Source organism: Pseudomonas sp., assembly GCF_035512415.1.
GTDB lineage: Bacteria > Pseudomonadota > Gammaproteobacteria > Pseudomonadales > Pseudomonadaceae > Aquipseudomonas.
Genome location: NZ_DATKDZ010000020.1, coordinates 115,343 through 171,138, shown reverse-complemented (window position 1 = coordinate 171,138; position 55,796 = coordinate 115,343). Strand labels below are relative to the sequence as shown.

The following is a 55,796-nucleotide window of genomic DNA, read 5'->3' as shown; positions in this document are numbered from 1 at the left end:
TTGCTGCGTTCCAGGCGCTTCCAGAGCTTGCCGAACTGGCGGGCCAGTTCAACATTCTCCAGATCGCCGAGACCCTTACGCGCCACCACGACAATGTCCCAGCCAACCAGGTTGTCCTGGTTGAGGCGGAACGATTCACGTATCTGGCGTTTCAGGCGATTGCGCTCAACCGAGAGCTTGACGCTCTTTTTCCCGATCACCAGACCCAGACGGGGATGATCGAGATCGTTGTTGCGCGCCAGCAGCAGGACATTTTTGCCCGGAGCTTTGCCGCTAGGGGAGTCGAAGACTGCCTTGAATTGCCGGGGGGTTAGCAGGCGCTTTTCCCGACTGAAGTCTCGACTCACCACAAGACCGAAATTTAGACGGCGAGACGCTTACGGCCCTTGGCGCGGCGACGCGACAGGACAGCACGGCCGTTCTTGGTGGCCATACGAGCACGGAAACCGTGGGTGCGAGCGCGTTTGATAGTGCTGGGTTGGAAAGTACGTTTCATGATGCGGTACCTGGGTGGTCGACTACGGGCCGGAATGGCCCCCGTTTTAAGAGACCGGCAATTCTAGAGAAACCCGAGGGTCAGGTCAATTTCCAACCAGGCTTTTCCTGCATAAAGAAATATAAAGAAGAGATTATTTAAAGATCTTTTGTAATGTTAGTAACTATTAGCACCTTGCTGATCTGTGCATAAGTGCCTGCAGAGCACTGAATCAGCCGCTCTCAGCCAAGGGTAAGTCTGTCGAAAAGCCGTGCTGCGGCTGTGCGGTGCATGGGTACAAGCTGAGGATGGAATGCGTTTTTACCCACAGGCGGGTTATCCACCGGGTTTAGCCCTGGCTTATCCCATGAGCTTGGGTGGGGTTATCCACAGAGCTTGGGCCGTTTGTCGAAGATCACGTATAAGCCAATAACACCTTGATTTTCCTTGCCTGTCACCGGGTTTACGTGTGGATAACTCAGGCCTCGCCGGCTACAATGACGGCTGTTTTTTGCCTCGCCGCCTTTCGATTTAGGGGATATCCGTGTCAGTGGAACTTTGGCAGCAGTGCGTCGAGCTTCTGCGCGATGAGCTGCCTGCTCAGCAATTCAACACCTGGATCCGTCCACTGCAGGTCGAAGCCGTAGGCGATGAGCTTCGCGTCTATGCACCGAACCGTTTTGTGCTCGACTGGGTCAATGAAAAGTACCTGACCCGTCTGCTCGAGCTGTTGTCTGAGCGCACCAACGGCCTGATGCCGGCCCTCTCCTTATTAATAGGCAGCAAACGCAGTTCCGCCCCCCGCGCCGCTGTCAGTGTTGCGCCACCTGCGCCGGCCCCGGCCGCGACTTCCGCGCCTGCACAAACGGCGCAGGCGCATACCAGTGCCTTGGGTGAACCCTCGCGTTCGAGTTTCGACCCCATGGCCGGTGCCGCCAGCCAGCAGGCTCCGGCGCGTACCGAACGCACGGTACAGGTCGAAGGCGGCTTGAAGCACACCAGTTACCTCAATCGCACCTTTACCTTCGACAACTTCGTTGAGGGTAAATCCAACCAGCTGGCCCGCGCAGCGGCCTGGCAGGTGGCGGACAACCCCAAGCACGGTTACAACCCGCTGTTCCTTTATGGAGGCGTGGGCCTGGGTAAGACTCACTTGATGCATGCGGTGGGTAACCACCTGTTGGCGAAGAACCCGAATGCCAAGGTGGTCTACCTGCATTCCGAGCGTTTTGTTGCCGACATGGTCAAGGCGCTGCAGTTGAACGCGATCAACGAGTTCAAGCGTTTCTACCGTTCGGTGGATGCGCTGCTGATCGACGACATTCAATTCTTCGCCAAGAAAGAGCGTTCCCAGGAAGAATTCTTCCATACCTTCAACGCTCTGCTTGAAGGTGGCCAGCAGGTGATTCTCACCAGCGACCGTTACCCGAAAGAGATCGAAGGGCTGGAAGAGCGCCTGAAGTCGCGCTTCGGCTGGGGCCTGACGGTGGCGGTTGAGCCGCCGGAACTGGAAACCCGGGTGGCGATCCTGATGAAGAAGGCCGACCAGGCCAAGGTCGACCTGCCCCATGATGCGGCCTTCTTTATTGCCCAGCGCATCCGTTCCAACGTGCGTGAGCTGGAAGGTGCCCTCAAGCGGGTGATTGCCCACTCGCACTTTATGGGGCGTGACATTACCATCGAGCTGATCCGTGAGTCGCTCAAGGACCTGCTGGCCCTGCAGGACAAGCTGGTCAGCATCGACAATATCCAGCGCACGGTGGCCGAGTACTACAAGATCAAGATTTCCGATCTGCTCTCCAAGCGTCGCTCCCGTTCGGTGGCGCGCCCGCGTCAGGTGGCCATGGCTTTGTCGAAAGAGCTGACCAACCACAGCCTGCCGGAAATTGGCGATGCCTTCGGCGGCCGGGATCACACAACGGTATTGCATGCATGCCGTAAGATTGCTGAACTTAAGGAATCCGACGCGGACATCCGCGAGGACTATAAGAATTTGCTGCGTACGCTTACCACCTAATACGCAACTCCACTAGGCAAGGGACTAGACCATGCATTTCACCATTCAACGCGAAGCCTTGTTGAAACCTCTGCAACTGGTCGCTGGCGTCGTGGAACGTCGCCAGACCCTGCCAGTGCTCTCCAATGTGCTGCTGGTGGTCGAAGGCCAGCAACTGTCGCTGACCGGTACCGACCTCGAAGTCGAACTGGTTGGGCGCGTCACCCTGGAAGAACCCGCCGAGCCCGGCGAGATCACCGTGCCGGCGCGCAAGCTGATGGACATCTGCAAGAGTCTGCCGGCGGACGCCTTGATCGATATCCGTATCGACGAGCAGAAGCTGCTGGTCAAGGCCGGGCGTAGCCGCTTCAGCCTGTCCACCCTGCCCGCCAATGATTTCCCCACCGTCGAGGAAGGTCCGGGTTCGCTGACTTTCAGCCTGGTGCAAAGCAAACTGCGTCGCCTGATTGAACGCACCAGCTTCGCCATGGCCCAGCAGGACGTGCGCTACTACCTCAACGGCATGCTGCTGGAAGTGCAGACCGGTATCCTCCGCGCCGTGGCCACTGACGGCCACCGTTTAGCCATGTGTTCGATGGAAGCGGCGATCGAGCAGGTTGAACGCCACCAGGTCATCGTGCCGCGCAAAGGTATCCTCGAACTGGCTCGTCTGCTCACCGAGCAGGACGGCAGCGTCAGCATCGTTCTTGGTCAGCACCATATCCGTGCCACCACCGGTGAGTTCACCTTTACCTCGAAACTGGTAGACGGCAAATTTCCGGATTACGAGCGTGTGCTGCCACGCGGTGGTGACAAGCTGGTGGTTGCCGATCGTCAGGGCCTGCGTGAAGCGTTCAGCCGTACCGCAATTCTGTCCAACGAGAAGTACCGTGGCATTCGCCTGCAACTGGAATCCGGTCTGCTGAAAATTCAGGCCAACAACCCGGAGCAGGAAGAAGCCGAAGAAGAGATCGCCGTGGACTACAACGGCGGTGCGCTGGAAATCGGCTTTAACGTCAGCTACCTGCTCGACGTGCTGAGCGTGATGACCACCGAGCAGGTGCGTCTGATTCTCTCCGATGCCAACAGCAGTGCTCTGGTGCAGGAAGCCGATAACGATGATTCGTCCTATGTTGTTATGCCGATGCGCCTGTAACCACTAAATGTCCCTGACTCGCTTTACCGTCACCGCGGTGCGTAATCTGCACCCGGTGACCCTCTCCCCCTCCCCGCGCATCAATATCCTTTCCGGCGACAACGGCAGCGGCAAAACCAGTTTGCTCGAAGCCATTCATCTGCTGGGTCTGGCTCGCTCCTTTCGCAGTACTCGGCTGATGCCGGTTATCCAGTACGAGCAACCGGCCTGCACCATCTTCGGCCAAGTGCAACTGGCCGATGGCCGTCAGAGCAACCTGGGTGTTTCCCGTGATCGTCAGGGTGAGTTCCAGATCCGCATCGACGGACAGAATGCGCGCAGTGCCGCACAGCTTGCTGAAACCTTGCCGCTGCAGCTGATCAATCCGGACAGTTTCCGTCTGCTCGAAGGCGCGCCGAAGATCCGCAGACAGTTCCTCGATTGGGGAGTGTTCCACGTGGAACCACGCTTTCTCTCGGCCTGGCAGCGCCTGCAGAAGGCCTTGCGTCAGCGGAACTCATGGCTGCGGCATGGTACACTTGACGCCGCTTCGCAGGCGGCCTGGGACCGTGAGTTGTGCCTGGCCAGCGACGAGATCGACGGTTATCGACGGGCTTATATTCAGGCCCTAAAACCGGTTTTCGAGCGCACCCTGAGTGAGCTGGTGGAACTGCATGGCTTGACCCTCAGTTACTACCGAGGCTGGGATAAGGAACGCGAGCTGAATAGCGTGCTCGCCTCTACCCTGTCCCGCGACCAGCAATTGGGCCATACCCAGGCTGGACCCCAGCGCGCCGATCTGAGGTTGCGTCTGGGAGCGCATAACGCCGCCGAGATTCTCTCCCGGGGGCAACAGAAATTAGTTGTATGTGCCTTGCGCATTGCGCAGGGCCACTTAGTGAATCAGGCCAAGCGCGGCCAATGCATTTATCTGGTGGATGACTTGCCGTCAGAACTGGATGAGCAGCACCGGCGTGCGCTGTGCCGATTGTTGGAAGACTTGCACTGCCAGGTGTTTATCACCTGTGTAGACCATGAATTGTTGAGGGAAGGCTGGCGCACGGATACGCCAGTTGCCATGTTCCACGTGGAACATGGTGGCATTACCCAGACCCACGACCACCGGGAGTGAAGGCATGAGCGAAAACCAAACGTACGACTCCAATAACATTAAGGTCCTCAAGGGCCTGGATGCCGTACGCAAGCGGCCTGGCATGTACATCGGCGATACCGACGATGGCAGCGGTCTGCACCACATGGTATTCGAGGTGGTCGATAACTCGATCGACGAGGCCCTGGCCGGTCATTGCAGCGATATCACCATCACCATCCACCCGGATGAGTCCGTCAGCGTGAGCGATAACGGTCGTGGCATTCCGGTGGATATCCACAAGGAAGAAGGTGTCTCCGCCGCCGAAGTGATCATGACGGTGCTGCACGCCGGCGGTAAGTTCGACGACAACTCCTACAAGGTCTCTGGTGGTTTGCACGGCGTTGGTGTTTCGGTGGTCAACGCCCTGTCCGAGCATCTGCTGCTCACCGTGCGCCGCAGCGGCCATATCTGGGAGCAGACCTACGTACATGGTGTGCCGCAAGAGCCAATGCGCATCGTCGGTGACTCGGAAACCACAGGCACCCAGATCCACTTCAAGCCCTCCGCGGACACCTTCGCCAATATCCATTTCAGCTGGGATATTCTGGCCAAGCGCCTGCGCGAACTGTCGTTCCTCAACTCGGGCGTCGGTATCGTGCTCAAAGATGAGCGCAGCGGTAAGGAAGAACTGTTCAAATACGAAGGCGGTTTGCGCGCCTTCGTCGAATACCTGAACGTCAACAAGACTGCGGTCAATCAGGTGTTCCACTTCACCATCCAGCGTGAAGACGGTATTGGTGTGGAAGTAGCGTTGCAGTGGAACGACAGCTTCAACGAGAACCTGTTGTGCTTCACCAACAACATCCCTCAGCGTGACGGTGGTACCCACCTGGCGGGCTTCCGTTCGGCGCTGACGCGTAACCTGAACGCCTATATCGAGCAGGAAGGTCTGGCCAAGAAACACAAGATCGCCACCACCGGTGACGATGCCCGCGAAGGCCTGACCGCGATCATTTCGGTAAAAGTGCCTGACCCGAAATTCAGCTCGCAGACCAAGGACAAGCTGGTTTCCAGCGAAGTGAAAACTGCGGTCGAGCAGGAAATGGGCAAGCACTTCTCCGACTTCCTGTTGGAGAACCCCAATGAAGCCAAGGCCGTGGTCGGCAAGATGATCGACGCTGCCCGTGCCCGTGAAGCGGCGCGCAAGGCCCGCGAGATGACCCGCCGTAAAGGCGCGCTGGATATCGCCGGGTTGCCGGGCAAACTGGCCGACTGCCAGGAGAAGGACCCTGCCCTTTCCGAACTCTACATAGTGGAAGGGGACTCCGCGGGCGGTTCTGCCAAGCAGGGCCGTAACCGCAAGACCCAGGCCATCCTGCCGCTCAAGGGCAAGATCCTCAACGTCGAGAAAGCCCGTTTCGACAAGATGATCTCCTCCCAGGAGGTCGGCACCCTGATCACCGCCCTGGGCTGTGGCATCGGCCGTGATGAGTACAACATCGACAAGCTGCGCTACCACAACATCATCATCATGACCGACGCCGACGTCGACGGTTCGCACATCCGTACCCTGCTGCTGACCTTCTTCTTCCGTCAGCTGCCGGAGCTGGTTGAGCGTGGCTACATCTATATCGCCCAGCCGCCGCTGTACAAGGTCAAGAAGGGCAAGCAGGAGCAGTACATCAAGGACGACGAGGCGATGGATGAATACATGACCCAGTCGGCCCTGGAAGACGCCAGCCTGCACGTCAATGAAAGTGCGCCTGGTCTGTCCGGTGGCGCGCTGGAGCGCCTGGTCAACGATTACCGCCTGGTAATGAAGACCCTCAACCGCTTGTCCCGTGTGTACCCGTTGGAGCTCACCGAGCACTTCGTCTACATCCCACGCGTGGAAGTCGAGCAGCTGGCCGATAAAGAGGCTATGCAACAGTGGCTCGGTTTGCTCGATGGCCGCCTCAAGGGCATGGAGAAATCCGGTCTGGTGTACAAAACCAGCCTGCACGAAGACCAGGAGCGTCACCTCTGGCTACCGCAGGTCGAACTGGTTTCCCACGGGGTTTCCAGCTACATCATCTTCAACCGCGACTTTTTCGCCAGTAACGATTACAAGACCGTTACCACCTTGGGCGATCAGCTCAACACTCTGTTGGAAGAAGGGGCCTACGTGCAGCGTGGCGAGCGCAAGAAGGCCGTAACGACCTTCAAGGATGCTCTGGCCTGGCTGATGGCGGAAAGCACCAAGCGCCACAGCATTCAGCGCTATAAGGGTCTCGGCGAGATGAACCCGGATCAGCTCTGGGAAACCACCATGGACCCGGAAGTACGCCGTATGCTCAAGGTGCGGATCGAAGACGCGATCGCTGCCGATCAGATCTTCAACACCCTGATGGGCGATGCCGTAGAGCCGCGTAGAGACTTTATCGAGACCAACGCCCTGGCGGTGTCCAACCTGGACTTCTAACGCTGTAACAGGTGGAAAAAGTTAAGCGGCTCGGCCGCGTTAACAACCCACTGCCCCGCTGACAAAACCCCGGTTGATCGAAAGGTCTTCCGGGGTTTTTTATGTTGCTTATACCGGCTTTGCTGCGCTTAGCTCCTAACCTCTCCGCGGTGGATAACCCGAGTTGTGGTAGAGACTTCAGCCAAGAAAATTAACGATGTTCCACATGGAACATCGGCAAGCGTCGAGCGGTTGTAATGGAAAGTCGCGGTGGGTGGTGGCGTCCAAAAAGCAAAAAGCCGGCCCTTGAAAAGGGCCGGCTTTTCTCTGCACCTGGAAACTTATGCACTTAATGGGTGCGGTCGGCACTTCAGCAAAATACCTTATTAATCATCCAACTGGCCGGACCGATAGGCCAATCCAGGTATTTGACACACAGCTTATCCACAATTCGCCTAGGCGGTTTCGTTGCGGAGGCCCAGACACTGCGCTGCTATCTATGTTTTGGTCGATAAAGCGCGACCCCCCACTGTTGTATAAGCGGATGGTTCCAGGCTTAAGCCGGTACCCACCAGTACCTTACGAAGTGGAAGAAGATCGGTGCGGCAAAACACACCGAGTCGAGGCGGTCGAGCATGCCGCCGTGGCCTTCGATCATATGGCCCCAGTCCTTTACGCCACGGTCGCGTTTGATCGCTGACATCACCAGGCCGCCGGCGAAGCCCAGCAGGTTGACGGTCAGGGCCATCAGGACGGCCTGCCAGAAGTTGAACGGGGTGATCCAGCACAGCAGCGCGCCTATCAGGCAGGACAGGCTGACGCCGCCGATAAAGCCTTCGACGGTTTTCGACGGCGATAGGCGCGGCGCGATCTTGTGCTTGCCGAACAGCTTGCCGCAGACGTACTGCAGCACATCGGACAGCTGCACCACGATGATCAGCCAGGCGATCAGCAGCAGGTTGCGCCCTTCATAGCCCGGGATGTCCAGGGTCAGCAGTGCGGGCACCGAGGAGATGCAGTACACCGCGATCATCAGGCCCCACTGCACCTTTGACGCGCGTTCGAGAAAGCGTGTGGTATCGCCGCCCAAGGACGCCAGGATCGGCAGCAGCAGGAACAGATACACCGGGATAAAGATGGCGAACAGGCCGTACCAGTCCAGGGCGATCAGCAGGTACTGCATGGGCAGGGCGAAGTAGAAGGCCGCGACCAGTGCCGGGTAGTCGCTGCGCCTCGTGGGCGTGAGGGTCATAAACTCGCGCAGGGCGTAGAACGAGACAAAGTAGAACAGGAGGATCACGCCCAGGTTGCCGAACAGAAAGGCGATGCCGATCACCAGAACCATGACCCACCAGGCGTTGATCCGTGCATTGAGGTTGTCGACTACCGGGTTAGGGCTGTCGCCACTGCGCCACTTGAGGAAATAGCCGATGGCCGAGGCGAGCAGTAATAGCGCGCCAATACCGGCGAACAGCTGCAGGGTGTTGTTTTCCATTTCAGGCCTCCTCGGGCGCTATGGCCAGCAGGGCGTTACGGGCGCGTTCGAGGAACGCCTGCTTGCTTTCATCTTGCAGATGCTCCAGCGGTGTGCCGAAACTCAGGGTGCACAGCAGTGGCAGCGGTAGCGCCCTGCCCTTGGGCATGACCCGGTTGAGGTTGGCGATCCACACCGGTACCAGTTCGATCTCGGGACGCAGCCGGGTCAGGTGGTACAGGCCGCTCTTGAACGGCAGCAGGCCGTCCTCCAGATTGCGCGTGCCCTCGGGGAAGAGGATCAATGAGTCACCCTGATCCAGGGCATCGAGCATCGGCTGCAATGGGTTGTGCTCAGGCGTGGCGCGCTCGCGGTCGATCAGCACGCCGTTGAATACGTTGTTGATCAGATAGCGACGTATGCCGTCACGCTGCCAGTAATCGGCACCGGCCACCGGCCGGGTTCTGCGGCGCAGTTCATCGGGCAGCGACGCCCAGAGCAGCACAAAATCGCCATGGCTGCTGTGGTTGGCGTAATACAGCCGCTGCACGGGTTGTGGTGTGCAGCCGAGCCACAGTGCGCGGGCACCGGTGAGCAGGCGCGCAGCCGAGGTGATGACGAAGGCGGTCAGGGACGCGAGCATGGACGACTCCTTATCCAGTGATTGAAAGCCAGGGCAGGCTCAGTACGATCAAGATGGCCAGCAGCAGTTGTGCCAATAGCCAGAGCACTTGTTGGCGCAACAGGCGCAACGCACCTAGGCTGCGTTCCTCCCAGCTGCGCGCAGGTGGGTTAGCCGGTTGCAGTTTGAGCTGGGCAAGGGTCTGGTCGAGATCGGCGGTGTGTGCGGCTAACTGATCAACCCGGCTGGCGAGTTGCTGGAACAGTTCGGCATCCAGGGCCACGCGCAGCGCCCAGTATTTCTGTCCTAGACCCAGTACCAGCAGCAGCGCGCAGAACAGCGCGGTCAGCGGCTGTGCTGTGATGCCGAGCAGCGGTGCCAGGCCGATCAGCAAAGCGACCAGACTGAGAGCGTTGGACAGCTGATCCAGCGCCCTGCCCCGGTGCAGCAAGCTGGCCACGGTGAACAGCTGCATTTCAGTAGCCATGGACGGCGGCTCCGGTTGGCATGCTATTGCGGAGTTCCAGCATGCCCTGCAGCGCCTGTTGATGAGCGTCGCTCAATACCACCTGAGGTCGCGCCCGGCGCAGATGCGCCAGGGCTTCAGGCACGTCCTTGCAGCGCCCGCTGTGTAGCAGCCAGGCGGCTACCGCCGTGGCGCTGCGCGAATAGCCCAGGGCGCAATAGACCAGCAGGTTGCCGTGGCTGCGCAGCGCCCCGATGGCTTGCGCGGCTTCCAGGCAGTCAGAGGGGCTGGGCGCGCAGAGGTCGAGCAGCGGCAGCGAGCGATAGGCTTTGGCTTGCGCTCTGGCTGGTAGCTCGGCGCATAGATCGAGCTGGGCCTGGAACGGCTCGGCCTGCCCGGGCGCGGGAATGCGCCCCAGCCAAATACCGGGTTCGACTTCATCGGCGTGTGGGTGACCGCGAGTCCATAGCCGTGAGTTGAGCCAGGCGGCGGCCAGGTAAGGCCAAAGCAACCAGGTTGCGGCGCTGCTGAGCCGACCATCGGCCGCCTTCTGAAAGCCCGCCGCGCCGAACAGCAAATAATTGAGCGCCACCAGCAGCAAGGAGAACGCCGGCCAGAGCAGCCATAACCAGACACCGCCGAGGTTTACTGCCAGGGCGCTAAGCAGCGCCGCACCCAGGCTGTAGCGCAGCGCCAGGCGCATCCGTTGCGGCTCGCGTGTCAGCTGCCAGGCCAGCAGTGGGCTGCGGCCCTGCAGCGGCCACAACCAGACGCACAGCCAGCCGGCCAGAACCCCGGTGGGCACATCGATAAAGTGATGCTGCCAGGTGGTGAGCACCGATACACCGATCAGGGCCATCCAGCCATGCAGCAGACCGCGCAGCCACAGGCCATGGGTATGCCTGGCGAACATCACCCAGATCACCACCAGCAGGGCGATGTGCAGCGAAGGTGCTTGGTTAAAGGGTTTGTCGAAACCCATCAGCACATCGAACATGCCGCCGAACAGGCCATCCAGTTCGGGCCGCTCGAAGGTAAAGCGCAGCGGCCAGAGCAGAAAGCAGGCAATGCACAGCACTTGCACGCTAAGCAGGCGCAGGCCATGGCGATCCATCTCCCGGCGCGTTGCCGGCAGCAGGAAAGACAATCCATAAAGCAGGTCAATTGACCAGTAAGGCACGATAGTCCATGGCCATAGCGGAATCTGATTTTCCCAGGCAAACACCAGGGTGCCAACGTCGTCGCGTTGCGCGCTTAGCCAGTTGGCGAAGCTGTAGCTGGCGAAGAACAGCGGTGCCAAGGCCAGCAACCAGAGCACGCCGCGCTTCCACAGCCCCGCTTCGCGGCTAAGGGGTACGGCATCCATCAGGACACCCGCTGCGCCAGAGAAACGCTGAAGATGCCCCACTCGTCGATGCGCTGGGTGATCTTGCGAAAGCCTGCGGCCTCGACCAGCTGATCCATCTCCGCCTGGCTACGCCGACGCATCACCCAGGCTTCGCCGCCACGGTGGCTGGTCAGGGCGCGGGCGATCAGCTCCAGCTGTGGGTGCCAAGGCTGCCCGGTGTACACCAAATAACCACCCTCCTCGACGGCTGCTGCCAGCCCGGCGAGCGAGTCGCCAACCATCTGGTTGCTGCCGAACAGCTCATACAGGCCGGAGACCACCGCCAGAGCCGGTTTAGGCTCCAGTGCCGCAAGGTCAGCACGGTCGAAGGCATCGCCTTTGACGAAGCGGGCGATGTCGCTCAGGCCCTTCTGTTCGATCAGTGCGCCGCCGTCGCGCACGTTGATATCGCTGTAATCACGCAACAGGATCGAGTCCGGCTTCTGCTCCATGCCTTCCAAGGCTTCGAGGATGTAGCGGCCATGGCCGGCGGCTATATCGACGATGCGCACGTCACGACCCTGCTCGCGCAGCTTGCCCATGGCCAGGCGCAGCAGCTCTTCGGCATGCAGCTTGCGCTGACGAATGCCGCGCCAGCCGATGGAGTTGAGGTAGTTCTGATCGATCAGCCGGCCGATAGGCGATTTGCCGCTGGGCTGGTTGCGGTAGACGTAATCCAGGGTGCTGCCGGAATCGAAGCCGGTGTCGAAACCCAGTTTCACCCCGTCGGCCAGACTGCTGCCGAGCCGCAGACTGGCACGGGTGGCACGCCAGTAAAGGTTGCCGAGGGAGTTATGCGGCAGTGGCGCGGCCAGGCTTTCCGATTCGGCGCAGGTTACGCCGAGGCGGTCGGCATCGAGCAAGCAAGGGCGCGCTACTGGCTCTTCGAAACAGCGCAGCAGAAAGCGCTGGGCGCGTTTTAGGGCGTGGCTGCGGTCGCGCTCGCCGAGGGTGTCGTGGAAGAAGCCGGGAAGGATGTGCATCTCCTTGCGCAGGCTGCCCAGGCGTTCGAAGAACTGCTGCTGGGGTTTGCGATGCACCACAAAGTCGGCACCGGAGATCAGCAACTGAGTGGGAATCTGGATCGCCTGGGCATCGGCGACCACGCGCTCGGCGGCGTCATACAGGCCCAGCAGCATATTCACCGAGATCGGCCGGGCGATCAGCGGGTCGTTATTAAAGGAGGCAATCCGCTCCGGGTCATGGCTCAGGTACTTGGCTTTGACATAGCTGTTGACGAAGAAATTACCCCGCCAGGCGCGCATCAGCTTGAGGCCGCTGCGAGCAAAGGGCACGTAGAGCTTGACCTTGAACGCTGGCGAGGCGAGCACCAGGGCGCGGATTTTCGGCGCGTAGTCATGGGCCCAGGTGGCGACCACTACCGCGCCGACGCTTTGCGCCAGTACTGCAATATCCTCCACCGCCAGGCCGTGGTTGCTGACGATGTGATCGATAAAGGTCTGCACATCGCGCACGCTGGTGGCGAAGCTCGGGCTGTCGCCGCGCTCGCCTGGCGACAGGCCATGGCCGCGCGCGTCCCAGGCGAAGAAGTCGAAATCCGCCATCTCCAGTTCGTCGACCAGATGGGCCATGCGCCCACCGTGTTCGTGGCCGCGGTGAAACATCACCACCGCGCGCTTGGGCGCGGCGTTATCAGCATTGCTGGCTGGCCAGTGGCGGTAGAACAGCTCTACGCCGTCATGGGTGGTAAAGCTGAGTTCTTGGGCTTCGCGCATCGAGACATCCTTATTTCGAGTCAGTTGGCTGCGCCGCTTCGGCCAGGCCCTGGCGTACGCGGTTATAGAGGGTGTAGAGCAACAGGGCGAGAATCAGCGCGAGCAGGCCATTGAGCCAGGCGGCAGGCAGCAACCCGCTGGCCACGCCGGCCCCCAGCACGCCGAAACAGAAGGCGCGGTCGCTCTTGCCCATGGGCCCGTCGTAACGGCGCGAAGCACCGACCATGGGCCCGAGCACGCCAGCGTACTCGCTGATCAGGGCCAGCAGCACGACGAGCACCACCAGCAGCGGCGAGACCCCGGGGAGCAAGGCGAAGGGTAGAAACAGCGCGCTGTCGGCGATCAGGTCGCTGAGTTCATTGAGGTAGGCGCCGAGCCGCGACTGTTGGCCGAATTCGCGGGCGAGCATGCCGTCGACGGCATTCAGCGCCATGCGCAGCACCATCCACAGCGGGATCAGGGCGAACAGCCAGGTGTGCTGAGGCAAGGCCATCAGCAGGACGCCGAGTAGAACGGAAACCACGGCGGCGAACAGGGTGACCTGATTGGCCGTCACGCCCCGGTCGTAGAGGCGCTTGACCCCGGGACGCAGGAGGTTCTGAAAAGCCGGTTTGAGCTGATAAATGGAGAGCATGGCGAAGAATTCCTTTTCGCTGCTTGGGCATGTCGATCCAGCTTAGCCGCTTTGCCGGGCGCGCAGCCTGATAAGACTGTGCGCAAACGCCCGGATTTGCTGGTTGGCAGCGGTCTGGGCGTTATGGGGAAAACTTATCCCCCATCGCCTGGTAATCCGTTCCAGGCAGTAATTATCGGTAAATCAATTGCTTGCACCGCGTAATAGCACTTTGACGCTATTTTGTGCACAGCTTATCCACAATTTCTCAGGCCGGTGTTTGGGTTTCCAGCGGCTGGCTTTGCGCATCCAGCGAACCGATATCGCGTTGCGCCTGGCTGATCCAGGCAAAGGCGCGGTCGTTGAGTTCGGCGATGGCGCGCGGGCCGGTGCCTTCGGCGTGCATCGGTGGGCCGATAATCACCTGGACGGTGCCCGGGGTCTTGCGCCAGCCCTGCTTGGGCCAGAACTCGCCGGCGTTGTGGGCAATCGGCAGCACCGGCAGGTTGGCATTCACCGCGAGGGAGGCACCGCCACGGGAGAATTTGCCGATCTGGCCGGTGGCGATCCGCGTGCCTTCCGGGAAGATCAGCACCCAGGCACCTTGCTCCAGGCGTTCGTGGCCCTGTTTGGCCAGCTGCTTGAGCGCCGCCTTGGGGTTGCTGCGGTCAATCGCGATGGGCTTGAGCATGGCCATCGCCCAGCCGAAGAACGGCACATACAGCAGTTCGCGCTTGATCACCTGGCTCAGTGGCTCGAACAGTGCCGAGAGAAAGAAGGTTTCCCAGGTGCTCTGGTGTTTGGCGAGGATCACGCAGGGCCGCTCGGGGATATTCTCCAGGCCTTTGACTTCATAGCGGATGCCCATCACCACCTTGGCCAGCCAGACGGCGCAACGGCACCAGGTCTGATTGACGAAACGGTAACGCGCACGAAACGGCAGAAAGGGCGCAACGAATACGCTGAGGGTGCACCAGAAGAAGGAGCTGGAAGCCAGCAGCAGATAGAAGAGAAAGGTTCTGAGGGTCTGCACTGTCGACATGGGAGCCTTTTACCGTCGCAGGCCAGGCCTGCGCTTATAAGTGGAGAAGTCGAGCGGCAACCGCCGCCAGATCATCGAATACCAGGGTACCCGCTGGCAATGTTTTGCCCAGGGTACGTTCGCCTTTGCCGGTCTTCACCAGAACCGGCTGACAGTCGACGGCCTGGGCGGCGGCCAGGTCACTGCTGCTGTCGCCGACAAACCAGATACCTGGCAGGCTTACGCCATAGTACGCAGCAATCTGCTCGAGCATCCCGGGTTTCGGTTTGCGGCAGGCGCAGCCTTCGTCCGGGCTGTGAGGGCAATGCACGATCAGACCCAGTTCGCCGCCCTGCTCCGCCACCAGCTCGCGCAGGCGCGCGTGCATGGCATCCAGAGTGGCCAGGTCGTAATAACCGCGGCCAATCCCCGATTGGTTGGTGGCCACGGCTACCGTCCAGCCCGCCTGCGACAGACGCGCGATGGCCTCGATGGCCCCGGGCAAGGGGATCCATTCGTCGACGGTTTTGATATAGGCGTCGGAGTCGTGATTGATCACGCCGTCGCGGTCGAGAATCAGCAGTTTCATGCGGTAATCCGTAACCGACTGGCGGTGATGGCCGCCAGCCGGTAAAGGTGATGATGGGCTGCGCGCAGCCCACCGGACTCGCGGCAGGCGTTAGCCGAGTACCGAGATATCAGCCACGCCGAGGAACAAACCACGCAGCTTGGCCAGCAGCGCATAGCGGTTGGCCCGTACAGTGGGGTCTTCGGCGTTGACCAGTACGGTCTCGAAGAAGGCGTCCACCGGCTCGCGCAGATTGGCCAGCTGGGCCAGGGCCAGGTTGTACTGGCGCGCCTGGGCCAGTGGCTGTACCGCTTGTTCGGCCTGCTGGATGGCGGCGTTGAGGGCGAATTCGCTGGGGCTGTCGAAGTAATGCGCTTCGACGCTGGCCGCGATCTGGCCTTCGGCCTTGCTCAGCAGATTCGACACGCGCTTGTTCGCAGCAGCCAGAGCGGCCGCCTGCGGCAGTGCGCGGAAGATTTGAACGGCCTGCACGCGCTGATCGAAGTCCAGCGGCGAGGTCGGGCTGACCGCACGCACGGCCTGGTACACGGCCACGTCGACGCCTTCGTCCTCATAACGGGCGCGCAGACGGTCGAAGATAAAGTCCTGTACCTGGGGTGCCAGGCCGGCGGCCTTGATCTTGTCGCCGAACTGCTGGATGGCGAAGGCAATGGTCTCGGCCAGGTTCAGATCCAGCTGCTTCTCGATCAGGATACGCAGCACACCGAGGGCCGCACGACGCAGGGCGTAGGGGTCCTTGCTGCCGGTGGGCAGCATGCCGATGCCAAAGATGCCGACCAGGGTATCCAGCTTGTCGGCCAGGGCCACGGCGGCGCCGGTCAGGGTGCTGGGCAGCTCGGCGCCGGCACCGCGCGGCATGTACTGTTCGTTCAGCGCCAGGGCCACGTCTTCCGGCTCGCCGTCGTGCTTGGCGTAGTAGTAACCGGCGATGCCCTGCATTTCCGGGAACTCGCCGACCATTTCGCTGGCCAGGTCGCACTTGCAGAGGATGCCAGCACGCGCGGCGCGGATGGCGTCGCCACCGATACGCTGGGCGATGTAGGAGGCCAGAATCGAGACGCGCTGGGCCTTGTCGTAGACCGAACCGAGCTGGGCCTGGAACACCACATTGGCCAGGCGCTCGTTAAAGGTTCCGAGTTTGTGCTTCTTGTCCTGCTTGAAGAAGAACTCGGCGTCGGTCAGGCGTGGGCGTACCACCTTCTCGTTGCCGGAAATGATCTGCGCCGGGTCCTTGCTCTCGATGTTGGCCACGGTGATAAAGCGTGGCAGCAGCTTGCCGTTGCCATCCAGCAGGCAGAAGTACTTCTGGTTGTCCTGCATGGTGGTGATCAGCGCTTCCTGCGGTACTTCGAGGAAGCGTTCTTCGAAGGAGCAGACCAGCGGCACCGGCCATTCGACCAGGGCGCTGACTTCATCCAGCAGCGCCGGCGGCACGATGGCGGTGCCTTGTTGTTCGGCGGCGAGCTGGTCGACGCGGGCGGCGATCTGCGCGCGGCGCTCGGCGAAGTCGGCAATCACATAGGCGCTGCGCAGGTCTTCGGCGTAGTTGGCCGGGGCGCTGATGCGCACTTCGTGGTTAGCGTGGAAGCGGTGGCCACGGGATACACGGCCGGCTTGCTGGGCGAGGATTTCGCAGTCGATCACCTCGTCACCGAACAGCATCACCAGCCACTGGCTCGGGCGAACGAATTCGGTCTTGCGCGCGCCCCAACGCATGCGCTTAGGGATAGGCAGCTCGTTTAGCGAGGTTTCGACGATGGCGGGCAGCAGGCCGGCCGCAGCCTGGCCTGGAATGCTCTGGCTGAACTTGAGCTTGGGGCCGCTCTGGTCGATCTGGCTCAGCTCGACGCCGCACTTCTTGGCGAAGCCCAGCGCTGCTTGAGTCGGGTTGCCGTCCTTGTCGAACGCCGCCTGCACCGGCGGGCCGTCGAGGTTCTGGGTGCGATCGGCTTGCTGCTCTTCAAGCTGCTCGATCAGCACGGCCAGACGCCGTGGCGCGGCGTAATAGCGCACTTGGCCATAGTTCAGACCGGCGTTTTTCAGGCCTTTCTCGATACCGGCGAGAAAGGCTTCACCCAAGGTGTTCAGGGCTTTTGGTGGCAGCTCTTCGGTGCCCAGTTCTACCAGGAAATCACGCGCACTCATTCTGCTGCCTCCAGCTTGGCTAGTACTTCATCACGCAGGTCGGGTGCGGCGAGCGGGAAGCCGAGTTTGCGCCGCGCTTGCAGGTAGCTCTGCGCCACCGAGCGGGCCAGGGCGCGCACGCGCAGGATGTACTGCTGACGCGCGGTTACCGAGATGGCCCGGCGCGCATCCAGCAGGTTGAAGGTGTGCGAGGCCTTGAGCACCATCTCGTAGGTTGGCAGCGGCAGCTCCAGCTCGATCAGGCGGTTGGCTTCGCTTTCATAGAAGTCGAATAGCTCGAAGAGTTTCTCGACGTTGGCGTGCTCGAAGTTGTAGGTCGACTGCTCCACTTCGTTCTGGTGGAACACATCGCCATAGGTGACCTTGCCGAACTGGCCGTCGGTCCACACCAGGTCGTACACCGAGTCGACGCCCTGCAGGTACATGGCCAGGCGCTCGAGACCGTAGGTGATCTCACCGGTCACCGGGTAGCACTCGATGCCGCCGACTTGCTGGAAGTAGGTGAACTGGGTGACTTCCATGCCGTTCAGCCAGATTTCCCAGCCCAGACCCCAGGCACCGAGGGTCGGCGATTCCCAGTTGTCTTCGACGAAGCGGATGTCGTGTACCAAAGGGTCGATGCCGATGGCTTTCAGCGAGCCCAGATATAGCTCCTGGAAGTTCTCCGGGTTGGGCTTGAGTACCACCTGGAACTGGTAGTAGTGCTGCAGGCGGTTGGGGTTTTCGCCGTAGCGGCCGTCAGCCGGACGACGGGAAGGCTGCACGTAGGCGGCGTTCCAGGTCTCTGGGCCGATGGCACGGAGAAACGTGGCGGTGTGGAAGGTGCCCGCGCCAACTTCCATATCGTAGGGCTGCAACACCACACAGCCCTGCTCGGCCCAGTACTGTTGCAGGGCGAGGATCAAGTCTTGGAAGGTGCGCACGGCAGGCGTAGTCTGGCTCACAAATTTCACCCGTACTTTGGCGGCTTCAGAAAGTCCGCGATTATACCGAAGCTGAGGGTCTGTTGCCGTTTCGTCGCGAACCGCGTTGCTGCGCACAATCTCGCCAGGCTAGGCGGAGGACGCAGGTAATGGTTGTTCCCTTGCCAAGTCCTCCAACAACGCATGGCGAGATTGTGCGCGCAACCCGCAGGGCCGGGCCTGTTTTAGCGCGATACTGCGTTTCTCGACACTCATTTGGAACAACCAAACTTCGTGTCTCGTGCCTTGTCTCGCGCTAAAACAGGCTCCGGCGCGGCCGCGAACGAAACAGCAACAGACCCTAGGGAAACCCGCATGCCACGCTGCTCTTGGTGCTCCGACGACCCGCTGTACATCACTTATCACGACCAGGAATGGGGCGTGCCGCAACGTGACCCCCAGGTGTTGTTCGAGTTGCTGCTGCTCGAAGCCTTTCAGGCCGGCCTGTCGTGGATCACCGTGCTGAAGAAGCGCGAGCGTTACCGCGAGGTGCTGTTCGGCTTCGATGTGCAGCGCCTGGCCGCACTTACCGACGAGTACATCGAAGACACCCTGATGCAGGACCCCGGCATTATCCGCAACCGCCTCAAGCTCAAGGCCGTGCGCAAGAACGCCCAGGCCTGGCTTGCGCTTGAAGACCCGGTGACGCTGCTCTGGTCCTTTGTTGGCGGCGCACCGAAGATCAATCACTTCAGCGAGCGCGGCCAGGTGCCGGCGGTAACCGCCGAGGCCGAGGCGATGAGCAAGGCGCTGAAGAAGGCCGGCTTTACCTTTGTCGGCCCGACCATCTGCTACGCCTATATGCAGGCCACCGGCATGGTCATGGATCACACGGTTGATTGCGACCGTTACGCGCAGCTGACCACTCGCTAGCTCGGGTGGTTACAATAAGCGCCTTTTGATCGGCTGGAGTTGCCTGTGGAAAAGCTCAAAGGTGCCCTGGTGGTGGGCTTTCTGCGTTTATTCGCCTTGCTGCCCTGGCGCGCCGTGCAGGCTGTGGGCGCTGCGATTGGCTGGTTGATGTGGAAGCTGCCCAACAGTTCCCGCGAGGTGGTGCGCATCAACCTGGGCAAGTGCTTTCCTGAGCTGGATGCGGCCGAGCGCGAGCGTTTGGTCGGGCGCAGCCTCCAGGATATCGGCAAGACCCTGACCGAAAGCGCCTGCGCCTGGATCTGGCCGGCGCAGAAATCCATCGGCCTGGTGCGTGAAGTCGAAGGTCTGGACGTCCTGCAGCAGGCATTGGCCAGCGGCAAGGGCGTGGTCGGAATCACCAGCCACCTGGGCAACTGGGAAGTGCTCAACCACTTCTATTGCGCGCAGTGCAAACCGATCATCTTTTATCGCCCACCGAAGCTCAAGGCGGTGGATGATCTGCTGCGCCAGCAACGTGCGCAGATGGGTAACCGCGTCGCGCCTTCGACCAAGGAAGGCATCCTTAGCGTGATCAAGGAGGTGCGCAAAGGCGGTACGGTGGGTATTCCCGCCGATCCCGAGCCGAGCCTGTCGGCGGGAGTGTTCGTACCCTTTCTGGGCACCGAGGCGCTGACTAGCAAGTTTGTTGCCGGCATGTTGAGTGGCGGCAAGGCCCGCGGAGTGTTTCTGCATGCGCTGCGCCTGCCGGACGGCTCCGGGTTCAAGGTCATCTTTGAGGCTGCGCCGGATGAGATGTACAGCACCGATACGCCAACCGCTGTTGCGGCGATGAGCAAGGTTATCGAGCGTTATGTACGCACTTACCCGAGCCAGTACATGTGGAGCATGAAACGCTTCAAGAAGCGTCCGCCGGGCGAGGCCAAGTGGTACTGAGTGCTCCGGCCCCTGAGGCGGACTTGGCGCGCCCTGGTTGCGGGTTTTGGCTGCTCTCGGCTAGTCTGCATAAACCCATACTGACGGATGCAGCATGAGCAATCATCGAAAGAATGTCCGCACCCCGCTCAAGGTTCGCCTGCGTATCGAGCATCCGCTGCATGGCGAACTTATCCTCACCACCCGGGATATTTCCGACTGCGGCGTCTATGTGCTGATGGATCAGGCACAGGACAAGCTCAGCATCGGCGAGCAGGTCAGCGGTCAGGTGCAGGGACTGCCGATGGAGGCACCGATCCTGCAGCTGGAAGTGGTCCGGGTCGAGGCCATGGGGGTTGGCCTGCGCTTTGTCCGCGAGTAGTCCAGCCGGCTAGCAGGGGCGGCTTGCAGCAGCCTTGTCCAGACGCTTTAGAAACACCCCGATTTCCTTTTCCGCCTGTTTATCGCCTTTCGCCTGGGCGGCGCGTAACCCTTCTATCCAGGCGTTGCGGGCGTCGTCGGGCAAGCCTTGCTTGTTCAAGGCCTGGCCGAGCAGCTTCCAGGCCGCCGAATAGTTCGGGTCGAAGGCCACGCAGCGTTGCAGGTGCTCGGCGGCGCGGGGGAAGTCGCCGGCATCCAGATAGCCCTTGCCCAGACCGAAGCGCAGCAGGGCGTTATCCATGCCCTTGGCCAGCATCTTTTCCAGGGCTTCAGTGCTCATGGGTGGTTCCTAAAAGAACGTCAGGCCGACCTGGAACAAGCGCTCGGCATCACGGATGTATTTCTTGTCGACCAGGAACAGGATCACATGGTCGCCGGTTTCGATCACTGTCTTGTCGTGGGCGATTAGCACCTCGTCGTTGCGGATGATCGCGCCGATGGTGGTGCCCGGCGGCAGGGCGATGTCCTCGATGGCGCGGCCGACCACCTTGCTCGATTTGGCATCGCCATGGGCGATGGCCTCGATGGCCTCAGCGGCCCCACGACGCAGGCTGTGCACGCTTTCGATATCGCCGCGGCGCACGTGGGTCAGCAGGGTGCCGATGGTGGCCTGCTGCGGGCTGATGGCGATATCGATCTCACCGCCCTGCACCAGGTCGACATAGGCCGGGTTGTTGATCAGGGTCATCACCTTGCGTGCGCCCAGGCGCTTGGCCAGCAGGGACGACATGATATTGGCCTCGTCATCGTTGGTCAGGGCCAGGAAGATGTCGGCGTCGCTGATGTTCTCTTCCACCAGCAGGTCGCGGTCCGAGGCACTGCCCTGCAGCACGATGGTGCTGTCCAGGGTTTCCGAGAGGTAGCGACAGCGCGCCGGATTCATCTCGATGATCTTCACCTGGTAGCGGCTCTCGATGGCCTCGGCCAGGCGCTCGCCGATATGCCCGCCGCCGGCGATTACCACCTTCTTGTAGCTGTCTTCCATGCGGCGCATTTCGCTCATCACCGCACGGATATGCGCCTTGGCGGCGATAAAGAACACTTCGTCATCGGCTTCGATCACTGTGTCGCCCTGCGGCATGATCGCCCGGTTGCGACGGAAGATCGCCGCCACCCGAGTGTCGACATTCGGCATATGTTCGCGCAACTGACGCAGTTGCTGACCGACCAGCGGGCCGCCGTAATAGGCGCGCACCGCCACCAGCTGGGCTTTGCCTTCGGCGAAGTCGATCACCTGCAGGGCACCGGGGTATTCGATCAGGCGCTTGATGTAGTTGGTCACCACCTGCTCGGGGCTGATCAGCACGTCAACCGGGATCGACTCGTTGCAGAACAGGCCGCTGCGGGTCAGGTAGGCGGCCTCGCGTACCCGGGCGATCTTGGTCGGGGTGTGGAACAGGCTGTAGGCCACCTGGCAGGCAATCATGTTAACTTCATCGCTGTTGGTCACCGCCACCAGCATGTCGGCATCGTCCGCACCGGCCTGGCGCAGCACCGTGGGGAACGAGCCGCGGCCCTGTACGGTGCGGATATCCAGGCGGTCGCCGAGGTCACGCAGGCGTTCGCCGTCGGTGTCGACCACGGTGATGTCGTTGGCTTCGCTGGCCAGGTGTTCCGCCAGGGTGCCGCCAACCTGGCCTGCACCGAGAATGATGATCTTCATGCAGTCTGTTCCTCAGCCGCGCGGGGCGGCAGCGATTTTCATCAGCTTGGCATAGTAGAAGCCGTCGTGGCCGTCTACTTGCGGGAATAGCTGGCGCCCGTGGGCCGGCTTGATACCGAAGGCCCCGGCGATATCCAGCTCGCGGGCACCCGGCGTGCGCGCCAGGAAGGCGGCGATATTCTCGCTGTTCTCCGCCGGCATTACCGAGCAGGTGGCGTAAAGCAGAATGCCGCCGACCTCCAAGGTCTGCCATAGGCTATCCAGCAGTTCGCCCTGCAGCTTGGCCAGCGCGGGAATGTCATCGGCTTGGCGGGTCAGTTTGATATCCGGGTGCCGGCGGATCACCCCGGTGGCCGAACAGGGGGCGTCGAGTAGGATGCGCTGGAACGGCTTGCCGTCCCACCAGGCGTCCAGGTCACGGCCATCGGCGGCGATCAGTTCGGCCTCCAGGCCCAGACGTTTGAGGTTCTCGCGTACGCGCACCAGGCGTTTTTCTTCCAGATCCACCGCCACTACGCCGGCCAGTGCGGGCTCGGCTTCCAGCAAATGACAGGTCTTGCCGCCAGGCGCGGCGCAGGCGTCCAGCACCCGTTGGCCGGGGGCCAGGTCGAGCAGTTCGGCAGCCAGCTGCGCCGCTTCGTCCTGCACGCTGACGCGGCCTTCGGCAAAGCCCGGCAGGGTGGTGACATCACAGGCCTGCAGCAGGCGGATGCCATCGCGGCTAAAGCTGCAGGGCTCCGCCTCAAAGCCTACGCGGCGCAGTCCGGCCAGGTAGTCATCACGGCTGCCGAGGCGGCGGTTGACCCGCAAAATCAGCGGCGGGTGGGCGTTATTGGCCGCGCAGATGGCTTCCCACTGTTCCGGCCACTGGGCTTTCAGGGCTTTCTGCAGCCAGCGCGGGTGGGCGGTATGCAGCACCGGATCGCGATCCAGCTCGGCTAGCAGCGACTCATGCTCGCGCTGGGCATTGCGCAACACGGCATTGAGCAGGCCCTTGAGCGAGGGCTTCTTCAGTTTGTCGACACAGGCCACTGTCTCGCCGATGGCGGCGTGGGCTGGAATGCGTGTGTAAAACAGCTGATAGAGGCCAATCAGCAGCAGCGCTTCGACATCACGGTCGGCGGCTTTAAAGGGTTTCTGCAGCAGCTTCTCGGCGATCAATGCCAAGCGTGGCTGCCAGCGCGCGGTGCCAAAGGCCAGGTCCTGAGCCAGGCCACGGTCGCGCTGCTCAACCTTATCCAGCAGCGGCGGCAGGCTACTGCCCAGCGAGGCTTTGCCATTGAGCACCACGGCCAGGGCGCGGGCGGCTGCTAGACGCGGGTTCATGCTCCGAGTACCAGGCTAACGGCAAACTGCTCGCGGCGGCTGTTGTACAGATCACTGAAGTTCAGCGCCTTGCCGCCGGGCAACTGCAGGCGAGTCAGGCGCAGCGCGCCTTCGCCGCAGGCCACAGTTAGGCCGGATTTATCGGCGGCAAGGATACTGCCAGCGTTGCCCTGCCCTTCGCCCAGTGCCGCGGCGTGCACCTTGATGGCTTCGCCATTTAGTGTGCTATGGCAGATCGGCCAGGGGTGAAAGGCCCGTACCAGGCGCTCCAGCTCAATGGCCGGGCGGCTCCAGTCCAGGCGCGCTTCATCCTTGTTCAGCTTGTGCGCATAGGTGGCCAGGCTGTTGTCCTGCACCTCGCCAACCAGATTGCCGGCAGCCAAACCGCTAATCGCCTCGATCACCGCCTGTGGGCCGAGTGTGGCCAGACGGTCGTGCAGGCTGCCACCGCTGTCGTCAGCGCTGATAGGCGTGCTGACCTTGAGCAGCATCGGCCCGGTGTCCAGGCCGGCTTCCATCTGCATCACGGTAACGCCGGATTCGCCATCACCGGCTTCCACCGCGCGCTGGATCGGCGCAGCACCGCGCCAGCGTGGCAGCAAGGATGCGTGACTGTTGATGCAACCCAGGCGCGGGATATCCAGTACCACCTGCGGCAGGATCAGGCCGTAAGCCACCACCACCATCAGGTCGGGCTTGAGTGCGGCCAGTTCGGCTTGGGCAGCGGGGTCGCGCAGGGTCTGCGGCTGGTACACGGGAATCTCATGTTGCACGGCGAGCTGCTTGACCGGGCTGGGCGTGAGCTTTTGCCCACGGCCGGCCGGGCGATCGGGCTGGCTGTACACGGCAATGATCTGGTGTGGCGTGTCGAGCAAGGCCTTGAGGTGTTCGGCGGCGAATTCCGGGGTGCCGGCAAAGACAATACGCAAAGACTCAGACATGGGTTCTCACTGCTAGAAAGAAAAAGGCTTGCCGTAGCAAGCCTTTATAAGTTGTGGCTCAAGCCTGCTGGCGATGCTGCTTTTCCAGCTTCTTCTTGATCCGGTCGCGCTTGAGATTGGACAGGTAATCAACAAACAGCTTGCCGTTGAGGTGGTCGCATTCGTGCTGGATGCACACCGCCAACAGACCTTCGGCGATCAGCTCATAGGGCTGGCCATCGCGGTCCAGGGCCTTGATCTTGACCCTTTGCGGGCGATCGACGTTTTCGTAGAAGCCCGGTACCGATAGGCAGCCTTCCTGGTACTGCTCCATTTCCTCGGTCAGCGGCTCGAACTCGGGGTTGATAAACACCCGTGGGTCGGACTTGTCTTCGGACAAGTCCATCACCACCAGGCGCTTGTGCACGTTGACCTGCGTCGCCGCGAGGCCAATGCCCGGTGCGTCGTACATGGTTTCAAACATGTCATCGATCAGCTGACGCAAGGCGTCATCGACCACATCCACCGGTTTGGCGATGGTGCGCAGGCGCGGATCGGGAAATTCGAGGATATTCAGGATCGCCATATGCGTTTGTGATGCACTTGTGGAATAAAGTCAAAATCCGCTGCTAAGATGATGAGCAGCATTGGAAAAACGGTTTAAAGCCGCGTTTCCACTGGGTTCAGTCGCGGCGCTAGGGCGCTCTACGTGAAGACATATAATAAAGGGATTCACCGCATGAGGAAATCACTACTCGCCCTGCTGCTGCTTGCCGCAGGCGGCTTGGCCCAGGCCGATGTGCAACTCAAGGACGGTCACCCGGACCGTTACACCGTCGTCAAGGGCGATACCCTGTGGGATATCTCCGGGCGTTTTCTTCGCCAGCCGTGGAAGTGGCCGGAAATCTGGCACGCCAATCCCCAGGTGGAAAACCCCCATCTGATCTATCCCGGCGACCAGTTGAGCCTGGTGTATATCGACGGTCAGCCGCGTCTGATGCTCAACCGTGGCGAGTCCCGCGGCACCATCAAGCTGTCGCCGCAGGTGCGCAGCACGCCGATGGCCGAAGCCATTCCGACCATTCCGCTGGAGGCGATCAACAGCTTCCTGCTCTCCAACCGCATCGTCGATACCCCGGATGAATTCGAGCTGGCTCCCTATATCGTCGCCGGTAATGCTGAGCGTGTGGTCAGCGGTGCCGGTGATCGTGTCTATGCCCGTGGCAGCTTCGACGAAACGGCCCCGGCCTATGGCATCTTCCGCCAGGGCAAGACCTATATCGACCCGGATACCGAGGAGTTCCTCGGGATCAATGCCGACGATATCGGCGGTGGTGAAATCGTCGCCGAAGAAGGCGATATCGGCACCATGATGCTGACCCGCACCAATCAGGAAGTGCGCCTGGGCGACCGCCTGTTCGCCACCGAAGAGCGGGCGATCAATTCGACCTTTATGCCCAGCGAGCCGGCCAGTGAAATCAATGGCCTGATTCTCGACGTGCCGCGTGGCGTGACCCAGATCGGCCAATTCGATGTGGTGACCCTGAACAAGGGTGCACGCGATGGCTTGGCCGAAGGCAACGTGCTGGCCATCTACAAGACCGGTGAAACCGTGCGCGACCGCGTCACCGGCGAATCGGTGAAGATTCCCGACGAGCGGGCCGGCCTGCTGATGGTGTTCCGCGCCTACGACAAGCTCAGCTATGGCCTGGTACTTGGGGCCACCCGCTCGCTGGCGGTGATGGACAAGGTACGTAACCCGTAATAAACCAGAAGCCCCGCAATCGCGGGGCTTCTGCGTTAAGCCGTCTACTCAGCCGCCTAGCGGCGCGACCGATCAAGGATGATCCCGATGTCGCAACTCCCCCCTACTATTTCGCCTGCTATCTCCCCTGCCGAACTTGAAGCCCGTCTGCGCCTGCATTGCTTGCCAGAGCTGGGGCCGCGGCGTTTTCGCAAATTGCTCAGCGCCTTCGATAGTGCCTCGGCGGCGTTAAGCGCCCCAGCCAGCGCCTGGCGCTCTCTGGGTTTGCCAGCGGCCTGCGCCGAACCTCGCCGGAGCGCTGAAATCCGCCAACGCGCGGCTGCCGCACTGGCCTGGCTGGAAGCCGATAAACAGCACCTGCTGATGTGGGATGACCCGATCTATCCCGGGCTGCTGGCCGAGCTTAACGATGCCCCGCCGCTGTTGTTTGTCGCCGGCGACCCGGCACTGCTGGAGCGCCCGCAACTGGCCATGGTCGGCAGCCGTCGGGCCTCGCGCCCTGGGCTGGACACGGCGCACAGCTTTGCCCGCAGCCTGGCAGGCGGCGGTTTTGTGATCACCAGTGGTCTGGCCCTGGGTATAGACGGTGCCGCCCATCAGGGCGCTCTGGATGCCGGCGGCAAAACCGTGGCCGTGCTGGGCACCGGCCTGCAGTGCCTGTACCCGGCGCGGCACAAGACCCTGGCCGCCGATATCGTCGAGGGCGGCGGTGCGCTGGTCTCCGAGTTGCCGCTGGACTGCCCACCGCAGGCGAGCAACTTTCCGCGGCGCAATCGCATTATCAGTGGCCTGTCCCTCGGCGTACTGGTGGTCGAAGCCAGCCCCTCCAGCGGTTCGCTGATCACCGCGCGTCTGGCGGCCGAGCAGGGCCGCGAGGTCTATGCCATTCCCGGCTCGATCCATCATCCCGGAGCTCGCGGCTGCCACCAGCTGATCCGCGACGGGGCGACGCTGGTGCAGAGCGTCGAGCATATTCTCGAGGCGTTGCGCAGTTGGCAGCTGTCGGAGCCAGGCCAGACGGCCGCGCCAGCTCCGGCAGACAGCCATCCCCTGCTGGATTTGCTGCATGCCGCGCCGCACAGCAGTGAAGCCCTGGCCGCCGCCAGCGGCTGGCCCCTGGCGCAGGTGCTGGCTGCCCTGACCGAGCTAGAGCTGGAAGGTCGGGTGGCCAATGAAGGCGGACGTTGGCTGGGCCGCACCGGTTAGCTTGGATACACTGCGCAGCAGCCTTTAGCGGAGAGTCATCGATGGTCAGCAGTTTTCAGGTGCAGCAGGCAGCGCGAGTGGTGCGCCAGGGTGGGGTGATCGCCTATCCGACCGAGGCGGTATGGGGCCTGGGTTGTGACCCCTGGAATGATATGGCGGTGGAACGCCTGCTGGCGCTCAAGGAGCGTCCCGTGCACAAGGGCCTGATTCTGGTGGCCGAGTGCATCGAGCAATTCGACTTTCTCCTCGAAGACTTGCCGGATATCTGGCAGGAACGTCTGGCCGGTAGCTGGCCAGGCCCCAATACCTGGCTGGTTCCCCATCAGGATCGCCTGCCGGAATGGATCACTGGCGAGCACAGCAGCGTCGCCCTGCGGGTCAGCGATCACCCTGGTGTGCGTGCGCTGTGCCGCCTGACCGGACCGCTGGTGTCGACCTCGGCCAACCCGGCCGGGCGGCCGGCGGCGCGTTCGCGGCTGCGGGTCGAGCAATACTTCCCGCGGCAGTTGGACAAGGTGCTCGGCGGTGCTCTGGGCGGACGCAAGAATCCTAGCCTGATCCGCGACCTGATCACGGGCGATGTGATTCGCCCGTCCTGATCTGAACAAAGCCCAAAAGCTCGCGGCTAAAGCCCTTCCCACGGCTTGTGCCACAGCCGTGGGAGGGGCTTTAGCCGCGACGGTTGATCACGGCAACAAAATGGTCGAACCGGTGGTCTGCCGGGCGCTCAGGGCGGCTTGCGCGGCGGCGGCGTCCTTGAGGGCGTAGCGGTTGCTGATCTCGACCTTGAGCTGGCCGCTTTCGATCATGGCGAACAGCTCGTCAGCCATCCATTGCAGGCGCGCGGGGGTGTCGGCGTAGCTGGCCAGGGTCGGGCGAGTGACGAACAGCGAGCCCTTCTGCGCCAGGATGCCCAGGTTGACCCCGCTCACCGCCCCGGAGGCGTTGCCGAAGCTGACCAGCAGGCCGCGTGGGGCCACGCAGTCCAGCGAGGTTTCCCAGGTGTCCTTGCCGACGCCGTCATAGACCACCGGGCACTTCTTGCCCGCGGTCAGCTCCAGCACGCGCTGGACGACGTTTTCATGGCTGTAGTCGATGGTGGCCCAGGCTCCCTGCTCCATGGCCCGCGCGGCCTTTTCTGCCGAGCTGACCGTGCCGATCAGCTGCACGCCGAGGGCCTTGGCCCACTGGCAGGCGAGGGAGCCGACGCCGCCGGCGGCAGCGTGAAATAAAATGGTCTCGCCGCCCTGCAGGGCGAAGGTCTGGCGCAACAGGTAGTGCACCGTCAGGCCCTTGAGCATCACAGCGGCGGCCTGTTCGAAGCTGATTGCGTCCGGCAGTTTCACCAGTTTCTCGGCCGGTAGCACATGCAGCTCGCTGTATGCCCCCAGCGGGCCGGTGGCGTAGGCCACGCGATCACCCACCTGGAAGTGACTGACCGCCGATCCCACGGCTTCGACTATGCCCGCCCCCTCGGTACCCAGCCCGGAAGGCAGGGCTGGTGGCGGATACAGGCCGCTGCGGAAATAGGTGTCGATAAAATTCAGGCCGATGGCCTGGTTCTGCACCCGCACCTCATTAGGGCCGGGCATGCCTGGTTGATAGTCTTGATAGTCGAGCACTTCGGGACCGCCGTGGCGGCTGAACTGGATACGCTTGGCCATGCTGGGCTCCTGGAATGGTTGAGTGGGACCTTGCTGCGGGCAAGGGGACGCATGGCGCTATCCAATCCTCTCCGGTTACTGGCGTCAACAGCGAGGGCGTATCGGCAAAAAAATGGTTGGGAACCATTTTTAACGTCGCGTAGCGACGGCCCGTAGGGTGGCTGCCAGGGATGCAGGCCATAAGAAATCGTCAGGAACGATTTTTAACGTCGCGTAGCGACGGCCTGCAGGGTGGCCGCCAGGGATGGCAAGCCATAATGTTATGCTTGCCGCCGATTTCGCTGCTCAGCCCTTTGCCGCTGAGCAGCCCTACCTGCTTTCAAGGTGCCGCCGTGAGTGACCGTACTGAGGCCGTAAAAGCCTACCTGCTGGATCTGCAAGACCGTATCTGTGCCGCCCTGCAAGCCGAGGATGGCGCTGCCGAGTTCTTCGAGGATGCCTGGCAGCGTCCGGCAGGCGGCGGCGGCCGCACCCGGGTGATGGAGAGCGGGGCGCTGATCGAAAAGGGCGGGGTGAACTTCTCCCATGTGTTCGGCGACAGCCTGCCGCCTTCGGCCAGCGCCCACCGTCCGGAACTGGCTGGGCGCGGCTTCGAGGCCCTCGGCGTGTCCCTGGTGATCCACCCGGAAAACCCCTATGTGCCGACTTCCCACGCCAACGTGCGCTTTTTCAGCGCCGAGAAAGCCGGCGAAGAGCCGGTCTGGTGGTTTGGTGGCGGCTTCGACCTGACGCCCTACTACGCCAATGAAGAAGACTGCGTGCACTGGCACCAGGTGGCCTTTGAGGCCTGCGCGCCCTTCGGTGCCGAGGTCTACCCGAAGTTCAAGGCCTGGTGCGACCGCTACTTCCACCTCAAGCACCGCGGTGAGCCGCGCGGCATTGGCGGGCTGTTTTTCGATGATCTGAATCAGTGGGATTTCGACACCAGCTTCGCCTTTATGCGCGCCATCGGTGATGCCTATATCCAGGCCTATCTGCCCATCGTGCAGCGCCGCAAGCTGACTCCTTATGGCGAGTGCGAGCGCGAGTTCCAGGCCTTCCGCCGGGGGCGCTATGTGGAGTTCAATCTGGTCTTCGACCGCGGCACCCTGTTCGGCCTGCAGTCCGGCGGGCGCACCGAATCGATCCTGATGTCGCTGCCGCCGCACGTACGCTGGGGCTACGACTGGAAGCCGGAGCCGGGCAGTGAAGAGGCGCGGCTGACCGAGTATTTCCTCACCGACCGCGATTGGCTGTCGGCAGCACCCTAGTTCTGTAGCCCGGATGAAATCCGGGGAGTTTCAGCGACCTCTCCCGGATTTCATCCGGGCTACAACGGCCGTTGCAATGTCGGCTTACGCAGTGACTCTGTAATCAGAAAGGATTTTTTCATGGACCGCTACGGCGTATTCGGCAACCCCATCGGCCACAGCAAGTCGCCGCTGATCCACGGCCTGTTTGCCGCGCAGACCGGCGAGCAGCTGAGCTATGAAGCCCTACTCGCGCCGCTGGAGGATTTTCCCGGGTTTGCCCGCAGCTTCTTCGTGGCGGGTCTGGGGGCCAATGTCACCGTGCCGTTCAAGGAGCAGGCGTTTGCTCTGGCCGACAGCCTGAGTGATCGCGCGCGCCGCGCCGGTGCGGTCAATACCCTAAAGAAACTCGCAGACGGCAGCCTGCTCGGTGACAACACCGATGGCGCCGGCCTGGTGCGCGACCTCAAGGTCAATGCCGGCTTCGACTTCAAGGGCAAATGCATCCTCCTGCTCGGCGCCGGCGGTGCGGTGCGCGGGGTACTGGAGCCGTTGCTGGCCGAGCGGCCGGCGAGCCTGGTGATAGCCAACCGCACGGTGGCGAAAGCCGAGCAACTGGCCCGGGAATTCGCCGACCTGGGCCCGGTGCTGGCCAGCGGTTTCGACTGGATCGACGCGTCGGTGGACCTGATTATCAACGGCACCTCGGCCAGTCTGGCCGGCGAGCTGCCGCCCATAGCCGCGAGCCTGATCCAGCCCGGCCACACCGTCTGCTACGACATGATGTACGCCAAGGAGCCCACTGCCTTTAACCGCTGGGCTTTTGATCAGGGTGCGGCGCGGACCCTGGATGGCTTGGGCATGCTGGTGGAGCAGGCCGCCGAAGCCTTCTATCTGTGGCGCGGCGTGCGCCCGCATAGCGCGCCAGTGCTGGCCGAACTGCGTCGCCTGTTGGCCGAGGGCTAAGGCCCGTGGAGCTAAGCGCGGATGAACTGGCGCGGATCAGCGCCCTGACCCTGGGCCACTACCAGGGCTGTGCCGAAGACTTCCGCGATGGCACTCGTGATCACGATGTCAGCCAGAATATCGCCGCCCTGCTCGCGTCTATCGAGGCGACTGCGCCCTACCAGATTCTCGATTTCGGCTGCGGTCCGGGCCGCGACCTGCGCACCTTTAGCGCCCTGGGGCATGTGGCCGTCGGTCTGGATGGCTGCTCGCGGTTTGTCGAGATGGCCCGCGCCGACAGCGGTTGCGAGGTCTGGCTGCAGGACTTCCTCGCCCTCGATCTGCCGGGTCAGCATTTCGACGGCATCTTCGCCAACGCCGTGCTGTTTCATATCCCCAGCCAGGAACTGCCACGGGTGCTGCAGCAGCTGCACGCCAGCCTGAAACCGGGCGGTGTGCTGTTCAGTTCCAACCCCCGCGGCGACAACCAGGAAGGCTGGAACGGCGAGCGCTACGGTGCCTATTACGACCTGGCCAACTGGCGCACCCTGCTCGCCGCCGCCGGCTTTGTCGAGCTGCAACACTACTACCGCCCGGCCGGTCTGCCCCGCGACCAGCAACCCTGGCTGGCCAGTGTCTGGCGCAGGCCATAGCGTCCACTTCGGCTCCGGCTGATTGTTTGCGCCACTCTGTTCTGCCAGAAGGCGCTAATCCTCGAACTGCACGGGGCAGTGTTCGGCCCCTTCAAGCTTGTGGATTTCTTCGATCACATGCGGTCGCGCCCGGCGCAGGGTCAGGCTGCGCTGCTGCACCTGCAGGCGGCGGGCTTCCTGATGGAGCATGGCGACCCCGGCGTAATCGATAAAGTTGATGTGCTGGGCGTCGATGATCACCCGCTCGCTGCGGTTGCGCTGGATAACCTGCTGCAGGTAATGGCAGGCCCCGAAGAAGATCGAGCCCTCGATCCGCAGCAGCTCCTGACCGTCCTCCTGCCAGCAGCGGATGCGCGGCTGTGAGGTGCGCTTGAGGTAGAAGAACAGCGATGCGAGAACCCCGGCGTAGATCGCCGTCTGCAGTTCCAGCAGCAGGGTGGCGAGCAGGGTCAGCAGCATCACCACGAACTCTGCCCGGCTGACCCGCAGCAGCGCGCGCACGCCGGCGATATCCACCAACCCCCAGCAGATCAGCAGGATCCCCGCGGCCATGCCGGGCAGCGGCACATGGGCGAGCAGGCGGCTGCCGAACAGGGCGAACAGCGCCACCAGCAGGGCGGAAAACACCCCGGCCATGGGCGAGCAGGCCCCGGCCTGCAGGTTCAACGCCGAACGAGTGAAGGAACCGGCCGACAGCGAGCCACCGAACCAGGGCCCGATCAGGTTCGACAGGCCTTGGGCGCGCACCTCCTGGTTGGCGTCGAGCAGCTGCTGGGATTTGCTGGCCAGGGCACGGGTGATCGACAGGCTGGTGACCAGGCCGAGCATGCCGCAGGCCACCGCCGCCGGCAGCAGCTCAAGGATATTCGCCAGCTCGAACTGCAGCAGGTTGAACGGCGGCAGCTGGCCCTCGAAGCTGCTGACCAGAGCGATATTGCCCAGCTGCGCGGGCCAGGCCAGCACCAGCAGGCTGGCGGCGACCAGACCCAGCAGTAGGGCCGGCGAGCGCGGCCATAGGCGTTTGCTGAGCAGGCTCACGGCCAGGGTAAACAGCGCCACCGCCAGGCTGCGCCAGTCGCTTTCCAGCAGGTGTTCGCCAATATTCAGCAGGCTCGCCAGGGCCGTGGCCTGGCTTGGCACGCTGATGCCGAGCAGGTTGGGCAGTTGCCCCAGGGCAATCACCAGGGCCGCACCGAGGGTGAAGCCGAGCACCACCGAATGCGAGACGAAGTTCACCAGCGCGCCGAAGCGCAGCAGGCCGAGCAGCCACTGAAACAGCCCGGCGAGAAAGCTCAGCAGCAGGATCAGGGCGATAAAGTCATCGCTGCCTGGGGCCGCCATGGGGCTGACGCTGCTGAACAGGACGATGGAAATGGCCGCGGTCGGGCCGCAGATCAGATGCCAGGAAGAGCCCCACAGGCTGGCGATGATCACCGGCACTATGGCCGCATACAGGCCGTATTCCGGCGGCAGACCGGCGATCAGGGCGTAGGCGATGGATTGCGGCAGGGCCAGGATGGCCCCGCTCAGGCCTACCAGCAGATCCTGGCCGAGGCTGCGTCTGCTGCAGTTGGGCAGCCAGCGCAGAAACGGCAACAGGGTCTGGCGGTTGGGTAGTGGCATCGGGCGGATTCTTTTGCAGGCGAATGGGCAGCCGCAGCTGCGACTCCGGGCGGTGGCGCAGGCAGCCCGCCCACCTTACGGAATCCGGCGGGTCAGTTCAAAGCCTGGCCTTGATTGCTGCCAGCGCGTCACCGCCGTCGCGGCGCTGTACGCCCTGCAGCCAAGCGTCGAGTACCGCCGGGTTGGCTTGCAGCCAGGCCTTGACCGCCTCGGCATTGCTCGCCTGCTTGCTTAGCACCTGGTCCATGATGGCGTTCTCCATCTCCTGGGTGAAGGTCAGGTTGCTCAGCAGCTTGCCGACATTCGGGCACTGCGCGGCATAGCCCTTGCGGGCCAGGGTGTTGACCTGGCCACTGGCGCCGAAGTACTGCTCGCCGCCCTTGAGGTAGCGCATGTCGTACTGCACGTTCATCGGGTGCGGGGTCCAGCCGAGAAACACCACGAACTGCTCGCGCTTCACTGCCCGGCCCACTTGCACCAGCATGGCCTGCTCGCTGGATTCCACCAGCCGCCAGTCGCCCAGACCGAACTCGTCGGCGGCGATCATCTGCTTGATCGACTCGTTGGCCGGCGCGCCGGAGGCGATGCCGTAGAGTTTGTGCGCGAACTTGTCGGCATGCGCGTCGAGGTCGGCGAAGGTCTTCACCCCGGCGTCATAGGCGTAAGCCGGTACGGCCAGGGTGTATTCGGTGCCGCCGAGGTTTTCCGCCAGCTGGTCGACTTCGCCCGTGGCGACGAACTTGTCGTAGTTGCTCTGCTGCGCCGGCATCCAGTTGCCGAGAAACGCATCGACCTGGCCCTTCTGCAGCCCGGCGAAGATGATCGGTACGGCCAGGGTCTGGGTCTGCACCTGATAGCCCAGGCCGTCGAGCAGAAAGCTGGCGATGCCATTGGTTACGGCGATATCGCTCCAGCCCGGGTCGCCCAGCTTGACCGTGGCGCAGGCCGCGTCTTCGGCCAGGGCGTTAGCGGCGCTGCTCAGGGCTCCGGCGAGTAGTAGCACGCTGAATCTGTTCATGGGGTTTCTCCTTTGTTCTGATTAGTCGTGGGCGACAGTGCTGCAAACCTGTGGGTAGCGGGCGCGACGTTCCAGATCGTCGAGGTCGATATGGTTGCGCATGTACTGCTGGCTGGCGTCGACCCAGGGCTGGTGATCCCAGCTGCTTAGCTTGCCCTGGCTCAGGGCCGCGGCGACCAGGCGGCGACGACGCTGGCTGGCCAGGGTGGCGGCATGGATCGCCGGCATATCCCAGCGCGCCCGCGCTTCGGCGAGCAGTTCGCCGAGTACGCCCTGGTGCTCCACTGAGTCGGCCAGGTTCTCGCGCTCCTGCGGGTCGTGGCGCAGGTTGAACAGCAGCAGCGGGTCCTGCTCGGAGTAGATGAACTTCCACTCGCCGCGGCGGATCATCATCAGCGGGCCGGTGCTGCCCTCGGCCATATATTCGCCGAGTACCTGGTCATGCCCGCCGTTGCCCTGCAGATGGCTCAGCAAAGAACGGCCATCCAGCGCCAGGTTCGCCTCGACCGCGCCGCCGGCCAGCTCCACCAGGGTCGGCAGCAGGTCCATGGTCGACACGCACTGGCTGACCCGGCGCGCGGCGAACTGCTTGGGCGCATGCACCAGCAGCGGCACCCGGGCGGCCATCTCGAACCAGTGCATCTTGTACCAGAGGCCGCGCTCGCCAAGCATGTCGCCGTGGTCACCGGAGAACACCACGATGGTGTCCTCGCTCAGGCCGCACTCCTCCAGGGTCTTCAGCAGCTTGCCGATATTGTCGTCGATATAACTGCAGGCCCCGAAGTAGGCACGCCGGGCATCGCGGATCTTGGCCTCGGGCAGCGGCTTGTCCCACAGGTCGATGACTTTGAGCAGGCGCTGCGAATGCGGGTCCTGCTCGGCCTGATCGAGGGTTTGGCGCGGCATGGGGATATCCACGCCCTGGTAGCGATCCCAGTATTCGGCCGGGATGGTATAGGGGTCGTGCGGGTGGGTCATCGACACGGTCAGGCAGAACGGCTGATCCGGGCTTATGCGCACTTGGTCGTAGAGATACTGGCGGGCCTTGAACACCACCTCCTCGTCGAAATCCAGCTGGTTGCTGCGCACGCAGGGGCCTGCCTGCAACACCGAGGACATATTGTGGTACCAGCTGGCGCGCACCTCGGGCTCGTCCCAGTTCACCGCCCAGCCATAGTCGGCCGGGTAGATATCGCTGGTCAGGCGCTCCTCGTAGCCGTGCAGCTGGTCCGGGCCGCAGAAGTGCATCTTGCCCGACAGCGCGGTGCGGTAACCGAGGCGGCGCAGGTAGTGGGCGTAGGTCGGCACGTCGGCGGGAAAGTCCGCGGCATTGTCATAGGCACCGATCTTCGACGGCAGCTGGCCGCTGACCAGGGTAAAGCGCGACGGCGCGCAGAGCGGGCTGTTGCAGTAGGCGGCATCGAACACCACGGCCTGTTCGGCCAGCTTCATCAGGTTGGGCATCTGCACCGGCGAGGCGGCATCGTGCAGCGGCAGGATCGGCGCAGCCATCTGGTCGGCCATGATAAAGAGGATGTTCGGGCGTTTCATGGCAGCCGGTATTCCATATAAAAGATTTATGCGAAAGTGCTGTATCGATCATCAGGCCATCTAACTAAGCGGTAAACCCGCTGCAGATACATGACTCGGATAACCACAGCTTATGTTTAAGCACATCGATGGACTGTCCCTGGATAGCTTGCGGGTGTTCGAGTCCGCGGCCCGTCAGCTGAGCTTTACCGCGGCCGCGCGCGAGCTGGGCAGCAGCCAGCCGGCTATCAGTCAGCAGATCAAGCGTCTGGAGCAACAGCTGGCGGCCCGTCTGTTCGACCGGGTCTATCGCGGCATCGCCCTCACCGAGGCCGGCGAGTTGCTGCTGCGTTATGTGCAGGACGGCCTGCACAGCCTGGACGCCGGCCTGGCGGCGGTTACTGCGCAGCAACAGCATGAGGTGCTGCAGGTGGCCACCGACTTCGCCTTCGCCGCCTACTGGTTGATGCCGCGGCTGCCGCGCTTTCACCGGCTGCACCCTGAGGTGGACGTCAGCCTGATCACCAGCGAGCGCGACCACGGCGCGCTGCCGGCGGAAATCGACGTGGCGATCAACTTCGGCGATGGCCGCTTCAAGCATGCCGAAGCGCAGTTGCTGTTTCGCGAAGAGGTCTTTCCTGTGTGCAGCCCCGGGCTGCTCGAGGGCCAGACGCTGCCCTTGTCTTCCGCTGCGCTGGTCGGTCTGCCGCTGTTGCACCTGCGCCCGGAAAACCGTTCGCGCTGGTACGACTGGGCCGGCCTGTTCCGTGCCTTCGGCCTTGCCGAAACCCCTAGCCCGGGCAGTCTGCGCTTCGACAATTACACCCTGTTGATCCAGGCGGCGATTGCCGGCCAGGGTGTGGCGATCGGCTGGCGGCACCTGGTCGACGAACTGCTGGCGCAGCGCCTGCTCTGTCGCCTGGGCAGCGAGGTCGCCCACTCCGAGTTTGGCTATTACCTGGTGCTGCCCGAACGCAAACGCCGCCAGCGCCTGACCCAGGCCTTCGTCAGTTGGCTGCAGGCCGAGCTGGACGAGCCCCCTGCGCAGAGGCCTGGCTCGCCCTGAAACTCGGTATTTCAGACCCCGGACGGGGCAGCGGCAAGCCTCAGGCTGAAATCACTCTTAAGGCTACTTTCACGGGGACGCTGGCGTAGTACCCTAGGCTTGCGCTATAGATGAATAAAGACTCCATCTGTATTGCATAAAAAAATAATAAGGAGCACCCCGGGAATGCGTCTTAAGTCGTTGTTTCGCAATCTGTTTGTCTGGTCCATTGGGCTCTTTGCCGGGCTTGCCCCGCTGGCCTACGCCGAGGCTGTCAGCCCTCAGGAACAGGTGCAGGTGCAGGCCAGCCGAGCCACCAGTAGCCTGATGCTGTTACGTGGTGAAGGTTTCCAAAAGAAACACCAGGAGGCTCTCGAACTCGATCTGCAGGCTCTGGCGGCCGCAGTGCAACTTTTGCCGCAAGGCTCCGATGCTTTGCGCACTGCCCATCAGGACTTGGTGGTGCAGATTCGCCGTGGCGTGTCCTTCGGCCCGGGCGAGGATGATATGCCCTGGCGCTACCCGGAAGAGTTGAGCAAGGCCCTGCTCGGGGTGCTGGATGAAACCCGCAAGCTGGCACCCGCCGAGGATAGCGAGCTGGCTGCCAAGCTCGAATACCTCTCGGTGCAGTACCTCAGCCGTTCCTACTTCGGCAACTTCGAGATCGCCCGCGAGCAGACCGATACCTACCTCGGCCAGGACGAACGCAAGCTGGTGCCCGCCGTGGACAGCCAGCTGGCGGCCCTCGACCCGAAAAGCAACGCCGGGGTGGGTAAGCTGAAAACCCGCTGGGAATACCTCAAGGCCGCGCTAAACGACCTGAACAGCCAGAGCAGCGCCCTGCAAAGCGCCTCCGGCCGCCCCTTCGCGCCTATCACCGTGTATCGCCATACTCGCTCCTTTACCGAGCAATGGATGGCGATGTACTAAGTCCGTCTTCGATCTGCTGCGCGTCGGCCCTGCTGCGTTAAAAACAGGCTCGGAATGCTCATGTACAAAAGTACACTCCGCTTCCTCGCCTGTTTTTGCCTTGCAGGACTCTAGCTCGCGAGATCTTGAATACGTTCTAGGCGTGAATCGATCAAGCAGTAGCTTTCTTCTCGCGAATACAAGTCGGGCCCGCACGTTCGACTATGGCCTGTTCAGCCTCTTTGCGCAGGCCCAGCAGGAAGGCCGCTTCGGCGGCGACGAACAGTGGGCCGATCACCAGGCCCATTACGTCATCGACAAACGCCGGTTTGCGCCCTTCGTAGTGATGGCCGACAAACTGGATGATCCAGCCGATCACAAACAGGCCGATGCCGCTGCTTAACCATACCGCCGTCGATTGCACGGCCAGGCCCGCGGCCGCCCACAGGCTGAGTACCAGCAGCAGCGCCATCAACAGGCCGAAGCGCAGGTCCAGGCGCAGGTAGAAGGCCCCCGCAGCCAGGGCCACTAGCAGGGCTGGGGAAAGCCACATGCCGAGCATCTCGAAGCCTGGGCGTGACAGCAGCACGGCTACCGCCACAACGATCAGTGGAATACCGATAAAGTGGCTGAGAATATTGCGTTGGTCGCGGTGATACGCCGCGTATTGAGCCAGATGGTCGACCAGGGTTTTCATTATTATTTTCCTTATGCAAGACAGGTGGTCAGCATGAACCCGCGCCCGCACACCGCTCTGTCAGCTAGCCGACAAAGCGGCAGCCGCTGCTGCGGGAGCCGCCGATGAACGCTGCCCAGACCTATCAGGCGCGTCTGCGTCAGGGCCACTGGTTCAACGCCCTGCCCGATGCCTTGCAGGAAGCGCTGCTGGCCGCCGCCCAGGTGCAGCAACTGGCACCCGGTCAGGTGCTGTTTCGCCGCGGTGATAAGCCCTGCGGCCTGTATGCGGTGGTCGAGGGCGGCATGCGCATCGGCGCGGTGAGTGCGCAGGGCAAGGAGGCGCTGCTGACCCTGGTCGAGCCGCCCTACTGGTTTGGCGAGATTTCCCTGTTTGACGGCCAGCCGCGCACCCACGATGCCTTTGCCGAAGGCCCCACCACCCTGCTGCTGGTGCCGCAGACGCCGCTGCTGGCGCTGCTCGAGCAACAGCCGCAGTACTGGCGCGACTTCGCCCTGCTGATGAGCCACAAGCTGCGCCTGGCGTTTATCGCCCTGGAAGAGATGAGCCTGCTGCCCGCCGCTCCGCGCCTGGCTCGGCGGCTGCTGATGATTGCCGAGAACTACGGCGAAGGCGAACCGCGCCGGGTTATCCATCTGCCCCAGGAGCAGCTGGCGCTGATGCTGGCGATCTCCCGGCAGACCACCAACCAGATCCTCAAGGAGCTGGAAGGCCAGGGCATTGTGCGTCTGACCTATGGCGAGATCGAAATCCTCGATCTGCCACGCCTGCGTCAGGCGGCGCAGTAAGCCAAAGCGGTCTGGCAGGCTGCAAAGAGTGAACCTGTGGCGCAGAATGGCGCTCTATTGCCGACCTGCATGCCGTACGAGCCCGATGTTCTGATGTCGAAACCTGCCACTGTTGCCCACGATGACCTGCCCCTGATGCTGGCCGGCCCGCTGCTGCGCCGCATGGAGCCGCAGCGTCTGGTGCTCTGGCTGGTCGGCAGCCAGCCGTTGTCGCTTAGCCTGCAGCTGAGCCATGGAGAAGCGCCAGAGCCGCAGCGCTTGCCGCTGACGGGCGACAGCTGCCAGGTCATCCAGATCGGTGAGCAGGCGTTTATCCACCTGATTGATCTGACGCTCGACGCCCCGCTGCCCTGCGATGTGCAGATTGATTACGACCTGCTGATCGAGCAGCCCGGCCAGGCCGCGTTGGGCATCGCCGACTGGGCACCGCACCTGCTGTATGACGGCGCGACCCAGGCCAATTTCGTTCTGCGCGCGCAGCTCGATCATCTGCTTCACGGCTCCTGCCGCAAACCGCATCACCCGGCGGCCGATGGCCTGCTCTGCGCCGACCGCCTGCTGGCCGAAGCGCACGCCCCCGAGCAGCGCCCAGCGTTGCTGCTGATGAGCGGCGACCAGATTTACGCCGATGATGTCAGCGGGCCGATGCTGCGGGCGATTCATCAGGTGATCGAGCGTCTTGGCTTGTTTGGCGAGCACCTGGAAGGCGCGGTGGTCGATGACAGCACTGCGCTGTACCAGCACCCGGCCAGCTACTACCAGCGCGCCGAGCTGCTGCCGGCGCTGAAGAGCAACGACACCCTGCGCGAGCGCTTTTTCGGCGGTGTGGAGAAGCCGGTATTCACCACCAGCAGCGCCGACAACCACCTAGTGACCTGCGCCGAAGTGCTGGCCATGTACCTGCTGGCCTGGTCGCCCGTGCCCTGGACCCTGCTGGATGCCGAAATGCCGGCGCTGAGCGCCGAGGAGGTGCCGCGCTATCAGGCCGAGCGTGGGCGCATTGAAGCGTTTCGCGGTGGCCTGGGCCAGGTCGCTCGCGCCCTCGCCCACTTGCCGACGCTGATGATCTTCGATGATCACGACGTCACCGATGACTGGAATCTCTCCGCGCAGTGGGAAGAAACCGCTTACGGTCACCCGTTTTCCAAACGCATCATCGGCAATGCACTGATCGCCTACCTGCTGTGTCAGGGCTGGGGCAACAATCCAGGCGTGTTCGCCAAGCCGCTGCAGATGATCCGTGCGATGACCGAGGGGCGCGATGCCGCCAACCATATGCACAGCCCGCCGCAGGACGCGCTGATCGACGAGCTGCTGAGCTTTCACCAGTGGCAGTTCGTGCTGCCGACCACGCCGGCGCTGGTGGTGCTGGATACGCGCACCCGGCGTTGGCGCAGCGAGCGTAACCTCAAGCGGCCGTCCGGCCTGCTGGATTGGGAGGCGCTGTGCGAGTTTCAGCAGGAGCTGCTGGATAAGCCGTCGGCGATCATCGTGTCGGCCGCGCCGATGTTCGGCGTCAAGCTGATTGAGACCATCCAGAAGGTCTTCAGCTGGGCCGGCCACCCGCTGATGGTCGATGCGGAAAACTGGATGGCCCACCGTGGCGCAGCGCAGGTGATGCTGAATATTTTCCGCCACTCGCGTACGCCGGGTAACTACGTGATTCTCTCCGGCGACGTGCATTACTCGTTCGTCTACGAGGTGCTGATCCGCCAGCGCAAGCGCGGCCCGCAGCTCTGGCAGATCACCAGCAGCGGCCTGAAAAACGAATTCCCGCCGCGCCTGCTTGACTGGTTTGACCGCCTCAACCGCTGGCTCTACGCGCCCTGGTCGCCGCTTAACTGGCTGACCACGCGTCGGCGTATGCAGGTTACCCCGCGCATTCCCTCACGCAGCAAGTCCGGTGAACGTCTGTGGAATAGCGCGGGGCTGGGCCAGGTGTTCTTCAACGAGCAAGGCCAGCCGAGCGCGATCTACCAGCTGAATGCCGATGGCTCGCCAGCGGTGGCCTTTGTCGATGATCGTGACGAGGCGCCCGCCACCCAGACGGCGCGCAGCCGCTCAGAAGCTGCGTCTTAACGCAGTTTTTCCAGCATTTGGTAGTACCACATGCCGGCGGCCAGCATCGGGTTGCCGAACATATCGCCCAGCGGCACCTTGATCTGCTTGCAGGCGGCGAAGGTGTCGAACTGTTGCAGTGTGCCGGTCAGGGCCTTGGCCATGATCTCGCCCATGATGTGGGTGGTGGCGATGCCGTGGCCGGAGTAGCCCTGGCAGTACCAGACGTTGTCCGAGAGCTTGCCCAGCTGCGGGATGCGGTTGATCACGATGCCCATGGCGCAGCTCCACTGGAAATCGATATCGACGCCCTTGAGCTGCGGAAAGGTCTGCTCGATGCCGGGGCGCAGCTCGGCGGCGATATCCCGCGAATCACGCCCCGAGTAGTTGCAGCCACCGCCGAACAGCAGGCGGCCGTCGGCGGTCATGCGGTAGTAATCGAGGACGAAGCGGCAGTCGTACACGGCCAGGTCCTGCGGGTTGATCTGCTTGGCCAGCTCGCCCAGCGGCGCGGTGGTGACGATGCCGCCCATGGCCGGGAAGATCATGCCCTTGAGCTTTTTCGGCTCCAGCTTGTGGTACACGTCGCCGGCCAGCAGCACCTGCTTGGCGTTGATCCGCCCTGTAGCGGTGACCACCGCTGGCTTGGCGCCGTGGATGATCTCCAGCACGGGCGAATGCTCGAAAATCAGCGCGCCCAGGCTGGCAGCGGCCTTGGCTTCGCCGATGCACAGGTTGAGCGGGTGCAGGTGCATATTGCGGGTGTTCTTCAGCGCGCCGCTGTAGAGGTCGCTGGCCAGGTGGCTGCGCACGCCATCGCGGTCGAGCAGGGTCACGTCAGCGCCCATGCCACGGCGTACCGCTTCGGCGTAGGTGGCCTGCAGTTCCTGCATATGCGCCGGTTTCATCGCCGCGTGCAGGTGGCCGTGCTTGAGGTCGCACTGGATGGCGTACTTCTCCACCCGCTGCTTGATGATCTCGTGGCCGCGCCAGCGCAGGTGCCAGATAAAGTCTTCAACCTCCTCGCCGAGGGTGTTGCGCATCTGCTTGGTCATCGCCGCATCGCCCGACAGGCTGCCGGTGACCTGGCCGCCGTTGCGCCCGGTGGCGCCCCAGCCGATCTTGTGTGCCTCGACGATGGCCACCTTGAGGCCGCGCTCGGCCAGCTCCACGGCGGACGCCACGCCGGTAAAGCCGCCACCGATGATCACCACATCGACGCTGACCTCACCCTGCAGGGTCGGGTAGTCGGTTTCCTCATTGAGGCTGGCGCTGTAGTAGGACGGGCAGCGCTCGGCGGCGGGCGTTACGGGGGATGCAGTAGGGGTTAGCACGGCGTTCATAAGGCGGTTCCTGGGTACGACTGGCGGTTCCTGAGCCCGAATAGGGCACAGGGTCGGCAGCCAGCGTGGCTGGCTGCGAGGCGATCAGTGGCGTGTGCTCAGGGCATCCGGCGGGCGCGCGTGGCGGCAATGCCACAGGGCCCAGAAGGCGAGGATTTCCGGTAATAGCGGCTTGAGTCGATCCAGGCCAAAACGCCTCTCGGCCTTGCACAGGCAGAAGCGGAAAAAGCGGCGCAGGTCGGCTATCGGTTCACTCATGCCGGCAGACTCGCACGCCGGCGAGTGTTGGTTAAATCGTGTTTTTCACATATTCAGATTGCTATTGGCTAAACAATCATGGGCTCGAGGCAGGCTTATGGTTGATAGCGAAACGGCACCCTGAGGCCCCTTTCGATCTGCCCGGACAGCTGATGCACGCCGGCCAGCACGCCATGCTCGGTGCTGCGCATCAGCTCCAGCCACTCATCATCGAAGGCGGCGTTGAGGTTTTTGCGCAGCTGCGCCTCGCTGGCTGGTCGCGTATTTTCCCGCGAGACGTTGGTAAACAGTGCCACGCCAAGGGAGACCGTGGCACCCACTGGGCCGCCGATCAGCGCCGACACGGCACCGGCCGCGCCGCTGACCGCAAGGTCGTCCACCAGGCGTTCGCTGGTGTGTTGCGCCACGGCAGATATGCCTGGGTCCGCCGACCAGTCACCGAGGCCGCGTGGGGCGTTGCGGATGCGTTCGATAAAGGCGGCATAGGCCGGCAGCTTGGCGAGTGGTTCGGCGTGCAGCAGTTCATACAGCGATGCGCCGGGTGCCTGGGTGATGGCCGGAATGGCCTGCAGGCGTTGGTTGAACTGCTCGCGCGGCACGTCATATTGCTGGGCAATCTGTGGCAGGTTTTCATCGAGATGTTGGAGGTAGATCCAGGTGCTGCGCGCCATGATCTGCTGCGGATCGTCGCTCTCGGCGACCGGCTCCAGCACACGCTCGCGATACTGTTCCTGCAGGTACAGGGCCAGGCGTTTGACGCTGGGGTCCTTCGCGCCACCGCTGCTGAGGCGGTACCAGGAAACCTTGACGCTCATCCACTGCTGGGTCCAGTAGCCGGAAAACCAGGGGATAAATTCCTCGTCGGTCTGTTGGTACACCAGGTCCATCCACTGCTCCATCGACAGCAGGGCATGCTCGCGCGCTTGCTGCGCAGCGGTGCGTGACAGCGCGCTGATGTCGCGGTCGACCTGCTGCCAGGTACTCGCAGTAACCGGCACTGGCGGATCGCTGGCGCAGCCCGCCACTGCCAGCAGCAGGGCGAGCAGAACGACGCGCGGAATCGACATGGCAGGCCTCCGCCGAAACAGTGCAAACGCCATCAACGGACGTGCAGCAACCTGCAGATGGCGCGCCTGCCGGGTGCCAGCCCCTACTCCAATGGAGTGCCGAAGTTATTCCCCCTGTGGCTTGAGTATAGGCGCGCGGCTAGTAGCTTCCGCTGGCAGCAGACGGCAGGTATGGACCTACTGACTGGCGTGCGTGTCACGCAGATTGGCCAGTACCCGCTCGGCGTTATCACTACAGGCCATGCCCTCGGGTTTGCTTTCGATGGTGGCGATGATATTCAGCAGCTGCGCCTTGTTCTGCGCCAGGCGTTGCTGCATGACTTCGATCTCAGCGATCTTGCGCTGCAGGCTGCTGAGCATCTCGTCATGGGCCCCGCCCTGGCGGTTGGCATCGGGCAGCAGGCGGCGGATTTCTTCCAGGCTGAAACCGGCCTGTTGGGCGCAGCTGATAATGCCGAGGGTGTGCAGCGCCTGCTCCGGGTACGCGCGGTAGCCATTGGCCTGACGCTGGGCGTTGATCAACCCGCTGGCTTCGTAGAAGCGAATACGCGAGGCGGCCAGACCGCTGCGCGTAGCCAGTTCACCAATTTTCATCATCTGTGCTCCGGGCTATTGACCTTAAAGTTGACTTTAACCTTAGGCTTGCTCCACCTGCTATCCCGGAGTACGCCATGATTGCCTTCCAAGCGCTGCAACTGCCCAACGGCAGCACCCTCCCCAATCGCATCGCCAAGGCGGCGATGGAAGAGAACCTCGCCGACGCCAGCCAGGGCCCTTCCGCCGAGCTGTTGCGTCTGTACCAGGCCTGGGCCGAGGGCGGTGCCGGGTTGTTACTCACCGGTAACGTGATGGTCGACCGCAGCGCCATGACCGGCCCCGGCGGCGTGGTGCTGGAAGATGAGCGGCAGTTGGACAAGTTCCGCGAGTGGGCACGCATCGGCCGTGCCCAGGGCGCGCAGTTCTGGATGCAGATCAACCACCCCGGCCGGCAGATGCAGGCCAACCTCGGCCAGCAGACCGTCGCGCCCTCGGCCGTGCCTCTGGAACTGGGCGGCCTGTCGAAGATGTTTCCCGTGCCCAAGGCGCTGGATGAGGCGCAAATCCACGAGTTGATCCAGCGTTTCGCGCGTACCGCGCAGCTGGCTGAACAGGCCGGCTTTACTGGCGTGCAGATCCACGCGGCGCACGGCTACCTGCTTAGCCAGTTTCTTTCGCCCATCAGCAACAAGCGCAGCGATAGCTGGGGCGGCTCGCTGGAAAACCGTGCACGCCTGCTGCTGGAAGTGGTCAAGGCGGTGCGCGCCTTGGTGGCCCCGAGCTTCTGCGTGGCGGTAAAGCTCAACTCGGCGGACTTCCAGCGTGGCGGTTTTGATGCGGCCGACGCCAAGCGCGTGGTGCAGATGCTCGGTGAGCTGGATGTCGATCTGGTCGAACTGTCCGGCGGCAGCTACGAAGCTCCGGCCATGCAGGGCGATGCCCGCGACGGCCGCACCTTGGCGCGTGAGGCGTATTTTCTGGAATTTGCCGGCGAGATCGCCGCAGCGGCGCGCATGCCGGTGATGGTCACCGGCGGTATCCGCCGTTTGCCGGTGGTTGAGCAGGTGCTGGCCAGCGGCGTGGCCATGGCGGGGATAGGTACGGCGTTGGCCATCGAGCCACGCCTGCCACTGCGCTGGCAGGCGGGCGAAGCCGAGGCCCGTGCCGAATTGCCGCCGATTCGCTGGAAGAACAAGGCGTTTGCCTCGTTGGCCTATATGGCCACGGTGAAGTTCCAACTGCGCCAGCTCAGCCGGGGCAAGCGCACCAATGCGCAGGTTTCGCCCTTGCGCGCCTTGCTCTTGGAGCAACTCAAGACCGCGCGGCGTACACGCATCTATAAGCGCTTGATGGCCAGCCTGGGTTAATCGGGCAGGTACCCGGTTTTCACCCAGATCAGGCCGCCCGTTCAACCCCCCAGCGACTCGCGCTTAGCGGCTTTTCAGCAGTTCCAGCAGGGCTTCGGCGGTGGCATCCGAGGAACCTGGGTTTTGCCCGGTGATCAGCAGGCCGTCTACCGCCACATGGCTATGCCAGTCGTTTGTGCTGGAGTAACGGCCGCCGTTGGCGATGAGCATGTCTTGTACCAGGAATGGCACCACCTCGGTCAGTTGCACCGCGGCTTCTTCGCTATTGCTGAAGCCGGTGACCTTTTTGCCGCTAACCAGTGGCAGACCGTTGGCCGCTTTTACATGGCGCAGCACACCCGGAGCGTGGCAGACCGCCGCCACAGGTTTGTTCTGCGCCTGGAAGCGTTCGATCAGGGCAATGGAGGTGCGGTCTTCGGCCAGATCCCACAGCGGGCCATGGCCACCGGGATAGAACACGGCGTCGAAATCATCGGCCTGCACCAGGCTTAACGGCAGGGTATTGGCCAGCGCCTGTTGCGCTGCAACATCGGCTTTGAAGCGTTCGGTGGCTGGCGTTTGCGCGTCAGCGGCGTCACTTTTCGGGTCGAGTGGCGGCTGGCCGCCCTTGGGCGAGGCCAGGGTCAGCTGCGCCCCGGCATCCTTGAACACGTAGTAGGGCGAGGCGAACTCTTCCAGCCAGAAACCGGTCTTGTGTCCGGTGTCGCCCAGTTGGTCGTGGGAGGTCAGTACCAGCAGGATTTTCATAGGGTGTCCTTGGAAGCGGATGGCCGATAAATGGCCTACAGCTTAAGAACCCCAGCCTGACTCGATAATTCAAAAGATTGTTGTGCCAAGGTCGAGCGCACTGAACTGTGGACGGCAACGCCTTCGGCCGCTGGCCGAGGCGTTGCGTGCGATCAAGGCTCCGGCTTGTAACCCAGGCGCAAACCGCCCCAGTGGCGACCCTGGACCATGATCGGCACCGACAGGTCGTGCATCAGCTCGCCGGTGTCACGCATATAGGTCTGCAGCAACAGCGGTTGCTGGTGGCTGCCGCAGCGGATGCCGGTGCGGTCGTTGAACAGTCGCTTGCTGCGGCTTTTCAGGGTGTCCACGGCGCGGTCGCCGGTGGGGGCATGGTTGAAGGCTTTGTTGTGGGTTGGCACATAACCTTCGGCGGTGCAGGCGATGGCGAATACCAGGCCTTCGTGCTGGCTCAGCAGAGGCTCCTGAATGGTCGGCAGCACCTGGTCGGCGTAGCTGTCAAAGCGGGTCTTGAACTTGGCCGGGAAGCTGTTCGGGATCGGCTGGTAATGCCGATCGAACAGGTCGTTGGCGCTGATGCGGCCGGCCTGGATATCCGCCTCGAACTGCGCAGCGATCTGCGCCGCACCACTGCGGGCCAGGTCGTAGATGCGTTGGTGATAGTCGTCCAGGCCGACGGCGGCGAGCTGCTCGCTGACGGTTTCCGCCTGCCCCACCAGCTGCTCGGAGGCGCGGCTGAGTTGGCGGGTCTGGCCTTCGCTGTCGCACACGTCGCCGCGCAGCTGGCTGACCGCCACCGATAGTTCGGCCAGGCGCTGATGGTTTTCGGCGGTGCCGTGGTTGATCTGTTCGACCTGCTGTTCGACGTCCACGGCCAGGGCGGCGATGCCCTCCAGCTGCTCGCCGGTGTGGGCGATCTGCTGCGCGGCCTGGTCCAGTTGATCGGCCTGCTGCTGAATATGGGTGACCACCGCCAGGCTCTGCTGACGGATATCGGCGACCATCTGGCCGACCTCTTCGGTGGCGCTGCTGGTGCGTCCGGCGAGGTTGCGTACCTCATCGGCGACCACGGCGAAACCGCGGCCCATCTCGCCAGCACGGGCCGCTTCGATGGCGGCATTGAGGGCCAGCAGGTTGGTCTGGCTGGCAATCGACTGGATCACCTGGGTGACCTTTTCGATCTGCTCGGTGCGGCTGCTAAGGCCGTCGATCAGCTGCCGGCTGGCGGCGGTTTGGGTGCTGAGTTGCTGCATGGCGGTGATGGCCTGGTGCAGCTCATTCTGGCCGCTGGCGCTGTTTTGCCGCACCGATTGCGCGGCAGTCAGGGTCTGCTCGGCGCGGCGGGCGTTGTCCTGCTCGGTCTGGGTGATGGCTTCGGCGGCCTGGTTGATCTGCTCGACCGCGCCCAGTTGCGATTGCAGCTTGCCGGCCAGTTGCTGCACCGCGTGGGAGACCTGGGCGGCGGACAGGGCGTTATGGCAGGTATGGCGGGACAGCGTGCGGCTCAGCTCGTTGAACTGCGCGCCCTCTTCGGCGGCGTGCGCCTGGCTGTCGTCCTTGCGCTGCCAGGGCCCGAGCCAGGGCCACAGCGCCAGCAACATAAAGGAGCTAATGCTCAGGTACAGCGGCATCTGGACCTGCTGGTAAAGCACCATCAGCCCGGCCAGGCCAAGAGCATGCAGTGCGAAGGTCTTGGGGTAGCTAATAAATGCAGAGCGCATAACCAACCTCGTTATTGTTGTTCTGATTCCGGCATCGCCAGGGACAGACGCTGGCGCGTAGCCGTGCAGCCGGCCGGGAGTCGTATGCAGCGCGCTGGAGGCGCGTTGTGCCTGGACAGTTGATCGGCCGTTGTCAGCGAATCTGTAGACCATAGTGGGGGAGACTCCTTACGGCCAGCATTCACGAGGTTTTTGATTCGATCACCCTTGGCGTCGCAAGGCTATGGCACTTTGGTAGCACAACGCCTAGCCGGAAAGGCGGTGTCGCTGGATAAAGCCGCGGTCCAGATAGTCTTTCCAGCGTCCGTAAAAGCGACCGCCGGCACTGTAGCCGTGCCAGTCCAGCAGCGCCCCGCCGTCGCCGGTGGCCAGCAGCGCCAGGCTCTGCCGTTGCGGGCGGTAGCGTTGCAGCGGCAGGCCCCGCAGCGCAGCGTTGAGGTTGGCGGCCAGCACCGGGCCCTGACGTACAGAGTAGACCCCGCTCTTGCGCGCGCCAGGCAGGCTGGCGCAGTCGCCTACGGCGAAAATCGTTGGGTGGGTGTAGCTCTGCAGCGTCGGTGCAATCAACACAAAGCCCTGCTCATCGCAGCCCAGGCCACTGTGCGCTGGCCAGGCAAAGGCCTTGGCACCGCTGGCCAGCAGCAACCGCTGGCCGCGCCAGACGGGTTCATCGCCGCTGAACAGGCAGTCGTTTTTGATCTGGCTGATCGGGCAATCCTCACGCACCCAGACACCGCGCTGGCGCAGATGGCCAAGAGCACGCAGGCGCACGCCGGCAGACAAACCATCGAGCAGATGGCCGGCGCAAAACAGTGCCAGCCTTGGCACCTGGCCGACGAGAGCCAGGGCCAGTTCAACCCCCGCCGCGCCGCCACCGAGAATCGCCATGGGCTGCGGCGCGGCCTGCCACTGCTGCCAGCCCTCGAGAAATTCCGCGAAGGGTTTTACCGCCAGCAGCTGCATGGCGTCGCCCTGCTGCGGTGGTGCAGAAACTTGCGCGCCGACATTAAGCGACAGCCAGCTGGCATTGAGAGTCTGCCCATCGCCCAGCTGCACCTGCTGCTGGGCGGCAGACAGGCTTGCCACCGGGCTGACGATCAGCTCGACCTTGGCCGCCCGACACAGCGCCTGCAACTCGACCTGGCAATCCTCCGGTCGATGCCGCCCGGCCAGCAGCCCCGGCAGCATGCCCGAATACCAGGCCGCCGGCCCGGCACTGAGCAGGGCAATACGCCCCGGCGGGCGCTCCAGCAGGGCCCAGCGCCGCAGTACGCCAAGGTGCGCGTGGCCGGCACCGATCAACAGCAGGTCATAGTGATGCGTCACGCGAGCTTCCATGGTTGCACGTGCAGGGGTGCAGCCATGGTAAAGCCATGTCGTCGTGATGTGTTGCAGGAATGTGAGGGTGTGCTGTGCGCACCAATATTCCGCGGCCGAGGACCTCGTTAGCTGCCCGCAGCGGGCAGGGTGATATGTTTGACCTGCTGAAAGGCCGACAACCCCCAAGGCCCTAGCTCGCGACCGATGCCGCTGGCCTTGCCGCCGCCCCAGGAGGTGTGCGGGTAGATCACCTGCGCCGAGTTGATCCACACATGCCCCGCTTCCAGCGCTGCGGCCACGCGCAGGGCGCGGTTGCGGTCGGCGCTGACCACCGTGGCGGCCAGGGCGAAGTCGCAGTTATTGGCTTGCTGCAGGGCATCGGCCTCATCGCTAAAGCGCCGGCTGCAGAGCACCGGGCCGAAGATTTCCTCGCGCCACAGGCGGCTGTCGGCCGGCACATCGGCGTATAGCGTGGGCGCGACGAACCAGCCCGGTCCCGGCAGTTGCCGCGCGCCGCCGAGGCAGTGCAGGCCTTCCTGTTCGGCAATGGCGAAATATTCCAACACCTTGTGCAGTTGCGCCTGGCTGGTCATCGGGCCCATTTCGCAGCCTTCGATTTGCGGGTCGCTGACCTTGAGCGCGGCCATGGCGTTGGCCAGCTTGTCCAGCAGCGCACCGGCGATGCTGTCCTCGACCAGCAGGCGCGAGGTGGCCGAGCACATCTGTCCGGCGTTCCAGCAGATGCCGGCGATGATCCACTGCACCGCCTGGTCCAGGTCGCTGTCGGCGAATACCAGAATCGGTGATTTGCCGCCCAGCTCCAGGGCTACCGGCAGGGTGCGTGTGGCGGCGGTCTGCATCACCTTGCGCCCCACCGCATTGCTGCCGGTAAACGACAGCTTGGCGATCTGCGGGTGGCCGACCAGGGCCGCGCCGGTGGTGGCATCGCCCGGCAGCAGATTGAACACCCCTGCTGGTAGGCCGATGGCTGCCGCAATCTCGCCCAGTTGCAGCTCGATCAGCGGGGTCAGCTCGGACGGCTTGAGCACCACGCAGCAGCCCGCCGCCAGGGCCGGGGCGAGCTTCCAGGCGCTGGTGACCAGGGGGAAGTTCCACGGCACGATCAGCCCTACCACGCCCAGTGGTTCCTGGCGGGTAAAGGCCTGGTAGCTGTCGTCCGGCAGAGCCACGGCGGCGTTCTGCCGAGCGTCCAGGCCGTCGGCCAGTTCGGCGTAGTAGGCAAAGGTGGCGATGGCGTCGCTGATATCCAGCTCGGCCTCATGCCGTGGTTTGCCGCTGTTGCGCATTTGCAACTCGATCAGCTGCGGGCCGCGCGCCTCGATCTGCGCGGCGAAGGCACGTAGGTAGACCGCGCGCTCGCTGGCCGGGCGTTGGCTCCAGGCCGGCAGAGCACGCTGCGCCGCCTGCACGGCAAGCTCAACATCCGCCGCCGAGGCGCAGGCCACGCTGGCGATCTGCTCGCCCGTGCTGGGGTTGAATACGGGCAGGCGGCTGGCGCTGCTGGCGGGTTGCCAGGTGCCATCGATAAAGAGTTGGGCGGTCATGCGTCACCTTCAGCAGAAGGATGGAAGGGCGCTTGTTCCAGCACTTCGATAATCAGCGGTCGGTCGCTCGGTGCGTCGCGCAGCAGCTCTTTCAGGTGGGCGTGGTCGCGGGCGCGTTCGGCGGCGCAGCCGAAGCCACGGGCGATGGCCAGCAGGTCCGGGGTGTAGATATCCACGCCGATAGGCTCGATATCGCGGCGCTGCATATAGCGCTTGATCTCGCCGTAGCCGGCGTTGTTCCACAGCAGCACGATAATGCCGACGCCGGCTTCCACCGCGCTGGCCAGCTCCGGCAGGGTGAACTGGATGCCGCCATCGCCCATCAGGCTGATCACTGGTCGCGCGGGCTCGGCCAGCTTGGCACCGATGGCCGCCGGCAGGCCGTAGCCCAGGGTGCCGTAGCCGGTGGAGGCGTTAAACCAGCGCCGCGCGCCGTCCAGTTCCACCAGGTGATTACCGCTGTACACGGTCTGGGTCGAGTCGCCGACAAAGCGCGCATCCGGTAACACCTCAAGCACGCAGTCGAACAGCTGGCGGTAATGCGCCCAGCCGCTGAAGTCCTCGGCCAGTTGCGCCTGCACGGCAGCGGTGCGCATGGCCCCGGGGCTGTTGTCGCGTTGTTCACCGGGGTCGAATTCGGCCAGCAGCATGCGCATGGCCAGGCGTGCGTCGCCCTGGATGGCCAGGGTGGGGGCAAAGTTGCGCTGCAGTTGCTGGGCGTCGATATCGATGCGGATCAGCGCGCCACCGAGCTGGAAATTGCCATCGAACACCACGTCGTAGTCGGTTTCGCCCAGCTCGGTGCCGATCGCCAGCACCACATCGGCGGCCAGCGCCAGCTCGCGCACCGGGACCAGCGACTGGTTGCTGCCCAGCAGCAGCGGATGGCCTGGCGGCAGCAAGCCCTTGGCATTGATGGTTTGTGCGGTCGGCGCATCCAGGGCCACGGCCAGGGCGCGAGCTTCGGCCTGGGCTGTGACGCAGCCACCGCCGAGCAGCAGCAGCGGGCGCTTGGCGTTTTTCAGCATGGCCGCCGCTTCACGGATCAGCGTGCGGTTGGGCGAGGGGCGCTGGATGCTCGGCTTGGCCGCCAGGCGCATGTGATCTGCCGGCGCGGTGATAATGTCCAGCGGCAACTCGATATGCACCGGTCGCGGCCGCTCACCTTCGAATACCGCAAAGGCGCGGGCCAGTATGGCGGGCAGTTCGTCGACACTCATCAGGGTGTGGCTAAACGCCGTTACCCCGGCGGTCATCGCGCGCTGGTTGGGCAGTTCATGCAGATAGCCCTTGCCCAAACCGAGGCGGTCGCGCTCGTTGACGCTGGAGATCACCAGCATCGGAATCGAATCGGCGTAGGCCTGGCCCATGGCGGTGAGGATATTGGTCATCCCCGGGCCGGTGATGATAAAGCACACCCCCGGCTTGCCCGAGACGCGGGCATAGCCGTCGGCCATAAAGCCGGCGCCCTGTTCGTGACGCGGGGTGATATGGCGGATATGGCTGTGCGGTAGGCCGCGGTACAGCTCGACGGTGTGCACGCCGGGAATGCCGAACACGGTGTCGACGCCCCAGGCTTCGAGTTGTTTGACGAGAAATTCGCCGCAGGTGGTCATGGTGAGATCCTGTGTGAAGCGGAAGACCCTCACCCCGGCCCCTCTCCCGGAGGGAGAGGGGTGGGAGCGGATTTAACCGACGATCCAGTGCGCCATCAGCGCGATGATCGGCAGGGTGATCAGGGTGCGGATGATAAAGATGGCGAACAGTTCGAGGATGTTCAGCGGCAGCTTGGCCTTGATGATCAGCACGCCGACTTCCGACATATAGATCAGCTGGGTCAGCGACACGCAGGCCACCACGAAGCGGGTCAGTTCACTCTCGATGCCCTTGCCCAGCACCGCCGGCAGGAACATATCGGCAAAGCCCACCAGCATGGCCGGCGCGGCCTTGGCGGCTTCCGGCAGTTGCAGCAGTTCCAGCAGCGGGACGATCGGCGCGGACAGCCAGTTGAAGATCGGCGTGTACTCGGCAATCGCCAGGGAAACGGTGCCGATGGCCATTACCAGCGGCAGCAGGCCAAGCCAGATATCCACCACGTTATGCACGCCGACCTTGACCATCTGCGCCGGCGAGGGGTTGCTGTTGGCGCGTTTCACTGCCTGCAGCACGCCCCAGCGCAGCAGCGAGGTGCCGGCCGGTACGTCTTCCTTGATCTGCTTGCCGACGCCGGCAACGTAGTCGTCCTTCTTCCACGACAGCGGCGGAATACGCGGGGTGATGATCGCCGCGGCCAGGCCCGCCACCACCACGGTCAGGTAGAAGGGCACAAACAGGTGGTCGAGCTTCATAAAGCTGGTGATCAGCAGGCTGAAGGCGATTGAGGCGACCGAGAAGTTGGTGGCGATTACCGCTGCTTCCCGGGCGCTGTAGAAGCCCTTCTGGTACTGCTGCGCGGTGATCAACACGCCGACGGTGCCGGAGCCGAGCCAGCTGGCGATGGCATCGATGGCCGAGCGGCCCGGCAGGCCGAAGACCTTGCGGAATACGTTACGCACCAGGGTGCCGCAGAACTCCATCAGGCCGAAATCGGTGAGCAGCGGCAGGATCAACCCGGCCACCAGGAAGAAGGTGATCAGCACCGGGGCCAGGTCTTTCAGCACCACGCCGCCGGTGTTGGCGTTCCACACCCATTCCGGGCCGAACTGCCAGAAAGTCATGGCGGCAAACACTGCGCCGAGCACGCGCAGGCCGAGCCATAGCGGGCTGAGGTTAAACATCTCGTTAAGTGTCGGGCGTGTGGTCAGCCACTTGGGTTTGAACAGGCTGGCGAACAGGCCAAGGGCGGCGGAAAACAGCAGCAGGCCGGTGGCGATGGCCGGCAGCCAGGCGCTAAGCCCGGTCTTCAGGGCATCGGCCATCACGCCCAGGCCGATGGTGACCTTGTCGTCATAGACGATGGGGGTGAGAAACAGCAATACGCCGAGCAGCGAGGGGATCAGAAAGATCAGCAGCTGGCGCAGGTTGTAGGAGCTTTGAGCGGGCGGCTGGTCGTCCAGCAGCGGCATGCTTTGGTCGTGGTTCATCGTGGCACCCTATTTATTGTTGTAGTGCACGGACACCGCACGAGGTGCCCGATCAGTATAAAAAATTGCCGGGAGCGATTTTTAACGTCGCTTGACCCCTGGAAGCACACAGAGCATTTCGTAAAGCAGATTGGCCCCCAGCAACGAGGTGTTGCCGGTGGTGTCGTAGGGCGGCGAAACCTCCACCAGATCACCGCCAATCAGCTGCAGGCCCTGGCAGCCACGGATGATTTCCATGGCCTGAATGGTGGTCAGGCCGCCGATTTCCGGGGTGCCGGTGCCGGGTGCCCAGGCCGGGTCGATGCCGTCGATATCGAAGCTCAAGTACACCGGGCCGCCGCCGACCTTGGCGCGCACTTCTTCCATCAGCGGGGTCAGGGATTTGTGCCAGCATTCTTCGGCCTGGACCACACGAAAGCCCTGCTTGCGGCTCCAGTTGAAGTCCTCGGCGGTGTAGCCCTGGGCGCGCAGGCCGATCTGCACCACGCGGTCGCAATCGAGCAGGTCTTCCTCGACGGCGCGGCGGAAGGTGGTGCCGTGGGCGATCTTCTCGCCGAACATATGGTCATTCACATCGGCATGGGCGTCGATATGCACCAGGCCGACCTTGCCGTGTTTCTTCTTGATGGCACGGAGAATCGGTAGGGTGATGGTGTGATCGCCGCCCAGAGTCAGGGGGACGATGCCCAGTTCGAGGATCTCGTCGTAGGCCTCCTCGATGATGCGGATGGCCTCGGCCATATTGAAGGTGTTGATCGGCACATCGCCGATATCGGCAATGTTGAGGGAATCAAAAGGTGCCGCCCCGGTGGCCATGCTGTAGGGGCGGATCATCACCGACTGGGCGCGGATCTCGCGCGGGCCGAAGCGGGTGCCGGAGCGCAGCGAGGTGCCGATATCCAGCGGTACGCCGACAAAGCCGACATCCAATTCGCGTTTCTCTTCAGTCTTCTGGATATGCGGCAAGCGCATCATGGTGGCGATGCCACCGAAGCGCGGCATCTCGTTGCCGCCCAGGGGCTGGTGCAGGATCTTGTCCACGGCTAGGCCTCAGCATTGTTGTGGTTATTAGTGGGGCCGATTCTTGGTCAGCGGTGCTGAGGGAAAAATCGCTGAAGGCAAAAACTTAGTTCAGAGATTTCTAAACTAACGGCGCGGCGATAGACTGGCAGCGTCGCGGCTCCCCGCCATTTCAGGCGGCTAGGCTCAATGGCAACGGCTACCGGGGGGATCGAGTGGCTGCGTGATCCGCTCGGGCGCGTTTTGAATTTTCAGGAATTTTGCGGCGAGGAAGCCCGGATGCCTTTAACCGCTTATCGCACCACCCGTTCCCGTCTGCGCCTGTGCTTGTCCATGGCTGTCGGGGCGC

52 protein-coding genes (2 of these 52 running past the window's edge) are annotated in these 55,796 nt (G+C 63.1%); 19 read left to right on the top strand and 33 right to left on the bottom strand.

Annotated elements, in window-relative coordinates; translation table 11 throughout:
- Both rnpA and rpmH read right to left on the bottom strand, forming a co-directional pair.
- Positions 1-350: the 5' portion of a ribonuclease P protein component gene (rnpA, locus tag VMP31_RS10715; protein ID WP_414705447.1), read on the bottom strand. The gene continues 55 nt to the left of window position 1, outside the view; only the first 350 of its 405 coding nucleotides appear in the window; it begins with the start codon at positions 348-350; the stop codon falls past the left edge of the window.
- Between the two features lie 11 nt (positions 351-361).
- Entirely contained in the window at positions 362-496 is a 135-nt protein-coding gene (gene rpmH, locus VMP31_RS10710; protein ID WP_002551315.1) for a 50S ribosomal protein L34, read from the bottom strand.
- A 523-nt stretch (positions 497-1,019) separates the two neighbouring features.
- Between rpmH and dnaA the strand changes: the two genes are divergently transcribed.
- The 4 genes from dnaA to gyrB are packed head-to-tail and all read left to right on the top strand — an operon-like array spanning position 1,020 to position 7,160.
- The gene (gene dnaA, locus VMP31_RS10705) at positions 1,020-2,492 is read left to right on the top strand and encodes a chromosomal replication initiator protein DnaA (protein WP_325506882.1); all 1,473 of its coding nucleotides are present in this window, start codon (positions 1,020-1,022) and stop codon (positions 2,490-2,492) included.
- A 31-nt stretch (positions 2,493-2,523) separates the two neighbouring features.
- Positions 2,524-3,627: a DNA polymerase III subunit beta gene (gene dnaN, locus VMP31_RS10700; protein WP_325506880.1), complete on the top strand. Its 1,104-nt coding sequence runs from the start codon at positions 2,524-2,526 to the stop codon at positions 3,625-3,627.
- A 7-nt stretch (positions 3,628-3,634) separates the two neighbouring features.
- Positions 3,635-4,738 (top strand): DNA replication/repair protein RecF, encoded by a 1,104-nt coding sequence (gene recF / locus VMP31_RS10695; protein ID WP_325506878.1) that lies wholly within the window; start codon positions 3,635-3,637, stop codon positions 4,736-4,738.
- 4 nt (positions 4,739-4,742) lie between these two features.
- On the top strand, positions 4,743-7,160 hold the full coding sequence (gyrB, locus tag VMP31_RS10690; protein ID WP_325506876.1) for a DNA topoisomerase (ATP-hydrolyzing) subunit B: 2,418 nt from the start codon (positions 4,743-4,745) through the stop codon (positions 7,158-7,160).
- A gap of 535 nt (positions 7,161-7,695) precedes the next feature.
- Here gyrB and VMP31_RS10685 read toward each other — a convergent pair.
- The 10 genes from VMP31_RS10685 to glyQ all read right to left on the bottom strand — a co-directional run bounded on the left by VMP31_RS10685 (position 7,696) and on the right by glyQ (position 18,136).
- Entirely contained in the window at positions 7,696-8,634 is a 939-nt protein-coding gene (locus VMP31_RS10685) for a phosphatidate cytidylyltransferase (RefSeq protein ID WP_325506874.1), read from the bottom strand.
- Position 8,635: 1 nt separating this feature from the next.
- Positions 8,636-9,256 carry a lysophospholipid acyltransferase family protein gene (locus tag VMP31_RS10680; protein ID WP_325506872.1) on the bottom strand — a complete coding sequence of 207 codons (621 nt, stop codon included), beginning with the start codon at positions 9,254-9,256 and terminating at the stop codon, positions 8,636-8,638.
- 10 nt (positions 9,257-9,266) lie between these two features.
- Positions 9,267-9,722, bottom strand: a complete 456-nt coding sequence (locus VMP31_RS10675; RefSeq protein ID WP_325506871.1) for a hypothetical protein — start codon at positions 9,720-9,722, stop codon at positions 9,267-9,269.
- Positions 9,712-11,067: a phosphatase PAP2/dual specificity phosphatase family protein gene (locus VMP31_RS10670; RefSeq protein ID WP_325506869.1), complete on the bottom strand. Its 1,356-nt coding sequence runs from the start codon at positions 11,065-11,067 to the stop codon at positions 9,712-9,714. Before VMP31_RS10670 ends, VMP31_RS10675 begins: the two co-directional genes overlap by 11 nt.
- The gene (locus tag VMP31_RS10665) at positions 11,067-12,824 is read right to left on the bottom strand and encodes a bifunctional alpha/beta hydrolase/class I SAM-dependent methyltransferase (protein WP_325506867.1); all 1,758 of its coding nucleotides are present in this window, start codon (positions 12,822-12,824) and stop codon (positions 11,067-11,069) included. Before VMP31_RS10665 ends, VMP31_RS10670 begins: the two co-directional genes overlap by 1 nt.
- 10 nt (positions 12,825-12,834) lie before the next feature.
- Positions 12,835-13,458 carry a CDP-alcohol phosphatidyltransferase family protein gene (locus VMP31_RS10660; RefSeq protein ID WP_325506865.1) on the bottom strand — a complete coding sequence of 208 codons (624 nt, stop codon included), beginning with the start codon at positions 13,456-13,458 and terminating at the stop codon, positions 12,835-12,837.
- A 247-nt stretch (positions 13,459-13,705) separates the two neighbouring features.
- On the bottom strand, positions 13,706-14,479 hold the full coding sequence (locus tag VMP31_RS10655; protein WP_325506863.1) for a lysophospholipid acyltransferase family protein: 774 nt from the start codon (positions 14,477-14,479) through the stop codon (positions 13,706-13,708).
- A 34-nt stretch (positions 14,480-14,513) separates the two neighbouring features.
- On the bottom strand, positions 14,514-15,047 hold the full coding sequence (gene gmhB / locus VMP31_RS10650; protein WP_325506861.1) for a D-glycero-beta-D-manno-heptose 1,7-bisphosphate 7-phosphatase: 534 nt from the start codon (positions 15,045-15,047) through the stop codon (positions 14,514-14,516).
- Between the two features lie 90 nt (positions 15,048-15,137).
- Positions 15,138-17,192 carry a glycine--tRNA ligase subunit beta gene (gene glyS / locus VMP31_RS10645; protein ID WP_325506859.1) on the bottom strand — a complete coding sequence of 685 codons (2,055 nt, stop codon included), beginning with the start codon at positions 17,190-17,192 and terminating at the stop codon, positions 15,138-15,140.
- Positions 17,189-18,136 carry a glycine--tRNA ligase subunit alpha gene (gene glyQ, locus VMP31_RS10640; RefSeq protein WP_170050290.1) on the bottom strand — a complete coding sequence of 316 codons (948 nt, stop codon included), beginning with the start codon at positions 18,134-18,136 and terminating at the stop codon, positions 17,189-17,191. Before glyQ ends, glyS begins: the two co-directional genes overlap by 4 nt.
- Positions 18,137-18,469: 333 nt before the next feature.
- Between glyQ and VMP31_RS10635 the strand changes: the two genes are divergently transcribed.
- The 3 genes from VMP31_RS10635 to VMP31_RS10625 all read left to right on the top strand — a co-directional run bounded on the left by VMP31_RS10635 (position 18,470) and on the right by VMP31_RS10625 (position 20,321).
- Positions 18,470-19,027, top strand: coding sequence for a DNA-3-methyladenine glycosylase I (locus VMP31_RS10635; RefSeq protein WP_325506856.1), 558 nt, complete (start codon positions 18,470-18,472; stop codon positions 19,025-19,027).
- A 45-nt stretch (positions 19,028-19,072) separates the two neighbouring features.
- Positions 19,073-19,960: a lysophospholipid acyltransferase gene (locus VMP31_RS10630; RefSeq protein WP_325506854.1), complete on the top strand. Its 888-nt coding sequence runs from the start codon at positions 19,073-19,075 to the stop codon at positions 19,958-19,960.
- Positions 19,961-20,054: 94 nt separating this feature from the next.
- Entirely contained in the window at positions 20,055-20,321 is a 267-nt protein-coding gene (locus tag VMP31_RS10625; protein ID WP_325506852.1) for a PilZ domain-containing protein, read from the top strand.
- A gap of 9 nt (positions 20,322-20,330) precedes the next feature.
- Here VMP31_RS10625 and VMP31_RS10620 read toward each other — a convergent pair whose 3' ends face one another.
- The 5 genes from VMP31_RS10620 to def are packed head-to-tail and all read right to left on the bottom strand — an operon-like array spanning position 20,331 to position 24,875.
- Positions 20,331-20,660 (bottom strand): tetratricopeptide repeat protein, encoded by a 330-nt coding sequence (locus VMP31_RS10620; protein ID WP_325506850.1) that lies wholly within the window; start codon positions 20,658-20,660, stop codon positions 20,331-20,333.
- Positions 20,661-20,669: 9 nt separating this feature from the next.
- Positions 20,670-22,043: a Trk system potassium transporter TrkA gene (gene trkA, locus VMP31_RS10615; protein ID WP_325506848.1), complete on the bottom strand. Its 1,374-nt coding sequence runs from the start codon at positions 22,041-22,043 to the stop codon at positions 20,670-20,672.
- Between the two features lie 12 nt (positions 22,044-22,055).
- On the bottom strand, positions 22,056-23,369 hold the full coding sequence (rsmB, locus tag VMP31_RS10610) for a 16S rRNA (cytosine(967)-C(5))-methyltransferase RsmB (RefSeq protein WP_325506846.1): 1,314 nt from the start codon (positions 23,367-23,369) through the stop codon (positions 22,056-22,058).
- Entirely contained in the window at positions 23,366-24,310 is a 945-nt protein-coding gene (gene fmt / locus VMP31_RS10605; protein ID WP_325506844.1) for a methionyl-tRNA formyltransferase, read from the bottom strand. The genes rsmB and fmt overlap by 4 nt, the downstream gene beginning before the upstream one ends.
- 58 nt (positions 24,311-24,368) lie before the next feature.
- Complete coding sequence (gene def / locus VMP31_RS10600; RefSeq protein ID WP_325506842.1) at positions 24,369-24,875, bottom strand: peptide deformylase; 507 nt, start codon at positions 24,873-24,875, stop codon at positions 24,369-24,371.
- 153 nt (positions 24,876-25,028) lie between these two features.
- Between def and VMP31_RS10595 the strand changes: the two genes are divergently transcribed.
- The 3 genes from VMP31_RS10595 to VMP31_RS10585 all read left to right on the top strand — a co-directional run bounded on the left by VMP31_RS10595 (position 25,029) and on the right by VMP31_RS10585 (position 27,859).
- A complete protein-coding gene (locus VMP31_RS10595; protein WP_325506840.1) occupies positions 25,029-26,054 on the top strand; it encodes a LysM peptidoglycan-binding domain-containing protein in 1,026 nt (341 codons plus the stop codon).
- A gap of 87 nt (positions 26,055-26,141) precedes the next feature.
- Positions 26,142-27,260 (top strand): DNA-processing protein DprA, encoded by a 1,119-nt coding sequence (gene dprA, locus VMP31_RS10590; RefSeq protein ID WP_325506838.1) that lies wholly within the window; start codon positions 26,142-26,144, stop codon positions 27,258-27,260.
- 41 nt (positions 27,261-27,301) lie between these two features.
- Positions 27,302-27,859, top strand: coding sequence for an L-threonylcarbamoyladenylate synthase (locus VMP31_RS10585; protein ID WP_325506836.1), 558 nt, complete (start codon positions 27,302-27,304; stop codon positions 27,857-27,859).
- 87 nt (positions 27,860-27,946) lie between these two features.
- On the opposite strand, the gene VMP31_RS10580 is transcribed toward VMP31_RS10585, so the two are convergent.
- Positions 27,947-28,924, bottom strand: coding sequence for an NADPH:quinone reductase (locus VMP31_RS10580; RefSeq protein WP_325506834.1), 978 nt, complete (start codon positions 28,922-28,924; stop codon positions 27,947-27,949).
- A gap of 332 nt (positions 28,925-29,256) precedes the next feature.
- On the opposite strand from VMP31_RS10580, the gene hemF reads away from it, so the two are divergent.
- The 3 genes from hemF (at position 29,257) to VMP31_RS10565 (ending at position 31,751) form a co-directional block, all read left to right on the top strand.
- Positions 29,257-30,174 (top strand): oxygen-dependent coproporphyrinogen oxidase, encoded by a 918-nt coding sequence (gene hemF / locus VMP31_RS10575; protein ID WP_325506832.1) that lies wholly within the window; start codon positions 29,257-29,259, stop codon positions 30,172-30,174.
- A 120-nt stretch (positions 30,175-30,294) separates the two neighbouring features.
- Positions 30,295-31,119 carry a shikimate dehydrogenase gene (aroE, locus tag VMP31_RS10570; RefSeq protein WP_325506830.1) on the top strand — a complete coding sequence of 275 codons (825 nt, stop codon included), beginning with the start codon at positions 30,295-30,297 and terminating at the stop codon, positions 31,117-31,119.
- Between the two features lie 5 nt (positions 31,120-31,124).
- Positions 31,125-31,751, top strand: a complete 627-nt coding sequence (locus VMP31_RS10565; RefSeq protein ID WP_325506828.1) for a class I SAM-dependent methyltransferase — start codon at positions 31,125-31,127, stop codon at positions 31,749-31,751.
- A gap of 54 nt (positions 31,752-31,805) precedes the next feature.
- Here VMP31_RS10565 and VMP31_RS10560 read toward each other — a convergent pair whose 3' ends face one another.
- The 3 genes from VMP31_RS10560 to betC all read right to left on the bottom strand — a co-directional run bounded on the left by VMP31_RS10560 (position 31,806) and on the right by betC (position 35,943).
- On the bottom strand, positions 31,806-33,374 hold the full coding sequence (locus VMP31_RS10560; RefSeq protein WP_325506826.1) for a SulP family inorganic anion transporter: 1,569 nt from the start codon (positions 33,372-33,374) through the stop codon (positions 31,806-31,808).
- A gap of 97 nt (positions 33,375-33,471) precedes the next feature.
- A complete protein-coding gene (gene choX, locus VMP31_RS10555; RefSeq protein WP_325506825.1) occupies positions 33,472-34,392 on the bottom strand; it encodes a choline ABC transporter substrate-binding protein in 921 nt (306 codons plus the stop codon).
- Positions 34,393-34,413: 21 nt separating this feature from the next.
- A complete protein-coding gene (gene betC, locus VMP31_RS10550; protein ID WP_325506823.1) occupies positions 34,414-35,943 on the bottom strand; it encodes a choline-sulfatase in 1,530 nt (509 codons plus the stop codon).
- A 112-nt stretch (positions 35,944-36,055) separates the two neighbouring features.
- On the opposite strand from betC, the gene VMP31_RS10545 reads away from it, so the two are divergent.
- Both VMP31_RS10545 and VMP31_RS10540 read left to right on the top strand, forming a co-directional pair.
- Positions 36,056-36,988 carry a choline sulfate utilization transcriptional regulator gene (locus VMP31_RS10545; protein ID WP_325506821.1) on the top strand — a complete coding sequence of 311 codons (933 nt, stop codon included), beginning with the start codon at positions 36,056-36,058 and terminating at the stop codon, positions 36,986-36,988.
- A 165-nt stretch (positions 36,989-37,153) separates the two neighbouring features.
- Entirely contained in the window at positions 37,154-37,897 is a 744-nt protein-coding gene (locus tag VMP31_RS10540) for a hypothetical protein (protein ID WP_325506819.1), read from the top strand.
- A 151-nt stretch (positions 37,898-38,048) separates the two neighbouring features.
- On the opposite strand, the gene VMP31_RS10535 is transcribed toward VMP31_RS10540, so the two are convergent.
- Positions 38,049-38,573 (bottom strand): DUF962 domain-containing protein, encoded by a 525-nt coding sequence (locus VMP31_RS10535; RefSeq protein ID WP_325506817.1) that lies wholly within the window; start codon positions 38,571-38,573, stop codon positions 38,049-38,051.
- Between the two features lie 104 nt (positions 38,574-38,677).
- Between VMP31_RS10535 and VMP31_RS10530 the strand changes: the two genes are divergently transcribed.
- Positions 38,678-39,361 (top strand): Crp/Fnr family transcriptional regulator, encoded by a 684-nt coding sequence (locus VMP31_RS10530; RefSeq protein ID WP_325506815.1) that lies wholly within the window; start codon positions 38,678-38,680, stop codon positions 39,359-39,361.
- A 93-nt stretch (positions 39,362-39,454) separates the two neighbouring features.
- Complete coding sequence (locus tag VMP31_RS10525) at positions 39,455-41,440, top strand: alkaline phosphatase D family protein (RefSeq protein ID WP_325506813.1); 1,986 nt, start codon at positions 39,455-39,457, stop codon at positions 41,438-41,440.
- Here the strand turns inward: VMP31_RS10525 and VMP31_RS10520 are convergent.
- The 4 genes from VMP31_RS10520 to VMP31_RS10505 form a co-directional block, all read right to left on the bottom strand.
- Positions 41,437-42,762, bottom strand: coding sequence for an FAD-binding oxidoreductase (locus VMP31_RS10520; RefSeq protein WP_325506811.1), 1,326 nt, complete (start codon positions 42,760-42,762; stop codon positions 41,437-41,439). The two genes, VMP31_RS10525 and VMP31_RS10520, sit on opposite strands and share 4 nt — an antisense overlap.
- An 84-nt stretch (positions 42,763-42,846) precedes the next feature.
- Positions 42,847-43,020 carry a hypothetical protein gene (locus VMP31_RS10515; protein WP_325506809.1) on the bottom strand — a complete coding sequence of 58 codons (174 nt, stop codon included), beginning with the start codon at positions 43,018-43,020 and terminating at the stop codon, positions 42,847-42,849.
- 95 nt (positions 43,021-43,115) lie between these two features.
- Positions 43,116-44,087 (bottom strand): hypothetical protein, encoded by a 972-nt coding sequence (locus VMP31_RS10510; RefSeq protein WP_325506807.1) that lies wholly within the window; start codon positions 44,085-44,087, stop codon positions 43,116-43,118.
- 177 nt (positions 44,088-44,264) lie between these two features.
- Positions 44,265-44,681: a MerR family transcriptional regulator gene (locus tag VMP31_RS10505; protein ID WP_325506934.1), complete on the bottom strand. Its 417-nt coding sequence runs from the start codon at positions 44,679-44,681 to the stop codon at positions 44,265-44,267.
- A 77-nt stretch (positions 44,682-44,758) separates the two neighbouring features.
- On the opposite strand from VMP31_RS10505, the gene VMP31_RS10500 reads away from it, so the two are divergent.
- Positions 44,759-45,991 (top strand): NADH:flavin oxidoreductase/NADH oxidase family protein, encoded by a 1,233-nt coding sequence (locus VMP31_RS10500; RefSeq protein WP_325506805.1) that lies wholly within the window; start codon positions 44,759-44,761, stop codon positions 45,989-45,991.
- Between the two features lie 63 nt (positions 45,992-46,054).
- Here the strand turns inward: VMP31_RS10500 and VMP31_RS10495 are convergent, their stop codons facing one another.
- The 7 genes from VMP31_RS10495 to speB form a co-directional block, all read right to left on the bottom strand.
- On the bottom strand, positions 46,055-46,738 hold the full coding sequence (locus tag VMP31_RS10495; protein WP_325506803.1) for a type 1 glutamine amidotransferase domain-containing protein: 684 nt from the start codon (positions 46,736-46,738) through the stop codon (positions 46,055-46,057).
- 152 nt (positions 46,739-46,890) lie between these two features.
- Positions 46,891-48,339, bottom strand: a complete 1,449-nt coding sequence (locus VMP31_RS10490; protein ID WP_414705449.1) for a methyl-accepting chemotaxis protein — start codon at positions 48,337-48,339, stop codon at positions 46,891-46,893.
- Between the two features lie 366 nt (positions 48,340-48,705).
- Positions 48,706-49,785, bottom strand: a complete 1,080-nt coding sequence (locus tag VMP31_RS10485) for an FAD-dependent oxidoreductase (RefSeq protein WP_325506799.1) — start codon at positions 49,783-49,785, stop codon at positions 48,706-48,708.
- Positions 49,786-49,904: 119 nt separating this feature from the next.
- Positions 49,905-51,344: an aldehyde dehydrogenase family protein gene (locus VMP31_RS10480; RefSeq protein WP_325506798.1), complete on the bottom strand. Its 1,440-nt coding sequence runs from the start codon at positions 51,342-51,344 to the stop codon at positions 49,905-49,907.
- Positions 51,341-52,960: a 5-guanidino-2-oxopentanoate decarboxylase gene (locus VMP31_RS10475; RefSeq protein ID WP_325506796.1), complete on the bottom strand. Its 1,620-nt coding sequence runs from the start codon at positions 52,958-52,960 to the stop codon at positions 51,341-51,343. Before VMP31_RS10475 ends, VMP31_RS10480 begins: the two co-directional genes overlap by 4 nt.
- Positions 52,961-53,032: 72 nt before the next feature.
- Positions 53,033-54,427, bottom strand: coding sequence for a YjiH family protein (locus VMP31_RS10470; RefSeq protein WP_325506794.1), 1,395 nt, complete (start codon positions 54,425-54,427; stop codon positions 53,033-53,035).
- Positions 54,428-54,508: 81 nt separating this feature from the next.
- Positions 54,509-55,468 carry an agmatinase gene (gene speB, locus VMP31_RS10465; RefSeq protein ID WP_325506792.1) on the bottom strand — a complete coding sequence of 320 codons (960 nt, stop codon included), beginning with the start codon at positions 55,466-55,468 and terminating at the stop codon, positions 54,509-54,511.
- 258 nt (positions 55,469-55,726) lie between these two features.
- Between speB and VMP31_RS10460 the strand changes: the two genes are divergently transcribed.
- A protein-coding gene (locus VMP31_RS10460) for an EAL domain-containing protein (protein ID WP_325506790.1) crosses the window boundary here: on the top strand, positions 55,727-55,796 show its start. 1,505 nt of this gene lie beyond the right edge of the window; the window shows 70 of its 1,575 coding nt (coding positions 1-70); its start codon is at positions 55,727-55,729; the stop codon falls past the right edge of the window.

What these genes read in the sequence shown, in the direction of transcription:
- VMP31_RS10520 (WP_325506811.1), bottom strand. Translation starts at nt 42,762, where the DNA reads ATGAACGCCGTGCTAACCCCTACTGCATCCCCCGTAACGCCCGCCGCC.
- gmhB (WP_325506861.1), bottom strand. Translation starts at nt 15,047, where the DNA reads ATGAAACTGCTGATTCTCGACCGCGACGGCGTGATCAATCACGACTCC.
- VMP31_RS10635 (WP_325506856.1), top strand. Translation starts at nt 18,470, where the DNA reads ATGCCACGCTGCTCTTGGTGCTCCGACGACCCGCTGTACATCACTTAT.
- VMP31_RS10625 (WP_325506852.1), top strand. Translation starts at nt 20,055, where the DNA reads ATGAGCAATCATCGAAAGAATGTCCGCACCCCGCTCAAGGTTCGCCTG.
- VMP31_RS10660 (WP_325506865.1), bottom strand. Translation starts at nt 13,458, where the DNA reads ATGCTCTCCATTTATCAGCTCAAACCGGCTTTTCAGAACCTCCTGCGT.
- rsmB (WP_325506846.1), bottom strand. Translation starts at nt 23,369, where the DNA reads ATGAACCCGCGTCTAGCAGCCGCCCGCGCCCTGGCCGTGGTGCTCAAT.
- VMP31_RS10680 (WP_325506872.1), bottom strand. Translation starts at nt 9,256, where the DNA reads ATGCTCGCGTCCCTGACCGCCTTCGTCATCACCTCGGCTGCGCGCCTG.
- VMP31_RS10475 (WP_325506796.1), bottom strand. Translation starts at nt 52,960, where the DNA reads ATGACCACCTGCGGCGAATTTCTCGTCAAACAACTCGAAGCCTGGGGC.
- VMP31_RS10480 (WP_325506798.1), bottom strand. Translation starts at nt 51,344, where the DNA reads ATGACCGCCCAACTCTTTATCGATGGCACCTGGCAACCCGCCAGCAGC.
- VMP31_RS10530 (WP_325506815.1), top strand. Translation starts at nt 38,678, where the DNA reads ATGAACGCTGCCCAGACCTATCAGGCGCGTCTGCGTCAGGGCCACTGG.
- rpmH (WP_002551315.1), bottom strand. Translation starts at nt 496, where the DNA reads ATGAAACGTACTTTCCAACCCAGCACTATCAAACGCGCTCGCACCCAC.
- VMP31_RS10500 (WP_325506805.1), top strand. Translation starts at nt 44,759, where the DNA reads ATGATTGCCTTCCAAGCGCTGCAACTGCCCAACGGCAGCACCCTCCCC.
- gyrB (WP_325506876.1), top strand. Translation starts at nt 4,743, where the DNA reads ATGAGCGAAAACCAAACGTACGACTCCAATAACATTAAGGTCCTCAAG.
- VMP31_RS10580 (WP_325506834.1), bottom strand. Translation starts at nt 28,924, where the DNA reads ATGGCCAAGCGTATCCAGTTCAGCCGCCACGGCGGTCCCGAAGTGCTC.
- VMP31_RS10470 (WP_325506794.1), bottom strand. Translation starts at nt 54,427, where the DNA reads ATGAACCACGACCAAAGCATGCCGCTGCTGGACGACCAGCCGCCCGCT.
- dprA (WP_325506838.1), top strand. Translation starts at nt 26,142, where the DNA reads ATGTCGCAACTCCCCCCTACTATTTCGCCTGCTATCTCCCCTGCCGAA.
- VMP31_RS10490 (WP_414705449.1), bottom strand. Translation starts at nt 48,339, where the DNA reads ATGTTGCTGGCGCTGTGGCCCTGGCTCGGGCCCTGGCAGCGCAAGGAC.
- VMP31_RS10510 (WP_325506807.1), bottom strand. Translation starts at nt 44,087, where the DNA reads ATGTCGATTCCGCGCGTCGTTCTGCTCGCCCTGCTGCTGGCAGTGGCG.
- VMP31_RS10620 (WP_325506850.1), bottom strand. Translation starts at nt 20,660, where the DNA reads ATGAGCACTGAAGCCCTGGAAAAGATGCTGGCCAAGGGCATGGATAAC.
- VMP31_RS10685 (WP_325506874.1), bottom strand. Translation starts at nt 8,634, where the DNA reads ATGGAAAACAACACCCTGCAGCTGTTCGCCGGTATTGGCGCGCTATTA.
- VMP31_RS10545 (WP_325506821.1), top strand. Translation starts at nt 36,056, where the DNA reads ATGTTTAAGCACATCGATGGACTGTCCCTGGATAGCTTGCGGGTGTTC.
- VMP31_RS10585 (WP_325506836.1), top strand. Translation starts at nt 27,302, where the DNA reads ATGGTCAGCAGTTTTCAGGTGCAGCAGGCAGCGCGAGTGGTGCGCCAG.
- aroE (WP_325506830.1), top strand. Translation starts at nt 30,295, where the DNA reads ATGGACCGCTACGGCGTATTCGGCAACCCCATCGGCCACAGCAAGTCG.
- betC (WP_325506823.1), bottom strand. Translation starts at nt 35,943, where the DNA reads ATGAAACGCCCGAACATCCTCTTTATCATGGCCGACCAGATGGCTGCG.
- VMP31_RS10505 (WP_325506934.1), bottom strand. Translation starts at nt 44,681, where the DNA reads ATGAAAATTGGTGAACTGGCTACGCGCAGCGGTCTGGCCGCCTCGCGT.
- VMP31_RS10495 (WP_325506803.1), bottom strand. Translation starts at nt 46,738, where the DNA reads ATGAAAATCCTGCTGGTACTGACCTCCCACGACCAACTGGGCGACACC.
- VMP31_RS10675 (WP_325506871.1), bottom strand. Translation starts at nt 9,722, where the DNA reads ATGGCTACTGAAATGCAGCTGTTCACCGTGGCCAGCTTGCTGCACCGG.
- VMP31_RS10525 (WP_325506813.1), top strand. Translation starts at nt 39,455, where the DNA reads ATGTCGAAACCTGCCACTGTTGCCCACGATGACCTGCCCCTGATGCTG.
- VMP31_RS10595 (WP_325506840.1), top strand. Translation starts at nt 25,029, where the DNA reads ATGAGGAAATCACTACTCGCCCTGCTGCTGCTTGCCGCAGGCGGCTTG.
- recF (WP_325506878.1), top strand. Translation starts at nt 3,635, where the DNA reads ATGTCCCTGACTCGCTTTACCGTCACCGCGGTGCGTAATCTGCACCCG.
- glyS (WP_325506859.1), bottom strand. Translation starts at nt 17,192, where the DNA reads ATGAGTGCGCGTGATTTCCTGGTAGAACTGGGCACCGAAGAGCTGCCA.
- VMP31_RS10540 (WP_325506819.1), top strand. Translation starts at nt 37,154, where the DNA reads ATGCGTCTTAAGTCGTTGTTTCGCAATCTGTTTGTCTGGTCCATTGGG.
- VMP31_RS10535 (WP_325506817.1), bottom strand. Translation starts at nt 38,573, where the DNA reads ATGAAAACCCTGGTCGACCATCTGGCTCAATACGCGGCGTATCACCGC.
- trkA (WP_325506848.1), bottom strand. Translation starts at nt 22,043, where the DNA reads ATGAAGATCATCATTCTCGGTGCAGGCCAGGTTGGCGGCACCCTGGCG.
- VMP31_RS10665 (WP_325506867.1), bottom strand. Translation starts at nt 12,824, where the DNA reads ATGCGCGAAGCCCAAGAACTCAGCTTTACCACCCATGACGGCGTAGAG.
- VMP31_RS10670 (WP_325506869.1), bottom strand. Translation starts at nt 11,067, where the DNA reads ATGGATGCCGTACCCCTTAGCCGCGAAGCGGGGCTGTGGAAGCGCGGC.
- choX (WP_325506825.1), bottom strand. Translation starts at nt 34,392, where the DNA reads ATGAACAGATTCAGCGTGCTACTACTCGCCGGAGCCCTGAGCAGCGCC.
- VMP31_RS10560 (WP_325506826.1), bottom strand. Translation starts at nt 33,374, where the DNA reads ATGCCACTACCCAACCGCCAGACCCTGTTGCCGTTTCTGCGCTGGCTG.
- VMP31_RS10655 (WP_325506863.1), bottom strand. Translation starts at nt 14,479, where the DNA reads ATGTCGACAGTGCAGACCCTCAGAACCTTTCTCTTCTATCTGCTGCTG.
- def (WP_325506842.1), bottom strand. Translation starts at nt 24,875, where the DNA reads ATGGCGATCCTGAATATCCTCGAATTTCCCGATCCGCGCCTGCGCACC.
- VMP31_RS10515 (WP_325506809.1), bottom strand. Translation starts at nt 43,020, where the DNA reads ATGAGTGAACCGATAGCCGACCTGCGCCGCTTTTTCCGCTTCTGCCTG.
- dnaN (WP_325506880.1), top strand. Translation starts at nt 2,524, where the DNA reads ATGCATTTCACCATTCAACGCGAAGCCTTGTTGAAACCTCTGCAACTG.
- fmt (WP_325506844.1), bottom strand. Translation starts at nt 24,310, where the DNA reads ATGTCTGAGTCTTTGCGTATTGTCTTTGCCGGCACCCCGGAATTCGCC.